The sequence below is a fragment of the Isoptericola sp. MSGPD8_1_ISO-PGPR-S23-394 genome, from assembly GCF_058072785.1.
Genome location: NZ_CM176517.1, coordinates 224678 through 281575, shown reverse-complemented (window position 1 = coordinate 281575; position 56898 = coordinate 224678). Strand labels below are relative to the sequence as shown.

The window sequence follows — 56898 nt, the reverse complement described above, 5'->3', positions numbered from 1 at the left end:
GCTGGAGGACGACGGCGCCGGCCACGTCACGGGCATCACGACGTTCCTCGACACGGCGACGTGGTTCCCGCGGTTCGGCCTGCCCGACCGGTTGCCCACCGCGCCCGCGCGGTAGGACCGCACGCCGGGGTAGCACCACCTCCGCCGAGGTAGCGCGAGCCGCGACGAGGTAGTAGCGCGTCCGCCATGATGGTGCCCGTGACCTCGACCCGCCCGCCGCACCGCGACCCGGCGCTCCTCGGGCTCGTCGCGCTCGGCGGGGCCGTCGGCTCCGGACTCCGCTACACGGTGTCCCTCGCCCTGCCGGCCGAGCAGGACGGCTGGCCGTGGGCGACCTTCGCCGTCAACCTCGTCGGGGCGTTCGCCCTCGGGTGGCTGCTCGAGGCGATCGCGGTGCGCGGACCCGAGACCGTCCGGCTCCGGCGGCTCCGCCTGTTCGCCGGCACCGGCGTGCTCGGCGGCTTCACCACCTACTCGGCGCTCGCGCTCGACGTCGAGGCGTTGCTCTCCGAAGGCCAGTGGCACACCGCACTGGCGTACGGCGGCACCACGCTGGGGCTCGGTCTCGTCGCCGCCCTGCTCGGGGTGCTCGTCGGGCTGCGCACGCCTCGTGGCCCACGCGGGCCCCACGCGGGACGTGCTCGATGAACGCCACCGTTCCCCCGGTGCTGGGGACCCTGCTGGTCGGGCTCGGTGGCGGGCTCGGTGCCGCAGCACGGTTCTGGCTCGCCGACAGCATCAAGGCCCGCCGTCCGACGGGTTTCCCGTGGGGGACGTGGATCGTCAACGTGCTCGGGTCCCTGGCCATCGGCGTCGTCACGGGATGGCTGGTCCTCACCGGCCCCGGCACGGAGCCCTGGCGGCTGCTGCTGGCGACCGGGCTCTGCGGCGGGTTCACGACCTTCTCGACCGCCTCCGTCGAGACCGTGGCGATGTTCCGGGGCGGCCGCCACGTCGCGGCCGTGCTGCACGCACTGAGCACGCTCGCCGTCACGGTGCTCGCCGTCGCCGGCGGGATCGCCGTGGTGGCCGCCGCCGTGGGTGGCACCTGAGAGGCTGAGCCCATGCGCCTGATGCTGCTGGACACCGCGTCGCTGTACTTCCGGGCCTTCTTCGGGCTGCCGGACTCCCTCCGCTCGCCCGACGGCCGGCCCGTCAACGCCGTGCGCGGCCTGCTCGACATGATCGCGTTCCTCGTCACCGAGCACCGGCCGGACCGGCTCGTGGCCTGCTGGGACGACGACTGGCGCCCCGCCTTCCGGGTCGACGCGATCCCGTCGTACAAGGAGCACCGGGTCGCCGAGCGACGCGACGACGGTCCGGACGTCGAGGAGGTCCCCGACGGTCTCGTGCCCCAGGTTCCCGTCATCAGGGAGGTGCTGGCCGCGCTCGGCATCGCGCGCGTCGGTGCCCCGGGATTCGAGGCGGACGACGTGATCGGCACGCTCGTCGCGCGCGAGCTCGCCGCCGCGCCCGACGGTGGAGCTGCGGCCGCGTCGTCGGGCACCGGCCCGCAGGTCGCAGTCGTCACGGGCGACCGCGACCTCTTCCAGCTCGTGGACGACGAGGCCGGGGTCGCGATCCTGTATCCCGCCCGCGGGGTGCGCGACCCGGACGTCGTGGACCAGGCGCTCCTCGTGGAGAAGTACGGGGTGCCGACCGGTGCCGCCTACGCCGAGATGGCGGTCCTGCGCGGCGACCCCTCCGACGGGCTCCCGGGAGTGCGCGGCATCGGCGAGAAGACGGCCGCGAAGCTGCTGGCGACGTTCGGCTCCCTCGACGAGGTGCTGGCGGCGGCATCGACGGGCGCGCCGGGGGTCACCCCGTCCCAGCGCACCAAGATCGCGGAAGCCGCCGACTACCTCGCCGTGGCGCTGGGCGTCGTGCAGGTTGCCGCCGACGCCCCCGTGGGGTCGTTCGACGACGCCCTGCCGCGGTCCCCGCACGACCCGGCGGCGCTCGACGCGCTCGCGGAGCGCTGGGGCATCCGCTCCAGCGTCGACCGGGTCCTCACGGCGCTCGCTCGATGAGTCCTGCCGCCGGGCAGCGTCAGCGCGGACGCAGGGCGGCGGCCGCGGCGGCCGCGACCTCGGGGTCGGTCACCTCGTAGCCGACGTCTCCGCCGCCACCCGGCCCGCCGTCGTCGGCCACCGTGCGCTTGGCGGACAGGTGGACGGCGTCGACGCCGGCGGCTCGCAGCGCGGGGACGTCCTCGACGCGGACACCGCCGCCGGCCATGATCTGCACCCTGCCGCCGAGGACCTCCCACGCGTGCTCGGCGCACGCACGCAGCTGCTCGATCCCCTCCGCGCACCGTGGCGCGCCGCCGGAGGTGAGCACCCGCGCGACGCCGGCCCCGGCGAGCACGTCGAGCGCGGCCAGCGGGTCGGCGAGCTGGTCGAACGCCCGGTGGAACGTCACCTCGACGCTGTCCGCTGCCGCGACCAGCTCGCGCAGCGCCATCGCGTCGATCACGCCGGCGCGGGTGAGCGCGCCGACGACGACGCCGCTCGCCCCGGCGCGCACGGCCGCCTCGACCTCACGCACCTGGACGTCGAGCTCCCCGTCGGCCATGACGAACCCGCCGGGCCGCGGGCGCACCAGGACGTGGACCTCGACAGCGGAGCCCGACGACGGAGCGGCGGCGCGCTCGACCGCGGCGGCCAGCAGGCCGGGGCCCGGCGTCACACCACCGGTCGCACCCAGCGCGGTGCACAGCTCCACCCGTCGCGCGCCGACGGACGCCGCGACGTCCACGCCGGCGACGTCCTGCACCGCCAGCTCGAGCGCGACCGCGGCGTCCGGCGCCATCAGCCGGTGTTCTGCAGGCCGGCGCTCACACCGTTGACGGTGAGCAGCAGCAGGTGACGCCAGCGGTCCTTGTACCCGCCGTCGACCCACTCGCCGTCGTCCACGGTGAGGCCCTCGCTCGCGCCCTGGGTGCGCAGCGCCCGCAGCGCGCGGACCTGGAGCAGGGAGAGCGCGTCGACGTAGGGCGAGCGGAGCTGCACGGCCCGGCCCAGCACCCGGCGGCTCGCCAGCGGCCACTCGTTGCCGGTGATCTTCAGGACCCACTCGCGGGTGAGCCGCAGCTCGTCGAGGACCATCGCGGCGAGGTCGTCGCGGTCGCCGAGCGCCAGGTACTTCTCGGCGATGCGCTCGTCCGTCTTGGCGAGCGACATCTCGATGTTGTCCAGCAGCGTGCCGAACAGCGGCCACTCGCGGTACGCGGCCTGGAGATCGTCCAGGCTGCCCTCACCCTCCACGAACGACTTCAGCGCCGTCCCCAGGCCGTACCAGCCGGCCAGGTTGATGCGCGCCTGCGACCAGGAGAACACCCACGGGATCGCGCGCAGGTCGTCGAGGGAGTTCACCGACAGGCCGCGCTTGGCGGGACGGGAGCCGATCGGCAGCAGGCCGACCTCCTCCAGCGGGGTGACCTCGGCGAACCACTGCGGGAAGCCGTCGGACTTCACCAGCTCGTGGAACCGGGCCCGCGACGTCGCGTCCAGGGAGGAGGCCAACGCCGAGAACCGCTCCGCCGTGGTGGCGTTGCGCTTCTCCGTCGACGGCGCGGAGGCCAGCAGCGTCGCCGCCGCCACCTGCTCGATGTGGCGCGCCGCGATGGTCGGGTCGCCGTAGCGGGCCAGGATGACCTCGCCCTGCTCGGTGAGCTTGAATCGGCCGTCCACCGAGTGCGGCGGCTGCGCGAGCACGGCCCGGTTCGCGGGGCCGCCCCCACGACCGAGGGCGCCACCGCGGCCGTGGAACTGCGTCAGCGTGAGGTCGTGCCGCTGCGCCCACTCCGCGATGCGCGACTGCGCCGAGTGCAGGGCCAGGGTCGCCGCGACCGGCCCGACGTCCTTCGAGGAGTCGGAGTACCCGAGCATGACCTCGACGCGACGCCCGTTCTCTGCGAGGCGCTTCTGCACCTGCGGCATCTCGAGCATCGCCTCGAGGATGTCGACCGAGTTCTCAAGGTCCGCGAAGGTCTCGAACAGTGGGATCGCGTCGATGACCGGGGCGTCGTCGGAGCCCTCGAAGGCCAGCTCGGCGAGCTGGTAGACGGCCGCCATGTGCTCCGGGGCCTGGGTGAACGAGACGATGTAGCGGCGGGCGGCCCGCTCGCCGAAGCGCTTCTGCACGGCCCCGAGGGCACGGAAGGTGTCGAGCACCTCGCGGGTGCGGTCGCTCAGCTCGCCGTGGACGCCCTTCTCGGCGATCTCGTCCAGCGCGGAGGCGTGCACCTGGGAGTGCTGGCGCACCTCGATCTCGGCGAGGTGGAACCCGAAGGTCTGCACCTGCCACACGAGCTTCTGCAGGTCGCCGAACGCCGCGCGCTGGGCACCGGCCTCCACGAGCGAGGACTGCACGACGCGCAGGTCCGCCTCGAGCTCCTCGGGACGCTGGTAGGCGAGGTCCGCGTCGCGGGTGCGGGTGGCCGCGATGCGGCCCGCGATGGCGAGAACCGCGGCACGGTGCGGCTCGTTCGGCGAGTCCGCCGCCGCCGACGTGGTGAGGTCGTCGGAGAGCTGGCGGATCCGCTGCCACAGGGCCTTGAGCTCCGCCGACGCCGGGGTGCTCGCCTCCTCGAGCGTCAGCTTGCGACCGGTCGCGCGGGCGGCCTGCTCCAGCGCGGTCAGGGCGTGCTCGGCGGCGAGCGTGGCCGCCTGGCGGGTGACCTCGGCGGTCACGTTGGGGTTGCCGTCGCGGTCGCCGCCGATCCAGGAGCCCAGGTAGACGAACGGCTTGGCGATCGGCGCGCGGGCGCCGGCCTCGCCGTCGAGCAGCCAGTCGTCCAGCCGGCGGTACACGTCGGGGAAGGTGCTGAACATCGTGGCGTCGAAGACGCCCATCGCGGTCTTGACCTCGTCCAGGACCCGGGGCTTCGACGCCCGGATCGGGGAGGTGCGCCACATCGTGTCGATCTCGGCGAGCATGCGCCGCTCGTTCTCGGTGCGCGAGGTGCCGCCCGGACGCATCGTGTCGCGCTCCGCGAGGAGGGTCGAGATGCGGCGCACGGCACCGGAGACCGCCCGGCGGCGGGCCTCGGTCGGGTGCGCCGTCAGGACGGGGCGGAACTCCAGCTCGCCGAGCCGGCGCACGGCCTCCTCCCGGCCGACCTCTTCGGTCAGCTGGGTGAACGCCGCGGGCAGGGACTCCTCGATCGCGGCGCCCGACTCGCTCTCGCGCTGGTGCAGCACGCGCACGCGGTGGTACTCCTCGGCGAGGTTCGCCAGGTGGAAGTAGCACGTGAACGCCCGGGCGACCTGCTCGGCACGCTCCAGGCTGAAGCCCGCGACGAGATCAGCGGCCTCCGCCAGGCTGACACCGCCGTCGTCCACACCGTAGGCGCGGATGGTCAGCTCGCGCAGGCGCTCGACGTCGTCGAGCAGGTCCTGCCCGCCGGCCTCGCGCAGCACGGTGCCGAGCAGCCCGCCGAGGAGGCGGATGTCGTCGCGCAACGGGTCGGGCATCTCGTGCCGGGCGACGACGCGCTCGATGGCGCCCGTGCTCGGGCTCTGCTGTCCGTAGTTGTCGCTCACGCCCTAGAGACTAAGCCGAACCCCGCTTGAGACATAGTTTGCGTCCGGGGTGCGGACCGCCCGGCCGCGTCCCGGCTCAGACGTCGGCGGAGGCCAGCGGCTCCGCGGCACCGACGACGGCGATCTCCACGCGGGCGACATCGGCCAGCGCGACCGCGGACGCGGCCCGCAGCCCGGCGGCGTGCTCCCCGGAGGATCCCCACGTGGCCGCGACCGTGCGGGTCCCGTCCCGGTCGACGACCACCAGCTCGTAGGTCACCGGCTCGTACTTCTCCGGTGGCGCGGACCCGTACCGGCAGCTCCACTCCATGAGGGTGCCCCACGGGCGGGAGGTGGCCACCAGGCTCGCGCGGACGTCGCCGGAGCCGACCGGCTCCAGCTCGACGCGGGCGTGGGCCGGTGCGGCGACCACCGGTGCGTCCCCCGCGCCGTCCGGTCCGTCGTCGAGCGTCAGGCCCGTCAGGAGCCCGGCGACCGCCAGCGCGGACGCGGCGACGGCGAGGAGCGACCTCCGACGCGCCCGCGAGCGGCGGGCCGCGCGTGCGAGCGCGTCCAGCGGGACGACGTCGGCCCCCGCGGGGAGCGGCGTCTCGCCCGCCAGCGCCTCGGCCTCGTCGGGAGGGAGGGCGCCGAGGAGTCCGGGCAGGCCGGCGACCTGACCGACCGCCTCGCGGCAGGCGTCGCAGCCGGAGAGGTGCGCCTCGTACTCGCGGCGCTCGGCGGGGCCGAGCGCTCCCAGGACGTAGGCGGCGTCCCAGGTGACGTAGGGGTCCGGCTCCGGCCCGGGCTGCCCGGTGGTGGAGGTCATGACGTCACTCCCTTCTCCTGCAGGGCCAGCCGCAGGGCGCGCAGCGCGTAGTGCAGCCGCGACTTGACGGTGCCGACGGGCACCCCCTGCTCGTCGGCGAGCTCGGCGACGGTGCGCCCGTGGTAGTACGCCCCGACGACGACGGCGCGGTGCTCGGCGGAGAGCTCGACCAGCGCGTCGGCGACGAGCCAGGCGTCGAGGACGGCCTGGGTCGCGTCGGGCGCGGGGACCTCCGGCACCCGGTCCGTGGTCCGTTCCCGGGCGTGCCGGGCGCTGCGGGCCTGGTCCACGACCAGGTGGCGCGCCACGGTGAACAGCCACGCCCGCACCGACTCCCCCGGCCGTTCGAGCACCTCGGGATGGCGCCAGAGCCGCAGCAGCGACTCCTGGACGATGTCCTGGGCACCGGCGTCGTCCCGCACGAGCCGCGCGACGTACCGGTGCAGCTCCGCCGCGTGCTCGGTGTGGATCGCCTCGAGGAGCTGGGCGTCGGTGGCCACGGAGGCGTCATCCCTGTCGTCGGAGCTCGAGGGAGAACTCGACGGCGCCGGCGTCCTCCACCTCGACGAACCCGAGGGACGGCGCCTCGACGCCGAAGTCGGCGAACTCGACGGGGGCGCTGCCGACCACCTGTGCCCCCTCGTCGGTGACCCCGAGCCGGGCCGTGACGGTCACCTCGCGGGTGACGTCGCGCAGGGTCAGGTCGCCGGTCAGGTCGACGTCGCTCCCCGCCGCCTCCAGCGGTACCGGCACGGTGAGCTCGAAGCTCGCCGTCGGGTACGTGCCCACCTCCATGACGTTATCCCGGAAGTAGGCGTCCCGCGGGGGCTGGTCGGTGGCGATCTGCGCGACGTCGACCTCGATCACCGCGGTGGTCACGGCGCCGTCGGCCACCGTGACGGTGCCGGTCACGTCGTCCGCCGCCGGGTCGGTGCGGCCCGTGACGGTGACGTCCTCACCGTTCAGGACCTCGTGCACCCGGTAGCCGGCGTACGAGCCGGACGCGACGACCCAGTCGCCGTCCACGTCGGCGACACCGTCCACGTCGGCGAGCGCGGGCTCGGAGGCCGTGAGCGTCGGGGCGTGGTCCGCCACGCTGTTCGCCCAGTCGGCGTACAGCCCGGGGCCGAGGACCACCGCCGCCGTCCCGCCGACCACGACCGCTGCTCCGACACCGACCGCCACCTTCACCGCTGTCCGCACGCTGCCCACCTCGTCCCTGATCGTCACTGCTCGCCCGGCTCGACGCCGTCCGGGTCGGAGGGCGCCTGACGCCCCCCACGACGAGACAGCCCCCGAAAGGGTTCAATCCTGCGTGCCGGTGAACCTCGGCCGGGCGTGTCTCGTCGTACCGGGAGCAGGACCCACGACCCCGGGAGGGACCATGCGACGCACAGTACGGACCACCACCACCGCGCTCGCCGCCGTGGCCGCGCTCCTCGCCTTCTCGGCGTGCGGCGACCCCGAGGAGCCGGCAGCGCAGGACACGGGCGGCACGGCCGAGGAGTCCATGGACGTCCCGCCGACGGGCGACGCCGTGCTCGCCACGGCGGACAGCGAGCTGGGGGAGATCGTCGTCGACGGTGAGGGGATGACCGTCTACTACTTCGCCTCCGACGAGCCCGGCTCGGGCACGAGCACCTGCGAGGGCGACTGCCTCACGAACTGGCCGCCGGTGCACGCCGGGAGCGACGAGCCGCCGGTCAAGGGCGTCACGGCCGAGGTGGGCACCATCACCGGGAACGACGGCGAGCCGCAGGTCACGCTCGACGGCCGGCCCGTCTACCTGTTCGCCGGAGACTCCGCGCCCGGTGACGTCGCGGGCCAGGGCGTCCAGGACGTTTGGTGGGCCGTGGCGCCCGACGGTGCGGAGATCACCGAGATGCCCGAGGCCGGCTCGGGCTACTGAGCGGCTCGGTCACGCGCCAGCGCGGTCACGCGCCTGCGGGCGCGTAGGCCCCCTGCCAGACCGTGTCGAACGGGGTGTGCGCGGCCACACGTCCGCGGATCCCCTGCGTGACGACGTCCTTGGCGGTCCGCACCGCCGTCTCGACGTCGGCGCCCTTCGCGAGCTCGGCCGTGATCGCCGCGGCGAACGTGCAGCCGGCGCCCGCGACGCGCTCCTCGCCGATCTTCGGGGCGCGCAGCACGGTGACGTGCTCGCCGTCGAACAGGACGTCGACGGCGTCAGGCCCGGAGAGCTCGGCGCCGCCCTTGGCCGCCACGTACCGCTTGCCGCCGCCCGCGGTGCTGTCGAGCTGGGCGTGGATCCGGCGAGCCGCCTCGACGAGGTCGTCGACCGACTCCACGGCGTCCATGCCGGCGAGCGTCCTGGCCTCGAAGAGGTTCGGGGTGACCACGGTGGCGAGGGGCAGCACCTGGGCGCGCAGCGCCGTGTCCGTGTCCAGGGCGGCGCCCGGCTCCTGGCCCTTGCAGATCAGCACCGGGTCGAGCACGACGTGCCGCCACGGGCGCGAGGCCAGCGACCGCGCGACGACGTCGATCGTCGCCGGGGTCCCGAGCATGCCGATCTTCACCACGTCGAGGTCGTAGCTGGCCGTCGCCGCCTCGAACTGGTCGGCGATGACCTGCGGGTCCACCGGGACGAACCGGTGGCCCCAGTCGTTCGCCGGGTCGAACGACACGATGCAGGTCAGCGTGCCGAGGCCGTACGCACCGAGCTGCTGGAACGTCTTCAGGTCCGCCTGGATGCCGGCGCCGCCGGTGGCCTCGGAGCCGGCGACGACATACGCGAGCGGTGGTGTGCTGGGCATGTCTCCCAGCCTACGACGACCGTCTCAGAGCGAGCCGAGCAGGCGTGCCCGGGCGTCCGCGCGCTCGGCGTCGGAGATCCGTCCGGACGCGTGCAGCCGGTCGAGGTGCTCCAGGCGGGCCTCGACGGTCTGGCCCCCGACGGGCGCCGCAGCACGGCGTCGCACGGAGACCACGCCCCATGCGACGACGGCGAGGATGCCAGCCAGGGAGAGGAGGAGCACGGCGGACCAGACGAGGTCGTAGGTGGCGGGCAGGAAGACGTCGATGCCGGGCGCGGACAGTCGTTCCACGGTCGCCGCGCCGGCGAGCGACAGCGCCAGCAAGGCTCGCAGCATCAGGCAGCCCTCCCAGGCTCTTCGTCGTCGGCCTCCAGGAATCTAGCAGCCTTGCGCCGGAGGCCGCCACACCTCTGGCCGGGCCGGCGGCGTCGGACCCTCCTCGTACGCTGGTGCCCATGAGCCTGCAGATCGGTGCCCACGTGAGCCTCACCGACACCGTCGCGGAGGCGGCGGCGATCGGTGCGGACGTCGTCCAGGTCTTCGTCTCGGACCCGCAGGCGTGGAAGGTGCCGCCGCTCGAGGAGGGCGAGGCGGAGATGTTCCGCACGGCGACGGCGGCAGCGGGGCTGGACGTCTACGTGCACGCCCCGTACGTCATCAACGTGGCCTCCACGAACAACCGCATCCGGATCCCCAGCCGCAAGCTGCTGCAGCAGGTCATGACCCGCGCCGGGGAGATCGGCGCCCGGGGCGTGGTGGTGCACGGCGGGCACGTGACGGCCAAGGACGAACCGGCCAAGGGGTTCGACAACTGGCGCAAGGCGATCGACGCGCTGGAGACCGACGTCCCCGTCCTCATCGAGAACACCGCGGGCGGCGACCACTCGATGGCGCGACGCCTGGACCGGATCGAGCAGCTGTGGGGCGCCGTGCAGCAGGCCGACGGCGCGGAGGGCGTAGGGTTCACGCTCGACACCTGCCACGCCTGGGCGGGCGGGATCGATCTGGCCGCGGCCGTCGCGGAGGTCCGGGCGATCACCGGGCGCATCGACCTGGTGCACGCCAACGACTCGCGCGACGACGCCGGTTCCGGCGCGGACCGGCACACCAACTTCGGCGCGGGGAACATCCCGCCGGAGCTGCTCGTGGGCGTGGTGCGCGAGGCCGGTGCACCGGTGATCTGCGAGACCAAGGGAGACGTCGGCACCGACATCGCCTGGCTGCGCGAACGTCTCTGAGCACCACTCACCGGCCAACCCTGTGGACGGCCGCCGCGCGGGGACGCCAGGACGCGACACTGCTGCCATGCGGAGATTCTTCGATGTTCCCGACCTCGAACTGGTCGTCGACGTGGACGACGGTGAGGGCGGCCCTGAGGGTGGACGTGGAGCGACCGGTCGCGCGCGTCCACGACCCGCTCCCCGGATGACGCGCGACGGGCTCAGCCGAGTGGCCGCCGGTGCCGTGCGCCTCGAGAGCGCACGGCGCGGCCTGTCCCAGCAGCAGCTCGCGATCGAGCTCGGGCTCTCGCGCACGGCGGTCTCGGCCCGGTTCCGGGAACGCGTCCCGTGGACCCTCGACGAGATCGGCCGCCTGGCGCAGCTCTTCGGCTGCCGGGTGGTCGACCTGGTCAGCGAGGCGCCCGACCGCAACGGTCGGAGCGCCTGGTAGCGCGGATCCCTGCCGAAGTCCGGGCACAACAGAACGAAGGTGACCGGTGGGCGGCAATGCCGACGCGGATCGCGCACGGCGCTCACGCTGTGCGTGATGCTCACGCACCGCGTGATTCGTGCGCGCTGCGGTGGCGTGATTCTCGCCAGCCGGACACCTTCGATCTCGACGGCCGGTGCCCTGCCGAGGTGGAGGGCGCCTGGTCCTACGCGCCTGCCGGCCCGGCGTCGTGGACCGCGATGGCGGCCTGCACACGGTTGGCCGCTCCGAGCTTGTCGAGGATCCGCGAGACGTGCGTCTTGACCGTCGGCACGCTCATGTAGAGCTCCGCCGCGATCTCGGCGTTCGCCAGCCCGCGAGCGAGCACCGCCGCGACCTCCCGCTCCCGATCGGTCAGGGACGCCATGCGGCGCCGCGCGGCGTCCCGATCGGTGCCCTCCCGCCCGACGGTCCGCTGCGAGACCCTCGCGATGAGCTGGTCCATCACCGACGGGGACAGCGTCGGCTCGCCCGCGGCAGCCGCCCGCACCGCCGCGACCAGCCGGTCGGGCGGCGTGTCCTTGAGCAGGAACCCCGCAGCCCCGGCACGCAGCGCCTGCAGCACCATGTCGTCGGTGTCGAACGTGGTCAGCACGATGACGCGCGACGCGCCGTCGTCCTGGGACAGGAGGCGCGTCGCCTCGATGCCGTCGGTCCCCGGCATACGGATGTCCATGAGCACCACGTCGGGCCGCTCCCGCCGGGCCAGCGCGACGCCCTCGTCCCCGTCACCGGCGTCCGCGACCACGTCGACCTCGGCCGCTCCGCCCAGGATCAGCCGGAGACCGGCACGGACGAGCGGGTCGTCGTCGACCAGGACGACGGAGATGCGCTGAGTCATGCGTCCCACGGTAGCCAGGCCCGCACCACGAACCGGCCCTCCGCCTCCTGGGCGGTCAGCGAACCACCCGCCAGCTCGGCCCGCTCGGTCAGTCCCAGCAGCCCGAGGCCCGACGGCGGCGCGGCGAGCGCGCCGCGTTCGTCGACGACCGTCGGGTTCGTCACCGTGACCCACAGCCCCTGGCCGCGAGCACCCCGCAGCACCACCGAGGCCGGCAGTCCCGGCGCATGCTTGCGGACGTTCGTCAGCGTCTCCTGGACGATCCGGTAGGCGGTGCGGGAGACCGCCGTCGGCAGCGCCTCCGGTTCCGTCACCCGGTCCACCAGCCGGACCGACGTCCCGGCGTCCGACGCCGCCCGGGCCAGCGCCGGCAGCTCCGCGAGCGTCGGCTGCGGGCGCTCCGGCGCCCCTGGCCCGGTGGAGCCGACCGGGGCACCGTCCGGCGTCGGCCCGTCGAGCCCGCGCAGCACCCCGAGCACCTCGCGCAGCTCTCCGAGGGCCTCGTGCGCGCTGTCGCGCACCAGCGCGGCCGACTCGGCGACCTGCTCGGGCGGCAGGTCGGTCCGGTAGGCGAGCGCCCCGGCGTGCATGGCCACCAGGGACATGCGGTGCGCGAGCACGTCGTGCATCTCCCGCGCGATGAGCGCCCGTTCGTTCGCGCGCGCCTGCGCGACCCGGCTCGCCTGCTCCCGCTCCGCCGTCGCGAGCCGCTCGTGCAGGCCGGCGAGGTACTCGCGCCGCAGCCCGATGTACGCCCCGATCCACACCATCAGGGAGTAGAGGACCGCTCCGCCACCGAGCGTGACGAGCCAGCCCAACTGCTCCACCGGCGGGTAGAGCCGTTCGTACGTCCAGCCGCCGACGACGAACACGGTCCCGACCGCGACGATGCGCCACCACCGGCGGTGCGTCGCCAACGAGACCACGGCCAGCGTGATCGGTCCGACGGCGAACACCGACACCGCGCTGGCGGCGGTGACGAGCAGGGCGACCGTCGTCGGCCACCGCCGGCGCAGCAGCACGAGCCCGCAGCAGACGAGACCCACCAGGACGTCGAGGGCGATCTGCGCCTCCGGGACCTCCTGGTGCGCCGCCTCGGCCTCGACGAGCATGCCGCCCAGCACGACCAGGCTGAACGCGAGCGCCACCGCCAGCCGCCACGTCTCGCCCCACACCCGCCGCCATGCCTCCCGCCGGCTCCCCAGCGGCTCGGAGCGGTACGGGACGGCGCGGTACGGGTCGTCGGGGTCGGTGAGCACCTGCCGAGCGTAGGTCGGCTCGACCGGCCGGGCATCCGCCGTCGGGCGCTCGAGGACCGGGCCCGAGGTCCGCCGAAAGGATGACCCCGCACCTCCGTCCGGCGGTGCATCCCCTCCTTGCGGGCGATGTGCCGACCGGGGGCGGGGCGCGAGGGTGGACCCATGATCACCGTGGAGCACCTGACCAAGAGGTACGGGCCCGTCCTGGCAGTGAACGACGTGTCGTTCACGGCCGAGCCGGGACTCGTCACCGGCTTCCTCGGGCCGAACGGCGCCGGGAAGTCGACCGCCATGCGCATGATGACCGGGCTGACGCCGCCGACCAGCGGCACGGCCCGCATCCTCGGCAAGCCGTACGGCGCGCTCGCCAACCCCGGTCGACGCGTCGGGGTGCTGCTCGACGCCTCCGCACAGCACGCCGGCCGCACCGGTCGTGAGACCCTCGCGCTCTCCGCCCTCCTCACGGGCGTGGGCCGTCACCGCGTCGACGAGGTCCTCGACGTCGTCGGGCTCACCCCGTCCGAGGCCGGCCGCCGGGTGCGCACCTACTCCCTCGGGATGCGGCAGCGGCTCGGCCTCGCGGGCGCCCTGCTCGGCGAGCCCGACGTGCTGATCCTCGACGAGCCGGCCAACGGCCTGGACCCCGCCGGCATCCGCTGGATGCGCGACCTGCTGCGCGACTTCGCCGCGGACGGCGGCACCGTGCTGCTGTCCTCGCACCTGCTGTCCGAGATCGAGCACGTCGCCGACCGGCTCGTCGTCATCGGGCGCGGCAAGATCGTCGCCGAGGGCACCAAGGACGAGCTGCTGCGCGCCGCCGGGACGTACGTCCGGTCCACCGACGACGTCGCGCTCGACGCCGCGCTCCAGCAGGCCGGGATCGACCGGGAGCGTCAGTCGGGCGGCGGGTTCACCACCACCGCCGACGCCGAGCACGTGGCCCGCACCGCCATGGCCGCGGGAGTGCTCGTCACCGAGCTGCGCGACACGCAGTCCCGCGGGCTCGAGGAGCTGTTCCTCGAGCTCACGGCCGCCGACGCCCGAGAGCAGGTGTCCGCATGAGCACCGTCCAGCAGACCGCGCCCGCCACCCGGAAGCGCCCCACGGACGTCCGGCCGATCCCTTTCACGCGGCTCGCCGCCTACGAGTGGCGCAAGCAGCTCGACACCCGCGCCGTGCGCTGGCTGTTCATCATCATCGCCGTCCTGGCGGCCGGCGTGCTAGCCATCACCGCGCTCGTCGGGGACGGCAACGTCTCGTTCGAGATGTTCGTGTCGAACACCTCGACGCCGCTGGCGATGCTGCTCCCCGTCGTCGCCATCCTCGCCACCACCGCCGAGTGGTCCCAGCGCACCGGTCTGACGACCTTCACGCTGGAGCCGCGGCGCCTGCGCGTGGTGTGGGCGAAGCTCGTCACCGCCGTCGGGTCCGGACTGGCGTTCTTCGTCGTCGCGATGGTGATCGCGGCGGTGGCTCACCTGGTGGTGATCGCCTACCGCGACGCCGACGCCGACTGGGGCCTCGGCGCCCTGACCGGGGGCATGGCCCTGATGATGGCGATCTGGATGGTCCAGGGAGTCGCGTTCGGCCTCGCGCTGCAGAGCACCCCGGCGGCGATCGTCCTCTACCTCGTCATCCCGACCATCATGGCCCCGCTGACGATGCTGGTGCAGTCGTGGGCGGACGTGTGGCCGTGGATCGACCTGCAGACCTCTTCCATGCCGCTGATCATGGGCGAGTCGATGGGCGGGGAGCAGTGGGCACAGCTCGTCGTGACCACGGCGATCTGGGTCGGCATCCCCTTGCTGGTCGGCATCCTGCGGGTGCAGCGCGGCGAGATCAAGACCGCCTGAGCCGGAGCGCAACCGCAGGCTCAGGCGGGACCAACACCGCCTGAGCCTGCGCCCCGCCGCAGTTCACTCGGCCCGCATCTCGACGGCGATCTGCTCCGCGTCGAGAAGGTCCAGAGCACGTTGGAGCAGCGCCGAGTCGTAGGTCCCCAGGGATCGCGCCTCGAGAAGGGCGGCACGCTGGGCGTCGATCGTCGCGATCCGCAGCTCGAAGAACTGCTCCGCCAGCTCCTCGGGGGTCGACTCCTCCTCGATCTGGTCCTCCTGGTCCCGCAGGACGAGGTCCCGCACGCGCGCGACGACCACGGGGGCGTAGCGCGTGCCGTCGGGACGACGCAGGTCGGGATCGTCGAGCATGTCCCGCGACACGTCGTCGTGGACGACTCGCAGACCCTGCCTGCCATCGACGAGCCGGGGCGAGGTGCTCCCGGCCAGCCCGAGCCGGCGCACCACCCACGGCAGCGTCCCGCCCTGCACCAGCAGGGTGCCCGCCGCCACGCCGAACGCGACGAGCACGAGCAGGGACCGCTGCGGGAAGTCGGCCGGCAGCGTCTGGGCGGCCGCCAGGGTCACGACCCCGCGCATCCCCGCCCAGACGAGCACCACTCCTTCGCGCGGGCCGAGCGGTGCGCTCGTGAGGTAGTCCACGTCGGCGATCCTCCGGCGCACCCGCCGCTGGAACCGGGCGACCCAGGCGGACATGCCGACCGCCCGCGCACGGTCGCCGTCACCGTCCTCGTCCACGTGGCGCTGCCGCTCCGCCTCGACGCGCCGGCGGACCCGGCGCACGGCTCTCGACCGGCGCCGCTCGTCCGTCTCCGGCGGCAGGCTCGCCTCGTACGCCGCGACGACCGCCTCGACGGACGGGACGTCGCTCGCGCTCCCGGTCCGGTGGGCGTCCCACCGGGCCTGCATCCCGCGAACCACGTCCCGCACCTGCTCGCCCCGGCGCCGGCGGCGCTCGAGCAGCGCGAGGAGCGGCAGGACGAACGCCGCGCGCACGGCGACGACCCCGACCGCGGCGAGGGCGGCCACACCGACAGCGAGCGTCAGGGAACCGTGCTCGGTGCGCACGTCCTCGACGAGCGCAAACAGCTGCAGCCCCATCACCAGGAAGAGGCCGCCCTCCAGCAGCACTTCCACGGTCCGCCAGTTCGACTCCTCGGAGAGCCGGTCCTGAGGCCGCAGGTGCCGGGCGGCCAGTGCGCTGGTGACCAGACCGGCGGCCACGGCGGCGACGATCCCGGACGCCCCGAGGGCCTCCGCGGGGGCGTAGGCGACGAACGGCACGACGAACGAGGCCGCTGTGGACAGCGCCGCGTTCCGCAGCCGTTCCCGTACCCACAGGCCCAGCCGGCCGACGACGACGCCGCACACCACCGCGAGGAGCACGGCCTGCAGGAAGTCGCCGACGACGCTCCACACGGAGACGCTCGCCGCGGTCGCGGCGATCGCGGACCGCAGGAGCACGAGCGAGGTGGCGTCGTTGAGCAGGCTCTCACCGTCGAGCATCACCACCACCCGCGGCGGCGCTCCCAGCTTCTTGATGATGGAGGTGGCGACGGCGTCGGTCGGGCTGACGATCGCCCCGAGCGCGATCCCGGCCGCGAGGCCGATCCCGGGGACGACCGCGGCGAAGACCGCACCGAGGACGACGGCCGACAGCACGACGAGCAGGACCGACATGCCACCGATCGCCGTGAGGTCGCGGCGGAAGTCCACGGCGGGGAACGACGCCGCGGCGGCGTAGAGCAGCGCGGGCAGGACGCCGGCGAGGACGAGCTCCGGGTCGATCTCGATGGCCGGCGTCGCGGGCAGCATGCTGACACCGACGCCGATCAGCACGAGGACGAGCGGGGCGGCCACCCCGGCCCGCGGGGCGAGGGCGGTGACCGCGACGATGACCACCACGGCAGCGACGGCGACGAGCATGACGTCCATGCCGTTCAACGTAGGGGGCGCGGGGCGGTTCCGCGGGTCGAGCCCGCTCTGCCGGGCGCCGTCGCGCCGCTCGCTACCCGGCCGGGCCCAGCGCGATCTCCGCAGGTGCCGCCAGAGGGGTCCAGGCCGACGGCGGACGGCGGGACGCGGTGCGCGGCTCGAGGGGTCGCCGGGGTGCAGGACCGCGGACGTCGGCACCGGCGAGCGGTCCGAGGTCGAGCCCGGTCAGTACCTCGACGTCCGCGACCGGCACCTGGAACGTCCGGTACGGGCCGAGCGGTGGGACGTGGCCGACGGCGAGCGCCCGGCCGGTCGCCGTGCTCAGCTCGGCGTCCGTGAGCTGTGGCGTCTGGTCGAGCACGAACGCCGCGGACCGCAGGGCACCCGCCGTGCCGCCGTCAGGTGCCGTGCCGCCGTCAGGTGCCGGGTCGACGGCGGGCGCCGTCCAGGCGACGACCTTCCAGAACTGCCGGGGGATCGCCACCCCGCGGTAGACGGGGTCGGAGGCGAGGAACACGCACCCGGTCTGGACCACCAGCCGGTGCCGCCAGGCCCCCGCGTACGCCAGCACGTGGTCCTCGAGCCCGTTCCACAGCTCCTTGGACTGGTTGAACTCGTCGACCTGCGGGGCGGCGTTGGGGTAGACGAAGGTGGCCTCGCCGGCCTCGCGCGCCTCGGGGCCCCACATGGGGTCGAGGCGGCGCACGAGGTGGCCGCGGTCGAGCGGGTTGTGGCGGTAGAGCTCGTTGCCCGCCTGCTCCTCGGGAGGGGCCTGGGGGTCGAGCCGCCACGAGCCCGTGCGCGGGAGCGACTGCAGACGGTCGCCGTCGACGGCGCAGGCGGTGGCGGCGGCGAGCCGGCGCACGGGGTCGAGCAGGATGCTGAAGTGCGGGTGGTCGAGACGTCGGAGCTCGCGGTCGGCGGCGGGCAGCGGGACGTGGAGGGCGGGGTCGGTGCCGAGGAACTGGGCGTCGTAGCCGGTCACGGGTCGAGCCAACCACGTCCCTACGACGTGGTGAAGCCGGCGAGGCCCGTGGGCCACCAGCGCAGCAGGTGCCCGTCCACGGCGACGTCCACGCCCCACCCCTCCTCGGGCAGGTCCTCCGCCCACAGGGTCTCCCCCGTGGCCGCGTCGACGGCGAGCCACCGCGAGACCACCTCCGTGGCGGTGTAGGTCGGCACCACGAGCGCGATCACCGTGCCGTCGGTGAAGACCGACTGCACCTGTCCGCTCCGGCCGTCGGTCAGCGCCGCGTACGGTTCCAGCAGGTCGTCGCGCACCCACCGCACCTCCCCCGTGCCGAGGTCGAGGCCCAGCACGCGGTCGCGCTCGTCCAGGACGACGGCTGTCGCACCGGCCCGGGCGAGGTAGGAGGTGGTCGCGACGTCGGCCGACCAGCCCGCCGACCCGTCGGGCCCGACGGTGCGCGTCCCGTCGGCGTCCGCCACGAGCCGTCGGTCGTCCGGCCGCCCGTCCGTGGCGCGCGGGTCCAGCAGCCGACCCTCGACCGTGTAGCGGTACGCGCCCGCGGCGTCCAGGACCTGGAACTCCCACGCGGACCGGCCCCACGCCCCCGCGGAGACGGCGAACCCCCCGTCCGCGAGCGGCCGCACCCGCCGGACCACCTCGTCACCGGTGTCCTCCAGCCCCGTCAGGTCGAGACGCTCACCCTCCGGCGTGAAGTACGCCAGCACCCCGCAGCCCGAGAAGCCGACCAGCCGGCCGCTGACCATGTGCTCGACGTCGCCGCGCCGGTCGAGCTGCGCGTGCCGGCCACCGGTGGACCAGCGCACGCACTGACCGGAGTCCAGGACGGCCCCGAAGGACACGACCTCCGACCACCGCTCGGCGCCGGTGACGGCGTCCGTGGCCCGCACCTCGAGGTCGTACCCCTCGTCGATGTCTCCCACGACGCTGAGGTTGGTCATCGGGTCGCCCCGCAGCTCGACGTCGACGTCCCCGGGGTCGCCGACCCACGCCGCGGTCAGCACGCTGCCGTCCGGTCCCGGCACCACGACGTCGTGCTCGCCGACGACGGCCCGGTGCCCCAGCACGGTGCCGTCCGGATCGACGGTGGTCACCATCACCTCCCCCGACACGGACCGCCCGACGCAGACCACCTGCGCCGTCGAGGTCAGCTCGACCGTCTCCCCCCAGAACGCCAGCCCCGGGCCGCAGGTCGCCGCCCGGTCGAGCAGGTCCACGGCCCAGCGCTGCTGTCCCGTGGTCAGGTCGATGCCGAGCAGCTCGTCGTAGCGGTGGACGGCCGCGACGCCCCCGGCCACCGCGACGAGTCCGCCCAGCGTCCGGGCCCCGTCCTCGCCGTCCAGCCGCCACTGCTCGGACGGTGGCGCGCTCAGGTCGAGCACACCTCCGGCCGCGGCCCGCAGCTCCGCGGACCGCTGCCGGTCCATGACGCCGTCGACCACCACGGTGGTCGCGAGCAGGCTGGCGGCCACCACGACGGCGCCGAACCGTGCCCGTCGCGGCAGACCGCGCCAGCGGCGACCCACCCGGGCCAGCGCGCCCGGCGGGCGGCGCGGCGGCGGTGGCGGTGGCGGGGTCGGGTCCAGCTCCGGCGGGAGGGTCGCGGCCGCAGGGGACCCAGCGGCCTCGGTGCCGTCGTCGGGCACGAGGTCGAACGTGTAGGCCCCCTCGGGGGCACGACGCCGTCGCCCCACCCCTCGACGTTAGCGCGGAGCGAACGTGCTCACCGAGAGGAGACCGGGCTCGCCTGGCTGCTCGGAGGCGGCCTGCTCCAGCAGGACGAGATGTCCGTCGACGGCCCAGAGGTGCGACCTGGCCGGGAGCGGTGCCTGGGTGACCGCACCGGTGCCGAGGTCCACGGTGATCAGCTCCCCGGTGAGCTCGTCCGCGCCCGTCTCCGTCGCGTGCCTCGTCACCGCGACCGCCAGCCGCTCACCGTCCGTCACGGCCGAGACCAGCTGGACGAGCTCCTGCCTCTCCAGGGCGCGCACCGTGATCCGCCACCGCTCGGCGCCGTCCTGCACGTTGAGGGCCACGAGGTCGTCGTCCGTGTGCACGACCGCCGTCTCGCCGGCCTGCGCCACCACCCGGGCGTCGGGCAGCTCTCGCTGCCAGAGCTCCGATCCGTCGGCGTCCAGACCGACGACCCGTCCCGGACGGGTCGCCAGGACGACGCCGCCGTCGATCTCGAGGGCCGCCATGGGGAGCGCGATCGCCGTGCGCGGGCTGTCGATCAGGATGCTGCCGTCGTCCGCCAGGAGCACCGAGCCGCCCGGCACGTGCTCGTCCGACACGAGATGACCGCCACCCGGGAAGGGCGCGACCGCCGACACGGCGGACGTCAGGCTTCCCTCCAGGTGCTCGGTGAACGGCGTGCCGTCGGCGGACGCGGCGCCGCCGACGTCGCACCACTGGTAGCTGACGACAGACGGGGAGGAGACGAGCCAGCGGTCGAACTCGATCGCCACCCGGTACGGCGCGGCCGGGTCGAACGCGCCGGGCCAGCCTGACTCCTCCAGGTTCCAGATGAAGGTGCACTCGTCCAGCGCGCCGGCGGGCGGGCTCGTCGGCACCTCGAACCGCACCGCACCGGTCACCGCGTCCTCCACGTGCACCGACGCCTCCCCCGGCTCGACGTCACGGAGCGCCGCACGCGCCGCCGACTCCGTCGCGTAGTCGCGGACGGCCGGCATGCCCGTGTCGTGGTCCACCACGAGGAGCCCACCGTCCGCGGCGGGCAGGACGTCGACGTTCTCACCCCCGTACTCGGTGCCCGGGAGCTCCCGCCGGCCGACGACGTCGCCCGCCGCGTCGAGGACGGTCACGGTCCGCTCGTCGGACGGACCGTGCAGGCACGTCAACAGCTCGCTCGGCATCGCCCACTCGACGCTGATGCCCGGTCGGGGCGTGGGACCGCAGGACGGGTCCGGTCCGAGGTCCGCACGCCACCGCTCCGTGCCGGACGCCACGTCCCGGGCGGCGAGGGCATGGCCGTCCATCAGCACGAGGCCGCCGTCCGGGAGCACCGCGCTGATGCCCCTGACGTCGTCCACCCGCCACACCTCGGCCAGCTCGCCGTCGAGCGAGAGCACACCGCCCGGGGCCGCCCGCAGCCGCTCGTCGTGGGCGTGCGACACGAGCGCGACCGTCGTGGCGGCGCCGCCGACGAGCAGCAGGGCAGCACCGCCCGCCACGCCGGCCACCAGTCGCCGCTGCCGTCGATCCGCGCGACGCCACCGGTCGACGGCACGCTCCCACCACCCGGGATGCTGGTCCGGGCGTGGCGAGGTGCCGTCGTCGTGGTCGTCCTGCTGTGTGGTGATGTCGAAGGCCACCACGGCGCGGTCGTCTCGTCGCGTGCCCCTCACGAGGCAGGTCCCAGCCCGACGAGAACAGCGTCGGAGATCTCGACGCCGTCCACGACCGAGTACTCCTCGTCGACGCCCAGCAGGTGACCGTCGACGGTGAAGATCTGTCCGTTCAGCGCGTGGTGGCTCGACCGCCAAAGCTCGGCGCCGTCGTCCAGGTCGAGCGCGACGAGCTCTGTCTTCTCCGCACTCCGCACCGCCAGGAGGACTGCCTCCCCGTCGGTCGCCGCGCCGATGGCGAGCCCCGTCGCCCCACCGACATCCGATGCGAACAGTTCGTCGCCGGTCCAGCGCGCCTCTCCCGACACCAGGTCCACCGCCGTGAGCCCCAGCTCGGTGATACCCCCGATGACCGCCACACCCCCGGACCGTGCAAAGACAGTCCCGGCGGGTATGTCGGAGGCCCACAGCTGTTCGCCGGTACGGTCAAATGCCGCAAGTTCGGCGCCGCCGACGAGCCAGGGTCCGTCGGAAGCGTCGATCGCCAACGGCTCGATGAGGATGCCGGGAAGCGCGAGGTCCGCACCTCCGTCGTCGCCCAGCACCCGTGTCCCGCCGTGGACGAACGAGTAGCTCCCACCGTCCACCGACGGCAGAACGACCTGTTCGAGAGACGTGCCGTCCGCTGCGAGCGTCCTCGTCACTGCGCCGTCGCACACGGAGAGCTGCGTGGCGGCCGTCGAAGGCCACGCGTCCACGATGAATCTCCGCTCCGCATCGCCGTCGGAACCGGCTCCGAGGGAACAACGCCCCAGCTCATCCGCCGTCCGGAGGACGATCGATGCTTCGCCTCGCACCTCCCCGGTCAGGGCGTCCTCCACCCGCAGGACGGGGTCCTCCCAGGTGCCCTCGGCCCGCAGCAGCTCCAGCTGGTCGACTGCCTCCTGCGCGTCCGGCGGGAGCATCGCCTCGACGCGGTCCAGCACGTAGACGGCGCCGTCTGCGGCCGGCCCGACCTCCGAGATCCCGCCGTTCCCCTCGCTGTACGGCCGGTCGGCCATGCCCAGCCTGCGCTCTCCGAGCAACGCACCCTCGGCGTCGATCACGACAGCGGTCCGCATGCCTTCTCCATAGACGCAGGTGATGCGGTCCACCGGAAGGTGCTCGTCGCTGGGTCTCCACGACCGCGGACCGCAGTCGATTGCCGGCCCGAGCTCGTGGCGCCACACCTCGCTCCCGTCCGCGACGTCGACGCCGAGGACGTCCGTGCCGACCCGTGTGACGAGGACGCCGCCCGGCAGCACGGCGAGCACCCCCGCGTCGGTCTCGACCCGACACGTCTCGGCCACCGGTTCCGACAGGTCCGCGACCCCGCCGGGCAGCGCCGCCATGCGCTCGGCGTGGGCCGACTCGGCCCGGGCGTCCACGACGGCGACCCCCGCCACCGTGACCGCGACGACGGCGGCCGCCCCGCTGACGACGCCGACCCGCAGGCGCCGCGGCATGCCTCGCCACCGCTCGTGGAGCGGCCGGGCGACCCGGGTGGCGAACCACCCGGGCGCCGGGTCGACCGGGCCGTCGGTCGGCACGCCCGCAGAACCGTCCGGCGCGTCCGCCCAGCCACCGTCGCCGAGATCGCCGTCATCGGGGCTGAGGTCGATCTGCAGCGGGTCACGGTCACGTCGTCGAGCCATGCGGGCAATCTATCCTTCATGATTGCCCCAAGAAGGATCACGCCTCGGCGCGCAGCGCCTGCTTCCAGGAGATGCGCCCGCCGGTCTGCATGAGCGCCCCGCGGAACGCCCGCTCGGAGACCAGCAGCGCCAGCACCGCGAACGCCGCAAGGAGCAGCAGCGAAACCACCGGCTCCCACCATGTCGTGTCGCCCGAGAGCACCCGCGCCGGCATCGCCACCACGTTCGCGATCGGCACGTACGACAGCACGGTGAGGAACGAGCCCGAGGCCGAGAACGTCAGGAAGTAGACGCCCATCACCATCATCGTCATCGGCGTCGACGTGTACTGCAGGTCCTCGGACCGACTGGCCAGCGCCCCCGCCACGGCGTACAGCGCGGCCAGCGCGAGGAAGCCCACCGCGAAGAACACGACGAACCAGATGAGCGACGTCGACAGCGCGGGCAGCGCGATCGCGATGGGGCTGGCGACCACGGCCGCGAGCCCCACCCCCGCGAACAGCAGGTTCTGCCCCACGGCGATCACCGAGCTGCCCAGGATCTTGCCCGCCAGGAGCTGCCGCAGCGGCACCGCCGTCGCGATGATCTCGACCAGCCGCGACTGCTTCTCCTCGACGACCGAGCTCGCGATCATCATGCCCGAGCCGATCGCACCGGCGAAGAAGAGGAACGACAGGGCGAAGCTCGCGAAGAACAGGGTCTGCTCGCCCATGGCCTCCGGGTCCAGCGCCTCGGTGGTCAGCGCGGCCCCCTCCGACAGCTCCGCCAGGGAGGCCCCGGCCGCCTCGGCGTTCGCCGCCAGGACCTCCTGCTCGACGGCGGTGCCCAGCAGCCGGGAGACGGTGCCGTCCGGCTGCCCCTCGCCGGCCAGCACCCAACCGTCGTCGCCCGGGTGCAGCCACACGTCAGCGTCGCCCGCGGACAGCGCGGTACGGGCGGCGTCGTCGTCGGCCACCTCGAGCACCTCGAGCTCGGTGCCGTCGTCCTCGGCCGCGGCGAGCTCGGCGGCGGTGGCCGCCGACGCGACCGCTGTGCCGTCGCTGCCCGCCACCGCGACGGTGTACGTGTCGACCCGGCTCGACTGCCACGTGAAGAACGCCGCGAGGGCAGCGATCACCGCGAGGGAGACCAGGAGGCCGATGACGAACGCCTTGTTCATCACCCGCGTGACGATCTCCCGCTGTGCCACGAGGAGCCATGCACCGCGGGTGCTGTCGTCCTGCGGCTCCTGGGCCGGAGCGCTCGGGGGACGCTGGGTCAGGGTGGTCATGCCGTCACCTCACGGTAGATCTGGGCCAGGGAAGGCCGGACGGGACTGAGCTCACGGACCTGGCCGCGTTCGAGCGCGGTGGCGAGCAGCCGTTGGGCCGTGGCGTCGTCGGCGAGCTCGACCAGCGCCGTCGGACCGTCGACGTCCACCGCGTGCACGCCCGGGACGCCGCGCACCCAGCCGGCGTCGGAGTCGAGGACGAGCCGGTGGCGCAGGGTGCCCGCCTCCTGGAGCTCGGTGGGGGTGCCGTCGGCGACGACCTGCCCGGTGCGCAGGATGACCAGGCGTTCGCACAGACGCTCCACCAGGTCGAGCTGGTGCGAGCTGAACAGCACGGGGACGCCGCGGGCGGTGTGCTCGCGCAGCAGGTCCACCATGCCGTCGACGGCGGCCGGGTCGAGGCCGGAGAACGGCTCGTCGAGGATGAGGGCTCGGGGACGGCCCATGAGCGCGGCGGTGATCTGCACCCGCTGCTGGTTGCCCAGACTGAGCTTCTCGACGTGGTCCTTGGCGCGGTCGGCGAGACCGAGCCGCTCCAGGTGCTCCATCGCCTCGGCGCGAGCGGTGGCGGCCGGGATGCCCCGGAGCCGGGCGAGGTAGACGAGCTGGTCGAGCGCGGGCTGCTTCGGGTAGAGGCCCCGCTCCTCGGGCATGTACCCGAAGGAGCGATGGTCCGCGCGGGTGACGGGCGAGCCGCCGAACCGCACCTCGCCGGACGTGATGGCCAGGACGCCCATCATCATCCGCATCGTGGTGGTCTTGCCGGCCCCGTTGGAGCCGACGAACCCCGTGAGCAGCCCCCCGCGGGCCGCGAAGGAGACGGCGTCGACGGCGCGGCGGTCGCCGAACGTTCTGGTCAGGTCGTGGACCTCGAGCGTGGTCATGTCACCGACGCTACGGCGGACCTCCCCGCGGCGGATCCCCCCAGCGGCGGAACGGCGGTCTCCCTCTCACGGCGTAGTCCTTTGTTCGCTTCCACGCCGGGAAGGGAACGAAGGACGACACCGGGGCTGTGGACAACCGTCTGGCCACCCGACAGAACTGGTTGATTGAGGGCATGCCGCGCCGCACTCCGTCGATCCCGGTCACGCTCCGGGCGCTCGCGGACCGGCAGGAGGGAATCGTCAGCATCGAACAGTGCCGGCGCCATGGACTGACGACTCGTCTCGTCGCGGGCATGGCACAGCGTGGACAGATCAGACGAGTGGTTCGTGGTGTCTATGACCTGGGCGCCCCGGCCTTCTCTCCCTTCGACAGGTTCGACCGCCGACGCCGTCGGGCCGCCCTCGTCGGGGTCCTGGCCCGGCCGGGCTCCGTCGCCACGGGAACGGCAGCCCTGGTTCTCCACGAGGTGCAGGGCACGCCCCTGACCATCACGCCCGAGGTCACGTTCCCCGACGGCAGCCCGCGTCGCGGCGTCGGCCCGGGCCGGGTGCGCAGGACCCGTCTGGCCAGATGGTGCGTCATCGACGAGATCCGGTGCGCTCACCCCGAGGACGCGCTCGTCCAGGCGATTCCCACGGTCGACCGCCGTCACGCCGTCGCGATGATGGACTCCGCGCGGAACAGAGGACTCCTCGCCGCCCAGGAGTTCGCCTCGGCCCAGCGGCGGGACGCGTCCCAGCACGGCGGTCGAGGACGACGGTCCTGGTGGCAGGCGTCGGACGACCGCGCGGAGTCACCGGCAGAGACCTGGGGTCGCGATTCGGCGGCCGTGTCCGGCTTCGCCCCGGACGCTTTGCAGCTGAGGGTTGTCGACCAGCACGACAGGTTCCTCGCCCGCGTCGACCTGGCCTGGATGCTCCCTGACGGCGCGCTGCTCGTCGAGATCGACGGCCACGACGTCCACGCACGGCTCGAGGCGCTCTTCTCCGACCGGGTCCGGCAGAACCGGCTCACCGGGAAGGGTATCCGTCTGCTCCGGTTCACCGGTCGGGAAGCGGGCGACGGGACGCTCGCGCGGACGGTCGGGGACCACCTCACAGCAGCCGGGTGGACTGCTCGTCCGCTCCCCCGGTCGTTCCGATACCGAGCGACGTAGCACCTGGTTCGCTTCCCGCCCACGGACAGGAACCAAGGACTACACCAGGCCGTGGCGGTGCACGAAGACCACCGCCTGCACCCGGTCCCGCAGGTGCAGCTTCGACAGCACGCTGGACACGTGCGTCTTGACCGTGGCCTCGCCGAGGAACAGCTCGGCCGCGATCTCCGCGTTGGACAGCCCCCGTCCCACGTGGACCAGCACCTCCCGCTCGCGGGGCGTCAGGAGCTCGGTCCCCGGGGCCGACGGCGGCAGCCCGGGCGGCGGCGAGGCCCCCGGCGGGGCGGCGGGCGAGTCGGCCGACGACGTCGACACCATGCGGTCCACCACCCTGCGGGTCACCTGCGGCGACAGCAGCGCCTGCCCGTCGGCGACCGTGCGCACCGCCTCGACCAGGTGCTCGGCGTCGGAGTTCTTCAGCAGGAACCCGGACGCCCCGGCTGCCAGGGCGTCGAAGACGTACTCGTCGGTGTCGAACGTGGTCAGCACGAGCACGCGGGACAGGTCCTCGGCGACGATCTGCCGGGTCGCCTCGATCCCGTCCATGACGGGCATCTGCACGTCCATGAGGACGACGTCGGGCCGCAGGTCACGGGCGGCCTCGACGGCCCGGGCACCGTCGGGGGACTCCCCGACGACCACCAGGTCGTCCTCCACCGAGAGGATGAGCCGGAAGCCGGAGCGCACCAGCGCCTGGTCGTCCACCAGCAGGACCGTCGTCATGACTCCTCCACGGGCAACGGCAGGCGCACGCGCACACGGTACCCGCCGGTCACCCGCGGCCCGATCTCCGCCACCCCCTGGTGCGTGGCGACGCGCTCGCGGATGCCGACCAGCCCCAGGCCGGAGCCCGAGGACCCCGGCCGGGACCGGCCGTCGTCGATCACCTCGACCTCGGCGTACCCGCCACGGAACCGGCGGTCGTCGGCGACCGGTCGCCGGTCGACCCGCACGGTGACGCTCGCCGCCCGCGCCGTGGAGTGCTTGCGGACGTTCGCCAGCGCCTCCTGCGCGGTCCGGAACAGGCTCAGGCCCAGCGACCCGGGCACCGCCCCCTCGGCGCCCGCGGGCTCCGCCACCAGCGTGAAGGACACGTCGAGACCGTCGTCGGCGTCGACCAGGCGGCCGATGTCGGCGACGCCCGGCTCGGGCGAGCGGTCCCCGCCGGCCGGCGTGCCGCCGTCGTCCCCGATGTCGCGCAGCGTGCCGACCAGTCCGCGCATCTGCTCGACGGCGTCGCGCGAGGCCGCTTCGATCGTGCTCAACGGCACCGCCGCGGAGCCGGGGTCCTTGGCCAGCAGGCGCCGTGCGGCCGCGGCCTGGATGCCGATGACCGACACGTGGTGCGCGACGACGTCGTGCAGCTCCCGCGCGATGCGCAGCCTCTCGGTGACGACGGCGCGACGGCCGAGCTCGTCGGCCTGCCGCTCGATGGTGGCGGCCTGCTCCGCGAGCTGGGCGCGCCGCCGGGCGGCGTGCCACGTGACCTGGCCGAGGGCGATGGCCCCGAGGAAGTAGGCGATGTTCGTCAGCCAGGTCTGGGCGATCATCGCGTCGAGGGGCGACAGGAGACCCGGGGGGTCGTCGAACAGGCCCTCTCTCTCGGCGTACTGCTGCATGCCGGAGCTGAGAGCCGTCTGCCAGAACAGCCAGCCGAACATGGCGGCCAGGCACGCGGTGACCACGATGAGCATCGCGCGGCGGTCACGGGCCCAGGCCACCGCCGTGTAGAGCGTCATGAAGTACACGACCTGCAGCACCTGGCTCAGCGGGACCACCGGCACGGTCAGACCGACCAGCAGGAAGTGCGCGTAGACCACTGCGAGGACCGCCAGGGGGTAGCGGCGCCGGACCACGAGCGGCAGGGCGCCCGCCCCCGACAGGACGTAGAGCAGCCAGGCGGGATGGTCGCCGGCCTGGACGAGGTAGCCGGCCGAGCGGGACAGCTCCATGCCGACCACCGCGAGGACGGTGAGGGTCAGCCCGAGCCACACGTCGTGGCGGTAGGAGGCGCGGGGGTCCGCGGGGAAACGCTCGAAGTCGTCGTCGACGCCGAACCACTCGGAGATGACGTCGGCGGGGCGGGCACGGGGCATCCCCTCAGCGTAGGGAGTCCACGACCGCTCGGGATCCGTCGCACGACGGAGACGGCGGCCCGGCGGTGTGCGCGGCCGGGCGGCGTGCCAACCTGTGGACATGACGAGCTTCTGGATCTGCCGCACCTGCGCCGTCGAGCACGCGACGCAGCCCGAGGTGTGCGCGGTCTGCGCGGACGAGCGCCAGTGGGTACCGGCGTCGGGCCAGGCCTGGACGACGATCGACGAGCTGGCGGCCGAGGGCCAGCACGTCGCGGTCCACGAGCTGGAACCGGACCTGTTCGCGCTGCAGACCGCGCCGGGCGTGGGCATCGGTCAGCAGTCCAAGCTGCTCCGCACCCCGGCGGGGTCGTTGCTGTGGGACCCGTTGGGCTTCGTGGACGACGGCGGCGTCGCGGCCGTGCGTGACCTGGCCGGTCCCGCGGGGGTCGTCGCCGTCGTGGCGAGCCATCCCCACATGTTCGGGGTGCAGGTCGAGTGGAGCCGGCGACTGGGCGGGGACGGCGGCCCGGTCCCGGTCCTCGTCGCGGAGGCCGACGCCGGCTGGGTCGCGCGCCCGGACGACGCGATCGAGACGTGGTCCGGCGCGCGGGAGGTGCTGCCCGGGGTGACGCTGAGCCAGCCGGGCGGGCACTTCCCGGGCTCCGCCGTCGTCCACTGGGCCGCCGGGGCCGACGGGCGGGGCGTGCTGCTCTCGGGCGACACGATCTTCGCGAACCCCGACCGCACGTCGGTGAGCTTCATGCGCAGCTATCCGAACCGCATCCCCCTCTCCGGGGCGGTGGCGCTGCGGGTCGCCGGGCACGTGGCCCGGCGCCCCTTCGAGCGGATGTACAACAACTTCGACGGCGTGATCCCCGCCGACGCGCGTGCCGTCGTGCTGCGGTCAGCACGACGGCACGCGGCATGGGTGCGGGGGGACTTCGATCACCTCACGTGATCAGCACCGGGGCGGGGATCAGTGGTCGTGGTCCTCGTGGCCCTCGTCCTCGTGCGCCTCGTCCTCGTGGCCGTGGTCGTGCTCGGCGGGCGGCTCGCCCAGGGCACCGGAGATCTCGTTCGGCGCCACGTCCAGCGCACCGGTGGCCCACACCTCGCCGTCGATGATGTCCACCGCGTGGACGGCGTCGGCCGCCGGGTCGGTCACGTAGACCGAGCCGTCGAGGGTGAAGACGGCCGGGCGCGGGTCCTGCCACTCCATCGGCTCCTCCCACGCGTCGACCACCGGGATCGACGCGGTGATCTCGGCAGTCTCCGGGTCGATGACCTGCAGGGCACCGTCGGTGGTGAGCACCAGCGCCTCGCCGTCGTCGCCACGGGCGATCGAGCGGAAGCTGTACGAGCCCGGCAGCTCGACGAGCTCGTGGCTCGCGTCGCGGGTGTCGATCAGGCTGACCGTGGTGGGACGCTCGAGCTCCGCGTCCGGGTCGGTCTTGTAGTCGCCGAGCATGATCGGCGAGGCCTCGGTGCCGGCCTGGTTGCCGATGCGGGAGTAGTCGTCCGGGGTCTCGACCTTCGTGATCTCACCGTCGGCGTAGATCAGCGCGCCGTCCTCGCACCCGACGACGACGGCCTCGCCCTCGGCCACCGCCTCGCCGTGCACGCCGGGGCAGTCGTCGCTGGCGACGATCTCCTCGCGGTCGGCGTCGAGGACCCGGACGGTGGAGCGCTCGTCCTCGGTGCCGTCGGTGACGAGCAGCGAGCCGTCGCTCAGCGGGACGGCCACCCCGTGGTGGGCTGCGGGGAGCTGGACCTCCTCGACACCCTCCTGGTGGGCGATCTCCGCGGACTCGACGACCTGCACCAGGCCGGTGCCGTCGTCGAACAGGGCGGTGACGCCGTCGTGCACCACGGCGTGACCGGGCTTCTCCGCGGCGTACGTGACGTCGGTGAGCTCCGGCGTCGTCGTGAAGTAGTGGAAGTGGTCACCGTGGCCCTGCCCGTAGGTGCCGGTGTCGAGCACCTGGAACCCACCGGTGGTGGAGACCAGCACGTGCTGGCCGTCCCCGGCGGCGTTGAGGCGGTTGAAGCCGGCGAGCTCGAAGTCGGCGACCTCCTCGAGCGTCTGGGCGTCGAGGACCTTGATGCCGCCATCGTAGGTGACGGCGAGGCGCGGGCTGCGGCCCTGCATCTCGGTGGCGGCCTCCTCGGTCGCCTCGTCCGTGGTCTGCTCGGCGGACTCGGCAGCGGGCTCGTCGGGCTCGGTGCCGCAGGCCGCGAGGAGCGCGACCGGCAGGGCCAGCGCGAGCGCCGTGGCGGCGCGGGAACGGATCTTCATGGGGAGTGTCTTTCCATCTCTACCGGGGGGTCTCTGCGAAACACGAATGAGAACCGTTCGCAGTCGAGCGACAGTCAACCATGCATGAGAATGGTTATCAAAACCCCTGGTCAGGAGGCTTCGCGCTGCCAGCGCCCCGCGGCCAGGCTCACGATCAGGGCGACGAAGACCACCAGGTAGACCTGCCCGACGATGGCCTCGCTCGTCGCGAGCAGCCGACCGAGCGGCGTCACCGCCGCCAGGTCCCCGTAGCCCAGGGTGGTGATCGTGGTCAGGCTGAAGTACATGAAGGACGTCGTCGACTCCTCCGTGCCGAAGAAGTGCCCCTGCGTGAAGTTGTCGACCGTGAGGAAGGCGTAGTAATAGGCCAGCGCGATGAGCAGGTAGGCGGAGACCGCGCCGAGCAGCGTCGCCAGCGTCACGACCCGGTGGCGCACCAGCCGCCGGGCGACCACCACGGGCGCGAAGGCCGCGATCAGGAGCAGCAGCGGCGGGGCCGACGTCACCGAGTCCGGGGTCTCCAGGACGAGGACCACCACGAGGGACAGGACGAGCAGCGCGCCCAGGAAGACGTAGGCCCGTCGGCGCCACCTCGTCCGCAGCCCCGAGGCCCGCAGCGCCAGCCCGAGCGTCGCTCCCACCGTCAGCGTCGTCACTAGACCGGCGATCTGGGCGGTCACCTGACCGGACTCCCCGCGGATGTCGACGAGGGACAGCAGCGCCACCGTCACCGCCACCAGGACGAGCAGAAGGCCGAACCGGTCCACCCAGCGCGAGCGCGGGTCGATGTAGGGGTCGTCCTCCGGCACCGGCTGGTGCTGGCGCGCGAAGAAGCTGCGCGGCCCGTCGGGACGCGTCGGCCCCGGGTCGGCGGGGCTGGTCACGGTCGCTCCTGCACGCGGTCCTCCATGGGTGGGCTCGACCCCATCGTGGCCGACTCTGCGTCCGGGCGCGCGCCCTGCGCCGCGGCGAGCGCCTCACCGCCGGGCACGGTGATCGCGGCGATCGCCGTGGTGATCGGGATCGCCAGCACCAGGCCGATCGACCCCACGAGGGTGCGGACCACCTCCTCGGCGATCTCCCCCGAGGTGATGGTCATCAGCGGCGACTGGTCGAGCATCCACACCGTCAGCAGCAGCGGCAGCGCCGCCCCGACGTAGGCGAACGCGATCGTGTAGACCGTCGAGGCGATGTGGTCGCGGCCGATCCGCATGGCACGTGCGAACAGTGCGCGGCGGGGCGCGGTCGGCGCGAGCGAACGCAGCTCCCACACCGCCGACGCCTGCGTGATCGTCACGTCGTTGAGCACACCCATCCCCGCCAGCACCAGACCGCACAGCGCGATCCCGCGCAGGTCCACGGCCGGCGCGATGATCGTCAGGTTCTGCGCCAGCTCGTCCGACGCCCCGGTGATGTGCGCCGCTCCCGTCGCCCACGCCCCGATCCCCGCCGTGAGCGCCAGCCCGGCCAGGGTGCCCAGCAGCGCGACCGTGGTCCGCGCCGTCAGCCCGTGCGCGAGGTACAGCACGGCCAGCATCACCGCCGACGACGTCACGAGGGCCACCATGAGCGCGCTCTCGCCCGCGAGCAGCGCCGGGAACGTGAACCCGACGAACACCGCGAACGCCACCGCCAGCCCGGCGATCGCCGCGAGCCCGCGCCACCGTGCGACCAGCAGCACCACCAGCGCGTACGCCGCCGCCAGGAGCCCGAAGGGCACGTCACGCTGGTGGTCCATGAAGACGTACGGCGTCACGGTGTCGGCGAAGTCGCCGATGAACAGGGCCGTCACCCGGTCTCCCGGCTCCAGCGCGAACCGCGGGTCGGCCTGCATGCCGGACGTCTCGCCGTCGGACAGGAGGATCTCCACGTCCCCGGCGGTCGCGTCCTCCATGGTGGGCCACGAGTCGTCGCTCGCCTCCTCCAGCGGTCCCACGACGGTGACCGGCACGAGCTCGCTGCCCTCGACGACGACGGGGATCCGCTCGGGGACGTCGGCCGAGGACGGCCACAGCGACCACAGGCCGAACGCGGTGGCGACCAGCGCGGGCAGCACCAGCAGCGCCAGGACGAGGCGGGTGCGGGGCGGGGCCGGCGGGACCGGTCCGCCGTGGGAGTGCCCGTGCGCGTCGGGGAGGCTGTGCTGCGCGGCGTGGCGGGCGGAGCGGCGGGTCGAGACGTCGGTCACGGTGCGATGCTCCCACCACAGGGTGGCCGAACCCCGCAGACCGCGCCGCCTCGCCCCTCCCCGAGCTGTCAGGACGTGGCGCCCGTGTACCCGCGCCACGTTCTGACAACTCAGAGTCATAGACTCCCGAGGTGACCGCGCCAGCTCCCGTGCCCTCCCCCTCGCCCGGCAGCTCGGCCGGGACGGTGGTCGGCGTCGGTGCCGCCGTCGTCGGCGGTCTCGGTGCCGCGGTCCAGACTCGGGTGAACGGGTCGCTCGCCGAGCACGTCGGCAGCGGGTTCGGCGCGGCGGTGGTCTCGTTCGGCTCCGGCCTGCTGTGGCTGACGATCGCGCTGGCCTGCTGGCCCGCCGCCCGGGCCGCCGTCGGACGCGTCGTCTCCGGGCTGCGCGAGCACCGGCTGCGCTGGTGGGAGGTGCTCGGCGGCACCGCCGGCGGCTTCTACGTCGCCGCCCAGGGCCTGACCGCCGCGACGCTCGGCGTCGCGCTGTTCATGGTCGCCGTGGTGGCGGGGCAGTCGACCAGCTCGCTGTTCGTGGACCGGATCGGCCTGGCACCGGGCGGCGTGCGGCTCATCACCCTCGGCCGTGCGCTCGGACCGCTCCTCACCGTCGTGGCCGTGGCGGTCGCCGTGTCCGGGTCCGTCGGGACCGTGCCGTCGGTGGGGCTGGCCGTCATCCCCTTCCTCGCCGGGGCGTTCCAGTCGTGGCAGCAGGCCATGAACGGCCGCGTCCGGGCCGTGGCCGCGGTACCCGGCGACCGGTTCGCCGGGGTCGCCGCCGCCACGTTCGGCAACTTCGTCGTCGGGACCGCTGCGCTGGCGGCAGCGTTCGGCGTGTCCGTCCTGGTCGTCGGGTGGCCGACCGGCACGCTGCCCACCGCGTGGCCGCTCGACCTGGTGCTCTACTCCGGCGGCCTGCTCGGGATCGTGTTCATCGCCATCCAGGCCGCCGTCGTCCACCGCATCGGCGTGCTGCTGCTGGCGCTCGGCATGATCGCGGGGCAGATCGTCGGTGCGCTCGTGCTCGACGTCGTGGTCCCCGGCGTCACGCCCCCGGGACCCGCGATGTACGCGGGTGCGGCCCTGACGCTGCTGGCCGTGGCCGTCCCCGTCGTCGAGTCGCGCCTGGTGCGCCGCCGGCGCTGACGGCAGGACCTCGATCTCGACGTGCAAGAAGTCGACCTTCCCCGGCACGGTGGAGACACCGACACGAAGGAGGCCCCATGCAAAGCGTCACCCAATCCATCGACGTCGACGTCCCGGTCACCACCGCGTACGACCAGTGGACGCAGTTCGAGGACTTCCCCCACTTCATGGAAGGGGTGGATGAGGTCCGCCAGCTCACCGACACCAGTACGCACTGGGTCACGAAGGTCGGCGGCGTGGAGCACGAGTTCGACGCCGACATCACCGAGCAGCACCCCGACGAGCGCGTCGCCTGGCGCAGCACGACGGGCCCCGACCACGGTGGAGTCGTGACGTTCCACCGGCTGGCCGACGCCCAGACCCGGGTCACCGTCCAGATGGACTGGGCCCCGGAGAACGCCAAGGAGAAGGTCGGAGCGGCTCTGAACTTCGACGACCGCCGCGTCAAGGGCGACCTGGAGAACTTCAAGTCGTTCATCGAGTCGCGGGGCGCCGCGACCGGCGGCTGGCGCGGCGACGTGAGCTGACGCCCTGCCCCCCGCACCGCCCGGCGGCCGGCCGGCCCACCGCGACGTGGGGCCGTCCGGCCGCCGTCGTGCTGCCCGCTCGGGGCGAGACGGCGGGTTCACGGAAGGTTTGACGAGTCACCAGGAGCAGTTCGCCGGATGTTCCCCGGGGAGTCCCAGGGTGTGAACGCGCCCGTCCGGGCGTGTTCCCCCTCGACAGGAGACTCCCGTGCTTCTCATGCCCCGCGGACGCCCGGCCCAGGTCGGCGCCCTCACGGCCCTCACCGGTCTGCTGACCGCCGGGATGCTCGCCGTCGGCGCGCCCGCCGCCACGGCTTCGGCCACCGGCCCGGCCACGACGACGGCGACGGCGACCGCCGACGACGAGCTCGCCTCCCGCTTCACGCTCGCCGTCCTGCCCGACACCCAGTTCTACTCGCGGTACGCCGCCGACCAGTTCGTGCCGCGCTACGGTGACGACCCGTTCCACACCCAGACCACGTGGCTCGCCGAGCACCAGGACGACCTCGACATCCCGTTCGTCGCGCACCTGGGCGACGTCGTGGACCGCGCCGGCGTAGCCGGTGAGTGGGAGGTCGCCGACCGGGCGATGTCCGCGCTCGAGGACGGCGGCCTGCCGTACTCGGTGCTGCCGGGCAACCACGACGTGCTGGACTCGAACGACGCGCTGACCGACGTCGACTACGACCTCGACGCCGAGCCGTTCCTGACGTGGTTCGGCCCCGAGCGCGCCGCCGCCCAGGCCACCGACGGGGGCTCGGACCCGACCGGCATGAACCAGTACCAGGTCTTCGAGGCCGAGGGGCAGGAGTTCATGGTCCTCGCCCTCGCCTGGCGCGCCTCCGACCAGACGATCGCGTGGGCCGACCAGGTCATGGCCGAGCACCCCGACGTGCCCGTCGTCCTGACCACCCACTCGATGCTGGCCATCGGCAGCGACGCCACCTCCCCGCAGAACACCGCCTACGGCGAGAAGCTGTGGGACGAGCTCGTCCGCTCGAACGACCAGATCTTCCTGACCCTCAACGGTCACTTCCACGGCGCCACCCGGCAGACGCGGACCAACGACGCCGGGAACGCCGTCACGCAGGTGCTCATCGACTACCAGATGGCCTACGACGGCGGGAACGGCTACCTCGGGCTGTTCGAGTTCGACCTCACCCACGACCGCATCGAGGTCCAGACCGCCTCGCCGTGGGTCGTCGCCAAGGACCCCGAGGTGCTCACCGCGTACGACCAGCCCTTCCTGGAGGGCGAGCACCAGCAGTACACGATCGACATCGACTTCGCCGAGCGGTTCGGCGGCTTCGACCCGGACTTCGCCGCCGGTGACGCGGACCAGCCGTCGCTCTCGCAGCGCGCCCGGGACATCCTCCTCGACGGTTTCGAGGGCACCGACCCGATCACCACCGAGCCGCCCACCTCCCGCGACGACTACCCGCAGGTCGACGGCACGCTCGCGCACTGGCGCTTCGGCGGGCAGGGCACCGGCGTGGTGGACGTCGACACGGTCGTGCCCGACGTCGCCGGCGGCGCCGACCTGACCCGCGCGAGCAGCACCGAGAGCGGGTCGAGCACGGCCGAGGTCTCCGACGTCGTCCTCAGCGACGACGCCGCGCCCCTGTCGGCGGACGGCGCCGCCGTCTGCTTCGCGAACGCCGACAGGACCACGGGCCGGCTCAGCTACCTGCGCACCGCGGCCGGCGCCGCGGTCAACGACGCGCAGCTCGCCGACGGCTACACCATCGAGACGTTCCTCAAGATCGACGGCAGCTTCACCGAGGACGCCAACGCCTGGATGAAGGCGGTCGTGCGGTCCGGGAACCGGTCGCGGCTCGACGGCATGCCCTGGTCCCGCTGGGACTACACGGCCTCCCCGGTGGCGCTCGGGATGTCGAACCTCAAGGAGCTCCAGTGGACCGAGGTGCCGGTCGAGACGACCAAGGGTGACCGCACGTCGTGGTCCGGCGAGATCATCGTCGACCGCTGGGTGCACGTCGCGCTCGTCAACGACCCGGCCGACGAGTCCACGACGATGTACGTCGACGGCGCACCCGTGCTGCGCAACGCCACCGACACCCTCGGGCACAGCCTCGAGGAGGACATGCCCTGGCTGTTCGGCACCGACTGGGTCGACGACCGGGCCACCAACGGGTGGAACGGCTGCATCGGCGAGACCCGCGTCGTCGACCACCCGACCGGTCCGGAGCAGTGGCTGACCGCCCGCGCGGCCGAGCCGGCGGCTCCCGCCTGGGACGCCGGCACCGTGTACGACAAGGGCGACCGCGTGACGCACGACGGCGCCGTCTTCGAGGCGTCCTGGTGGACCCGCGACCAGACGCCCGGCGCCTCGGCGTACGGCCCGTGGCAGGAGATCGCGACGACCGACGACGGCACCGCGGTCTGGACGCCGTCGCGCATCTTCACCGCCGGCGACGTCGTCGCGCACGACGGCGTCGAGCACACCGCACGCTGGTGGACCCGGAACCAGGAGCCCGGCGCCTCCTCCTGGGGCCCGTGGGAGCCGACGGACTGACCGCTCCGGCACCTCGGCGCCCGCGGCCCGGACCTGAGCGTCCGGGCCGCGGGCGCCATGACAGAATCCGGGGATGGTCGCGAACCCCGACGGGCAGTCGCTCGCCGACGCGGGTCTCGACCGACCGGGAGCCGACCCGTCGTTCGACCGCTTCGCCCGCCTCGTCAGCCGCCACCTCGGCGTCTCCACCGCACTGGTGACGTTCGTCGTCAGCGACACCCAGCTCTACCCGGGGGCGCTCGGCCTGCCCGAGCCGCTGCAGACGACGCGGCGCTCCGCCTTCCCGCACGCGATGTGCGCCGAGGTCGTGCGCGCGGGCGGGCCTCTCACCTACACCGACCTCACGGCGGTACCGGGCGAGCCCGCCCGCGACCTGGTGGTGAACCTCGGCATCCAGGCCTACGCGGGGTTCCCCGTGTTCGACCGGGACGGCAGTGCCGTCGGCACCGTCTGCGCGCTGGACGCCCTGCCGCACGAGTGGACGCGGACCGACCTCGACACGCTCGCGGACCTCGCCGAGGCGTGCTCGGCGGAGATCCGGCTGCGCCAGGAGCGCCGTCGGGCACAGGAGCTGCAGGAGGTCGCGCTCCGGGCCGGCCGCCGCACCCAGCTCCTGCTCGACCTGACCGACCGGTTCTCGCGCGCGACGACGCTCGCCGATCTCGTCGTGGCCGTCGAACGCGCCTCCTCCGCCGTCGGGGTGGCCTGGTCGGGCCTCGGGCTGCTCGACGCCACCGGTTCGTCGGTGCACTTCGTCAACGAGCTCGACGGGGTGCCGTTCCCGGCCCGCCTGCGGCTCGACGACCCGCAGCCCGGACCGCACGCCCTGCGCAGCCGCGCACCCGTCTACGCCCCGGACGGCCGCACGCTGCTGCGGGAGTGGCCCGCGATGTCGCGGTGGGTCCGGCCCGACGACGGCGCCCTGGCGTTCCTCCCCCTCGTCGCCGACGACACCGTGCGGGGCCTCGTCGCGCTCGCCTGGCGCGACCCGCAGGAGGTCGACGCCGACACGCGCGAGACGTGTGCCGCTCTGGCGGCGTGCGTGGCCACGGGCCTGGACCGCGTGCACGTGCTCGAGGACCGGCACCGCGTCGCGGCCACCCTGCAGGCCGCGATGCTCACCGAGCTCCCCGCGACGGCCGACCTCGAGCTGGCGGCCACCTACTCGACCGCGACACGGACGGACCGGGTCGGCGGCGACTGGTACGACGCCGTCGTGCGCGACGACCACACGGTGCTCATGATCGGGGACGTCACCGGGCACGACATGCAGGCCGCGGCCCGCATGGGCCAGCTCCGCTCGATGCTGCGCACCCTGGCCTGGAGCCAGGATATCTCGCCCGCCGCGCTGCTGCGCCAGCTCGACCACGCCAACCACGGCCTGGCCCTGGAGGCGAGCGCGACGGTCCTGGTGGTCCGGCTCTGCCGGCGGTCCGACCCGCCGGCCGTGAGCTGGTCCTCGGCCGGGCACCCGCCACCGCTCGTCCTGCGGGCGGACGGGTCCGTGACGGAGCTCGCCGGCCGGCCGGACCTGCTGCTCGGGATCGACCCCGCCGCCGTCCGGGCGGACCACGCGACGCGGCTCGGTCCGGGCGACACGCTCGTGCTGCACACCGACGGGCTCGTCGAGACGCGGACCAGCACCTACGCCCACCGCGCCGCCGAGCTCCGGGCCGCGCTGGCGGAGCTGGCGGACCGGCCGACGGCGCAGCTCCCGCGGGATCTCGTCGAACGGATGGTGCCGGGTTCGCAGCGCGACGACGTCGCCGTGCTCGCGGCGCGCGTCCGGCGGCGGGCCCGGGTCGGCGCGACGCACCTGGCGGACGCGACGGGCGCTACGGTGCGGTGACGAAGATGTCGAGCAGCTCGGGGTGGTGCCCGTGCACCAGCACCGCGAAGACGACGGCGTCGAACAGCAGGTGCACGGCCAGGACGTAGGACAGCGACTTGTAGCGCGCGAAGATCCAGCCCTGCACCAGCGCGAACGGGATGGTAAGCACGGGCCCCCACTCGCGGTACCCGAGCTCCCACAGGAACGACACGAAGACCACCGCCTGCAGCACGTTGGCGACCTGCACCGGGAAGTGCCGGCACAGCAGCGCGAAGACGGTGCAGATGAAGAACAGCTCGTCCCAGAGCCCGACGGCGTTCACCCCGACGAACAGCCGGGCGATCGAGCCCTCGGCCTCCAGCGGCGGCCAGTTGAGGTACGCCCCGGACCCGAGGAAGTACGGCGGCAGGATGAGGTAGCCGATCACCACGACGGCGCCGAGGTAGACCCACTGCCCGCGCGTCCAGCGCCGTCCCGTGGCGACCGGGAAGCGCACCGCGCCCGCGCCGTCGTCGTCCCGCAGGACGAACCGCGACAGTGCCCAGGGCACGAGGACCGCCAGCGACAGCGCGACGGTGAACCGCGTCATCCCGGCGTCCGAGAGGTCGGCCGCGAGGGGGATCGCCGAGACGATCGCCATGCCGGCGGCGATGAGCGCCAGGTGCTTGCCGAGCGCCCGGTCCACCAGCAGCCCCAGGACGACGCCGGCCACGAGGGGCAGGTAGCCGAGCGGGCGGACGTGGACGGCGAACAGAAGGACCGCGGAACCGCAGACGAGCACGGCGGCGGCGTAGCGGGCGACCATGAGCCGCACCCTATCGGCGACGGGCTCAGGCAGGCTCCGGCGGTCCCTCCGGCGTGCCCGGGCGCCGGCGACGCGCCTGCCACAGCGGCCACCCCACGGCGGCGGCGGCCACCAGGATCACGACGGCGAGCAGCGACCACGGCACCGCCCAGCCGGAGGTCTCGCTGGCCGCGACCGCCGTCTGCCCCCCGCCGATCCCGACGACGACGCCGTCGACCCGCACGTCGGCACCGAGCCGGATCATCGGCCGGACGCCGGTCAGCTCCACGGTCCGCTCGACGACGGAGCCCGGCAGGATCTCCTCGAGCTCACCGCCCGCGGTGCGCGGTGCACTGCCCCCCGGACCGGCGACGGACACCGTCTCGGTGGGGACGACCCGCGCGTCGCCGGTGTTGGCCAGCGCGTACGTCACGGTGGTGGTGGCCGTCGCGAGCGGGTTCACGTCGGTCGTGGTCCGCACGGTCACGTCCCGCACCTCGAGGCCGGGGCTGAGGTCGCCGGCGACCCGGGCGTGGACGCGCAGGGCGAGGCGCCGGTCCACGGACAGGGCACCGTCGCCGACGGCCTGCGTCGTCGAGGTGACCAGACCGCCGGCGTGGTCGCCGGGGGTGGCGTCGTCGGGCACGGTCAGCGTGAAGGGGACCCGAGCGGTCTCGCCGGGGTCGAGGGAGAGGGTGCCGTCGGCGACGTCGAGCGTCAGCCAGGAACCGAGGTCGGTGGGCTCGGTGTCGGCGGGGAGCAGGTCGAGGTGGCCGTCGCGGGTGGTGAGCGCGTCCGTGGCGTAGACGGACAGGTCCAGCGCCGCCGTCGACCCGTTGGTCACCAGGAGCCGGTCGGAGATCTCGTCGCCGGGTTCGACGGCGTAGGCGTAGTTGGCGCGGTCGGCCCCGGTGGCGCCGACGGCCGCGTCGGCAGGGCCGGGCCCCTTGCCGGGCGCGAGCGACCACGTGAGGTCGTCGGTCGCCGTCGGGACGGCGGCGGTCGAGGGGAGGGCGGCGCCCGCCCCGACGGCCAGGGCGGCCGTCAGGGCGAGCGTCGACAGCGAGCGTCGCATCGGTTCGGTCAGCCCACCGCGGTGAGGGTCAGCACACCGGTGTAGTCGCCGGCGGGCGTGTCCAGCGGGATGTCGAGCGCGAGCGCGGCGTCCACCACGGCGTCGGCGGAGCCGGCCGCGCCGGTTCCGCTGGCGAGCGTCGAGGTGACGCTCAGCCCCTGGACGGACCCGGCCACCACGGGCGAGCCGGCGACGGCGTCACCGGCGCTGACCCGCGGCGTCCAGCCGAGCGCGGCGCCGGAGAACGAGCCCGACCCGCCGACGAAGCTGGTGGCCTGGCCGTTGATCGTCCACGCCCCGTCGGCTCGGGTGTCGCTGACCGTCACCTGGTGGAGGGCGCCGGTCGCGGTGAACGCGGAGTCGCCGGCCTCGGCGACGCCGAGGTTCACGGCGCCCCCGCCGTCGATGGTCCAGGTGAAGGCACCCGGCTCGGGGTCGACCGGGTCCTCGGACCCCGGGACCTCGACGCCGACCTCGAGGTCACCCTCGCCGTCCGCCGTCGGGGCAGCGAACGACACCGGCGTGGAGAGCTCCTGGGCGGCGTTCGGCGTCGCACCGCCGGCGGCAAAGGTGTAGACGCCGTAGGCGCCGGACTCGGCGTGGTCCGCCGCGACCTCGACCTCGGCCGTGAAGGTGCCGTCCTCGTGCAGCAGGACGAGCTGGTCGGCGACGTTCGGGTAGTCGGCCGTCACCTGCGAGTAGGACGGCTCCGGCAGCGCCCACCGCTGGCTGATGACGGTCCGCTGGGACGACGCGACGTCGTCGGACGGCTGCCAGTGCTCGGCGAACTTGCCGAAGACGACGTAGACGCCCGTCGGCTGGCCCGCCGCGACCGGCGGGCGGCCCGCGGTGTTGACGTTGGCGGCCGGGTCGAAGCCGGACCCGGTCACGGTGACCGTGGTGGTCGCCTGCGGGTCGAGCCCGTCGGCCTGCGAGACCTCGACGGTCGGCTCCCACGAGGCCGCGGCCTCGAGCCCGGCCGTCAGGCTCAGGTCGTCCAGCGCGTCACCCGCGCCGTACAGCGGCAGCGCCGCGGCGCCGTCCTCGGTGGTGGTCAGCCCGGTCAGGGACACCTCGAGAGTGTCGCCGTCGAGCGCGACGTCCACGCCGGAGGCCGTCGCGAACTCGACGTCCTCGCCGCCGTAGGTCCCGGCCTCCCACTCGCCGAAGCTGCCGGTGACCACGGCGGTCACGTCGGCCCGCACGACGGCGGCACCGTCGGTGACCTCGACGGCCACGTCCTCGATCGTCACGTCGAAGTAGTGCGTCGGGAAGTGGAACGCGGCCCCACCGGCGGACTCGACGAGCAGGTCGTCGTCCGAGGTGTACGACCCGCCGGTGACCGGCAGGTTCCACGGCAGGGTCTCGTTGGGGGTGGAGGTGTTGGCGGTCGACGCCGGGGTGCGCGTCTCGTCGAACTGCCCGGGAGCGACGAGCGTGATGCGCTCGCCCATGGGCTCAGGTGTCCCGAGGGCCGCGGTCTGGTTGCCGACGTACCGGCGGAAGCTCTCCTTGTACCCCCAGGAGACGCCGCCGGAGTCGGCGACGACCTCTCGGGCGTCGGCGGCCTGTGCGGGCGCGACCGTCACGAGGGTGGCGCCCAGCCCGAGGGTGAGGACGCCGAGCCCGGCGACGAGCCGGCCGCGTGCGGCGGGGCGATGGGTGGTGGTCATGTGTCTGCCTTCCGTGGGGGTCAGGCGGGGTGGGGGTCTATGGGTGCCGCGGCGGTGAACGGCAGCACGAGCCAGCGACGGCGGAACCCGACGACGGCTGCGGCGGTCCCGGTGCCGAGCAGGGCGATGCCGTACGCGAGCAGGTCGCCCGTGGAGGCACCGGCGTCGGACCGCTCGGGCACGAGGCCCGGTGAGGTCAGGCCGAGCGTGACGGCCTGCGTGACCGGGAAGAGGCCGAGGCCGGCCTCCGCCGGGGTGGGGAGGATGGCGGGTGCGCCGAGCCGGTTCGCGGTGAGGGCCGCGCGGGGCGCGGAGGTAGGTGCGCTGGCGCCGCCGCTGCCGGCGCCCAAGGAGCCCGCGCCGCCGGTCCCGGCCGCCCCGGTGCTCCCCGTCCCCGCTCCGCCGGTGCCGGCGTCCGAGGCCCCGCCGCTGCCCGGGTCCGGACCGTCGGCCGGGCCCAGGCTGTCGTCGGCGTCGAAGCTGACCGTCACCGGGGCCGGCGGCTTGAAGCGGTCCCGCGACGAGCCGGAGGTGTACCAGTAGGAAGCCTGTCCCGTCGCGACCTGGAAGTCGACGAAGCTGCGGGGGAAGGACCCCCAGCACACCTTCCCGGCGTCCTGGCGCTGCTGGGGGGTCTCGTCGGAACCCGGGACGCGCACGCCGCACCAGTCGGGCTCCAGCACGCTGCCGCGGCCCGTCGCGTCGACACGGCCGCCGGTGAACGTAGCCAGGGAGACGGTGCGCTCCGGGACGGGCGCCCAGACGGACCGGTCCGCCATGTCGGCGGCGAACCCGCCGACGGTCGCGGTGAGCCGGCCGTCGCCGTCGGCGTCGAGCGTCAGGTGCGGGTCGGTGGCCCACCAGTAGCTCAGCCCGCCGTAGAACACGGCGCTGAAGGTGCCCGACCACGCCACGTCCAGACTGCCGTCGGAGCGGCGCTCCCCCCGGCCGCCGTCGACGACGACCTCGGCTCCGCTGGTGTTCTCGGCCGCCATGCTCAGGGGGGTGCCGTCGGACGCCTCGCAGCGCGAGCCGTAGCCGACGACCGTCTCGTCGTCGTCGGTGGCGCGCAGCACGCGCACGTCGCCGTCGATCGCCTGGTACAGACCGGCGTCGGCCGCGCCCCAGACGAAGCTGCCTCCGGTGTCGCCGTCACCTCCGGGGCGACCGGCCATCAGGAAGTTGCACCCGCCGTAGAAGTTCGCCCCGACGGACTCCTGGTTGACGGTCCAGCGCAGCTCGGCGTCCGTCAGCTCGGCGTCGCCGGCGGGCGGGGGCACGACCGACCCGTCCTGCCCGACGTCCGGGACCGTCACGGCGACCTCGACGTCTCCGCCCACCCGGGTCGGCGACCCGAGGTCGTCCTCCGTGCCCGCTGCGGCGGCGGGGGCCAGCAGGCCGGCAGCGAGCGCGGTCGCGACGGCGACGAGTGCGGTGCGGTGGGTGGCCGTCATGCCGACCGACCACGTCGACGACGTCCCCCGGCGACGGCCGAGGAGACGACCACGATCAGCAGCAGCAGGAGCGCCGCACCGGCGGCGAGCTCGGCGACGGAGTAGCCGGTGCCCCAGGCTCCGGCCGCCGCGTCCCCGCCGCCGGACGCCGTGGCGACGGTCAGGGCCGACTCCTGCGCCGCGGCGTCCGCCGGGTCGCGGGTGACGACGATCTCGACCTCGGGCTGCTTGCCCGACGACGCGCCGGTCACCTTCAGCACGTGGGTGCCGAGCCGGAGGTCGTCCGGCAGCTCGAGCAGCCCGGCGATCTCCCCGTGCGCCCCCGCGCCCAGCGGGCCGACGGCGAGCTCGCCCTCGTCGAGCACGGCCACGACCTGCTCGCCCGGCTCGAAACCCTGCCCGGCGAAGCTCAGCACCCGCCCGGCCACCGCGGTGGTCCGGTCGAACCCGACGGTGGCGGGGCCGGCGTCCTCGACGGCCGAGTCCGACGACGACGGCTCCCCCGAGGCGCCGTCGGGCTCGCCGCCGGTGCCGGACGTCTCGTCGGGCGCCCCCGCCTTCTCCCCACCGGTCCCGGCGCTCGCGCCGCCGCCCGCGGCGGCGCCCTCCCCGTCACCGTCAGCGGGACCCGAGGCGCCGCCGTCGTCCACGAACTCCACCGGGGTGAACGTCTCGTTCGCCGCGTTCGCGACCCCGTGCGCGCCGATGGTGATGACGCCGCAGCGGACCCGGGTGCAGTCGACCTCCACGGTGCTGCCGGACCGGTCGAGCGTCTGGAACCGCGGTCCCGGCACGACGAGGGACGCCGACCACGTGCCGTCCTCGGCGAGCAGACCGCCGTTGGCCTCGTCGGCCGTGCTCGATCCCGGGAACGCGACGAACCGCTGGTACCCGGCGTTGTCGGCGGACTCGGCGTCGGGGACATAGCGCAGGGTGTCCCCCGAGGTGCCGCCCTGGGAGGGTGCCCAGGCACCACCGTCCACCCAGCCGAACAGCACGTAGAGGCCGCCGAACGCGTTCGGCACCGACTGGAAGCCGGACCCGGACAGCCGCAGCGTCGTCGGCCCCGTGGTCGAGGCCCGTGCGGCGCCGTCGAGGCCGGACACGCTGACGCGCGCGGCGGCGTCGGCCGGTGCGGACGCACCCGGCACGACCGCGGGGACGGCGACCCCGAGGCTCAGGACCAGGGCGACAAGGGCGACGAGGCGTCTCATGGCGCCACCTCCTGCGGGACGAGGGTGCCGTGTCGCGGCAGCACCAGGAGCGCGCCGGTCACGGGATGGGTCAGGACGTCGACGGTGTGGTCGTAGACGTCCGTGAGGAGCTCGGAGGTCAGCACGTCGGCGGGCGGGCCGTCCGCGACGACGCCACCGCGGTGCAGGACGAGGACGCGGTCCGCCCAGGCGGCGGCCAGCGGCAGGTCGTGCAGGACCACGACGGCGGCCCCGCCGGTGTCCGCGTGCCGGCGGGCCTGGGCGAGCACCCGGGTCTGGTGCTTGACGTCGAGGGCGGCGGTCGGCTCGTCCAGGAGCAGCAGCCGCGGCTCCTGCGCCAGCACGCGGGCCAGCGAGACCCGGGCCCTCTCCCCGCCGGACAGGGTCGGGAAGCGTCGGGCGGCCAGGTGCGACACGTCGGCGGCCGCGAGCGCCGACGCCACCACGTCGTCGTCCCGGTCGGTCGCGGGCGAGCCCTCCCACGGCGCGCGGCCCATGCGGACGACGTCGACGACTCGGAACGGGAAGCTCACCCGGTTCTCCTGCAGGAGCACGGCCCGGCGGCGGGCCAGCTCGCCCGGGCGCACCGCGGACAGGGGCTCGCCCTGCCAGGAGACCCCGCCGTCGTCGGGCACCCGGTCGCCCGCCAGGACGGACAGCAGGGTCGACTTGCCGGCGCCGTTGGGTCCGACGACGACGAGGACCTCGCCGGTGCGCACGTCCAGATCGACGCCGTCGAGCAGCGTGGCGGCGCCGATGCGGACACCCGCGCCGCGGACGGCGAGCAGCGGCGTCTCGTCCCTCGTGCCGTCGCTCGTGCCGCCCCTCGTGCCGCCCTTCACGCCCAGCCCCCGGCCTGCCGGCGCGTGCGGTACACGAGCCAGAGGAAGAACGGCCCGCCGACGAGCGCGGTGAGCATGCCGATGGGCAGCTCGGCGTACGGCACGGCGGTGCGGGCGACGAGGTCGGCGGCGAGCAGCAGCACGGCACCACCGAGCGCGCTGGCGGGCACCAGCACCCGGTGGCCGGGCCCGACGGCCATGCGCACCAGGTGGGGCACGACCAGGCCGACGAACGAGATGATCCCGCAGAAGGCGACGGCCGCGGCGGTGAGCAGCGCGACCATGACGACGGCGACGATGCGCAGCCGTTCGACGTCCACGCCCAGGTGCCGGGCCGACCGCTCGCCGAGGGCGAGCAGGTCCAGGCGGCGGGCCAGCGCGAGCGACCCCACGATGCCGACCAGCACCAGCGGGGCGACGATGGCGACGTACACCCAGCGGGTGCCGTTGAGGGACCCGAGCTGCCAGAACACGATCTCCTCGCGCGCCTGCGTGTCGCCCAGGAACGTGAACAGGGCCAGCCCGGCGCCGCAGATCGCGTTGACGGCGACCCCGGTCAGCACCAGGGTGACCACCTCGGTGCGGCCGCCGGCGCGCGCCATGGCATAGACGACGAACGTCGCGACGAGCCCGCCGGCGAACGCCGCGACCGCGGTGGTCCACGGACCGAACGCGGTGAGTCCGAGCGCGATGGTCGCGGCGGCGGCGACGGCCGCGCCGGAGGAGACCCCGACGACTCCGGGCTCGGCGAGGGGGTTGCCGAAGACACCCTGCATCACGGCGCCCGCCGCGGCGAGCGCCGCGCCGATCAGCACCGCCATGACGACGCGGGGGAAGCGGACCGTCCACAGGGCGGCGTAGCCGTGGGGGTGGGCCGGTTCCGGACCGATCTCGAGACCGAGGCCGCGTGACAAGGCTCCGAGCACCTCGGCGGCGGGTACGTGGAGCTGCCCGGACCCGGCCGAGACGACGGCGAGCACGCCGAGCGTCGCGGCCAGGACGACGAAGAGCACCGTGACCCGGCCGGTCCGGGCCGGCGGGAGCACGCTGCGGCGCCGGTCGCCGTCGGGCGGCGTGGCCGGGCGGCGCGCGGCCCCGGCCGCGAGGCGGTCGACGGCGGCGCTCACGACAACGTCCCGGGCGCGTAGAAGGCTCGGGCGAGGGAGTCGAGGACCCCGGTGGTGGCCGGGCCGAAGGCGAGCACCTGGCTGTCGGGCATGGCGACGACGCGGCGGTTCTCTCCCGCGGGGGTCTGGCCGATGGCCGGCAGGCGCTCGAGCAGGCCGTCGACCCCACCGACCGACTCCAGCCCGCCGGACATCATGAGCAGCAGGTCGGGCTGGGCGGCGACGAGACCCTCGTCGGTGACGGGCCGCATGCCGGTCCAGCCGATCTCGCCGGCGACGTCGACGGCGCCGAGCGCCTCGATGAGGGAGTCCGCGCCGGAGCCGTCCCCGAAGAGGTAGTAGACGCCGGACTGGCCGCGGACGTAGAGGAAGGCGACGCGGAGCTTGTCGGCGTCGTTCGCGGGGGCCAGGGCGGCGACCTCGGCGACCGTGGAGTCGATCTCGTCCTGGGTGCGCTCGGCGAGCTCGTCACCTGCCCCGGGCATGCCGAGGGCGTCGGCGACCGCTCGGGTGAGGTCGGCGGCGTTCTCGGTGCTGCGGTGAGGATCCATGACGACCACCGGGATGCCGGCGTCGCGCATCTGCAGGACGACGTCCCAGGGGCCGAGCGTGGTGTCGGTGAGGATGACGCTGGGTGCGAGCTCGAGGATCGCCTCCGCCGTGAGCTCGTGGCCGTTCGAGGTGACCTCCGGCCGGTCGAGGATCTCCGGGAAGGTCGACGAGGTGTCGCGACCCACGACGCTGTCCCCCAACCCCAACTCGAACACGGTGCGCGACAGCGTCCCGTACAGGTCGAGGGCGAGGATGCGGCTGGTGTCGGTGACGGTGACCTCGGTGCCCTGCGCGTCGGTGACCGTGGCAGGCAGACTCGGCTCGGGGTCAGCACGGACCGGTTCGACCGGGGTGGCGGCGGCCTCGACCACGACCTCTCCGGTCCAGTCGGTCGGGTCGGCGAGGACCTCGTCGCTGCCGGCGAGCTCGGTCAGGGCGGGCCCGGCGGCCACGGCGGCGGTGCCGTCGTCGGGTGCCGTCACGCCGCAGGCGGTGAGCAGGGCGACCACGGCGACCGTGACGCCGGCGGCGAGGGAGGAGGTGCGGCGACGGGCCGGGGACATGCGAGGTGGCTCCTTCGTGGCGCACTGCCGTCTCGATACAAAGGGTAGGCACGCCTAAGTTAGATGAGCCTAGCCTTCTCCCACAAGAGCGGTGCGCGCGCTGGTCCTGTGCAGCACGTCACACGACGCGCGGCGGGTTCGTCAGGCCGGGGTGCCGGGGTGGGCCGCGCCCAGCTCGACGAAGACGGCCCGGTTGAGACGGAAGGCCTCCTGCGCCTCCGCGACGGCGGCCGCGACGCCCTCGGCGTCGAGGGCGAGCCCGTCGAGCCGCTCGCGGTACACGTCCTTGAACGGTTTGGCCTTCGGGATCTGGGGGAAGTCGTAGAACTCCAGGCCGGCGTCGCCCATGCCGTAGTGCCGCTGCATCATGCGCTGGACGATCTGCCCGCCGGACAGGTCCCCGAGATAGCGCGTGTAGGCGTGCGCGGCATACTCCGGCAGGCGGGTGCCGACGGCGCGCAGGCGCTCGACGTAGGCACGCGTGGCCGGCAGGGTGCGGACCTCGCTGCGCCACGACGGACCGTAGAGGTGCGCGAGGTCACGCTCGATGGCGGGCACGCGCGTCAGCTCGTCGAAGACGAGGGTCGCCCCGCGGACGTCGTGCCGGACGACCGCGCTCGCCTCCTCCAGGGCCACGTAGACCGCGAGCTGCTGCGCGGCGAGGTCGGCGTAGGCGGCCACGTCGAGCCCCCCGGACATCAGCCGGGAGACGAACCCCTCGGACTCGGCCTCCTGATGCTCGGCGCGAGTGCCTTCGCGCAGCAGCACGGACAACGGGGCCTCGGGCGCGAGGGTGGACATGACGGCCTCCTGGGGTCGTGACGACCTGACAGATCGTCAGGTCGTCCACACCGTAGCACCGGAACTTAGGCTTGCCTACCCTCTCTTCTTTCGGCGGGGTCGCGGTCAGGAGCGCGCCAGGGCGACCACGCCCAGCACAGCACCCCAGAAGACGAGTCCGACACCGACGGCGATCACCAGCCCGTGCGCACCGGTCGACTCCGGCCGGCGCGCCGTCCAGATCGCACGACCCGCGACGGCCGCGCCGAGCACGACCAGGCCTGTCCCCCACCAGAGCATGGCCCCCATGGTGCGCGAAAATGATTGCCCGTGCATCCTGGGCGCTTTGCCCGGTTGGTCCTGGTCACTCGCCCGTCGTCGTCACATGCCCGACACACGCTCGAATGTTGCTTGCATCACACAAGCCGTATGTTGCTTCTCGACCCCCGACGTCGGGACCGCCACACCGCGGTGGCTCCGGTCGGGAGTCTCGTTCGACGGACCGAGACGAAGGGTGCGCTCACATGCGCTTACGGAACCACCAGTCCAGGCTCCGGCTCGCCGCCATCACCTCAGGCGCCGCGCTGGTCATCACCTCTCTCACCGCCACGGGAGCCGGCGCCGCGCCGGACCCGGACGACCTCAGCCTCACGGAGTCCCAACCGACCGCGACGTCGCGGGAGGACGGCCCCAAGGCCCCCACCAGCGCGCTCGTCGAGACGCCGAAGAAGCTGCTCTCGCTGAGCTCGAGCAAGAAGGTCCCCGTCCTGGTCAAGTACGACTACGACGCCGTGGCCTCCTACGACGGCTCCATCCCGGAGTACGACGCCACCAGCCCGGCCGTCACCGGCGAGCCGCTGGCGAAGGACGCACCCGCGGAGAAGCGCTACCGGGGCTACGTCAAGAAGCAGGAGCGCTCGATCACCGCCGACGTCACCGCCGCGGTCCCCGACACCGAGGTCGTGGACAGCTTCGACGTCGTCTACGGCGGCATCGCCGCCCTCGTCCCCGGTGACGAGATCCCGGCGCTGCTCGACGTCCCCGGCGTCGTGGCCGTGCAGGAGAACACCCTCGAGAAGCCGCTGACCGACTCCAGCACCGACTTCATCGACGCGCCCGCCGCCTACGAGGAGCTGGGCACCACGTCGGAGGCCGGCGACGGGCTCGTGCTCGGCAACATCGACACCGGCCTCTGGCCGGAGCACCCGTCCTTCGCCGACGACGGCAACCTCAGCGAGTACGACGGCCCGACCGTGGCCTGCAACTACGGCGACAACCCGCTGACCCCCGAGGACGACCCGTTCGAGTGCAACGACAAGCTGATCGGCGGCTACTCGTTCACCGACCTGTACGACCTGCTCGACCCCGAGGGGTACCTCTACGAGGGCACCGCGCGGGACGCGGAGGGCCACGGCTCGCACACGTCCGGCACCACGGCGGGCAACGTCGTCGAGGACGTCCAGACCATCGGACCGGAGCTCGAGCGGATCCAGGGCGTCGCTCCCGGCGCGAAGATCATCGAGTACAAGGCGCTCGGCCCGGGCGGCGGCTACACCTCCGACCTCGTCGCCGCGGTGGAGCAGGCGGTCGTCGACGACGTCGACGCGATCAACTACTCGATCTCCGGCGGCAGCACCGTCACCGACCCGATCGAGATCGCCTTCCTCAACGCCTACGACGCCGGCGTCTTCGTCGCGGCGTCGGCGGGCAACGACGGCCCCGGCGCGGCCACGGCCAACCACGTGAGCCCGTGGGTCACCACGGTCGCCGCGTCGACACAGACGCGCGAGTTCAGCTCGACGCTCACGCTGACGGCCGACGACGGTTCCACGTTCACCGCCGACGGCGCCTCCATCGTGGAGGGGGTCGAGGAGCCGCTGCCCGTCGTGCACGCCTCCGAGCCGCCCTACTCCGACCCGATGTGCCTCGAACCGGCCCCCGAGGGCACGTTCGAGGGCATGGTCGTGCTCTGCGAGCGTGGCCAGAACGCCCGCGTGCTCAAGGGCTACCACGTGCTGCAGGGCGACGCTGCGGGCATGGTCCTGTACAACCCCACGCTCGCCGACGTGGCCACCGACAACCACTACCTGCCGGCGCTGCACCTCGCGGACGGCACCGAGATGATGGCCTGGTACGGCGAGCACTCGGGCGTCACCGCGACGTTCACCGACGGCGCGCCGTCCGAGGGCCAGGGCGACGTCGTCGCGGCGTTCTCCTCCCGCGGGCCGGCCGGGCCGTTCATCAAGCCGGACATCACAGCGCCCGGCGTGCAGATCCTGGCGGCCATGACGCCGACGCCGGAGGTTCCCGAGAGCGGTCCGTCCGGTCAGTACTACCAGGCGATCAACGGCACCTCGATGTCGTCGCCGCACGTCGCCGGCGTGGGCCTGCTGCTCCAGGCAGCGAACCCGGACTGGACGCCCGGCCAGATCAAGTCCGCCATCATGACGCAGTCGACCACCGACGTCGTCAAGGAGGACCTGACCACCCCGGCCGACCCGTTCGACATGGGTGCGGGGCGCGTCGACGTCGGCGCGTCGCTCACGCCGCCGTTCACGATCAGCGACACCACGGAGAACTTCGCGGCGCTGACCACGGACCCGGTGCACGCGGTGGACCTCAACATCCCGTCGATCAACGCACCGACGCTGCCCGGCCGGCTGACCACCACACGCACGCTCGAGAACACCTCGGGCCGCACGCTCGTGGTGCACCCGCGGGCGGAGACGCCGAAGGGCACGAAGATCTCGTTCAGCCCCCGGGTCGCCACCGTGCGGCCGGGCAGGAGCGTGGACTTCGACATCACCATCACCGACACCTCGGCCAGCGGCGAGCAGAAGTTCGCCGAGATCACGTTCCGCACCCAGCGGGGCGACGGGCACGTCCCCGTGGCGTTCGTGCCCACCCAGGGCAACGTGGCGCTGACGCAGTCCTGCGAGGAGGAGTCGATCCACTTCAAGGACGACGTGACCTGCACGGTGACGGCGACCAACGAGTCGTTCAACGAGCAGTCGGTGTCGGCCACGACCACCGGTGAGCGGGCCCTGAAGGGGAAGCACACCGAGACGGCGACCCTCGCGGCCGCCGAGCTCGGCGTGCCGAGCGTCGACGCCGTCGACGGCTCCGGGTTCCTGGACCTCGAGTCGTTCGGCATCTCGCCGGAGTCCTTCGGCGACGAGACGCTGACGACCTACGACGTGCCGGCCTACGAGTACAACGGCCGCACGTACACGTCGCTCGGCGTCGACTCCAACGGCTACCTCGTGGCCGGCGGCGGGACGTCCGAGGACAACAACTGCTGCGACCTGCCCGGCGGCGCGTCGTCGGCGCGTCCCAACTCGGTGCTCGCACCGTTCTGGACGGACCTCAACAGCGAGGCCGGCGACGGCACCGCGGCCGAGGGCGTCCGGATCGGCAGCCTGAGCGACGGGGTGAACAGCTGGCTGGTGGTCCAGTGGGACATGTACGTCTGGGGCACCCAGGACGCCCGGTCGTTCCAGGTGTGGATCGGCACCAACGGTGAGCAGGACATCACGTTCGACTACGCGGACGCGATGGCCGACCCGGGGATGGCGTTCCTCGTCGGGGCGGAGAACGCCGCGGGTGACGGTGACATGGTCGCCGAGCTGCCGGACGGCAGCACCCAGGTGGTCACCTCGACCGAGCCGACGCCCGGCGGGAGCCTCACGTACGACGTGACGCTCCCGGCCAAGCGGCCCGGCAAGGGCGTGGTGCACACCGAGCTGGTCGCCGACGAGGTGCCCGGCACCACGATCGTCGACACCCCGGTGCGGGTGACGGTGTTCAAGCACCGCGACTGACCCGTCGGGAGGGAGTGCGGCGGCCCCGTCGGCCCGGGAACACCCGGGTCGGCGGGGCCGCCGTCGTCCCCCCACGGTCCCCTGAGCCACCTCAGACCGGTGCGGGCCACCTCAGACGCCCCGTCTGAGGTACCCGGGCCACCAAGGACTGGGCGACCGGACGATCCGCAGCACCCCGCCTCAGCACGAGTGTGGGTGGTGCCGGAACGACCGGCGGCACGGCGAAGGGACAGATCATGCACCTGCAGGGACCCGCCTGGGAAGCAGAGATGGCCTACCGTCGCGAGCGCGCGGCGCTCGCCTACGGCGCACCGACGGCCTGGACGCGGTTCCGGCAGTGGCGAGCGGCTCGCCGCTCCCTGCGGGGCCGCGAGCTGGCCGCCCGGGCGCGCGACGCCGTCGAGCGCTTCGCCGACACCATCGACACCGTCTCGGACCGCACGGACGCCAAGGCGTGGGAGGCGCGCGTCACCCGGCGGGCCAGCGAGATCGAGGCCGGCCTGGCGGCGCTGCGGTCCGCGCAGGACCACGCCCGCCGGGCCGCGTGACGGCGACAAATCGCTCGGCCGGTGTCGGTGCCGGGTGGGACGATACCCAGGTGCGCCGGTCGTCACAGATCCCCCTCATCGCCCGCGAAGACCAGGTCGCCGGGTTCCGCCGGTCGTTCGACCGGGCGGCGGCCGGCGAGCCGGGAGCGCTCCTCGTCGGTGGTGACGCCGGTGTGGGCAAGACCCGGCTGGTGACCCACCTGGCCGCCACGGCCGAGCAGGCCGGCGGTCGCGTCGTGGTCGCGCACTGCGTCGACCTCGGCGAGATCGGCATCCCCTACCTGCCGTTCACCGAAGCGCTGGGACACCTGCAGCGATCGGCCGACGACGACGTCGCGTCCCGCGTGGCCGAGGTCGTCGCCGGCCGCCCCGCCCTCGCGCGGCTCCTCGATCCCGCCGGCCGCCCGAGCTCCCCGGGCGACCAGCACGCGGAGCGCCTGCCCCTGCTCGACGGCGTGGCGAGCTCCCTCGCCACCGCCGGCCGGCCCGGGGCGCCGCTGGTCCTCGTGATCGAGGACCTCCACTGGGCGGACCCCTCCACGCGCGACGTGCTGCGCTTTCTCGTGACCCGCCTGCGCACCGAGCACCTGCTGCTCGTGCTCACCTACCGCAGCGACGACGTCGACCGCCGCCATCCCCTGCGGCCGCTCCTGGCCGAGCTGCACCGCTCAGGCCGCGTGGAGCACGTCGAGCTGGAGCCGTTCACCGCGGACGAGCTGCGCGCCTTCACCACCGCGCTCAACGACGGCCCGCTGCCCGACGACGACTTCGGCGAGGTGCAGCGCCGCTCGGAGGGCAACGCGTTCTTCGCCGAGGAGCTCGTCGCCGCGGGGATGGCCACCGGCACGCTCCCCTGGTCGCTCGCCGACGTGCTGCACGCCCGCATGCAGGACCTGGACCCGGGCGTGCAGCAGCTCGTGCGGCTCGCGTCGGTCGCCGGTCGTCAGGTGCGCGAGGACCTCCTGCGCGCCGCCGCGCGACGGACGCCCGGGCTCGAGGACCCGGCAGCGGCCGCCGCCGCACTGCGCGACGCCGTCGCCCACCAGGTCCTCGCCGTCGAGGGCCCGCACCTCGCGTTCCGCCACGCCCTGCTCGCCGAGGCCCTCTACCTCGACCTGCTGCCGGGCGAGCGCGCCGCGATGCACCTGTCCTACCTCACGGCGCTGGTCGACTCCCCCGCCCTGGGCTCCGCCGCCGAGCGCGCGCACCACGCCCAGCAGGGCCACGACCTGCCGACGGCGCTCGCGGCGTCCTACGACGCGGCCGAGTGCGCCCGCGACTTCCTGGCACCCACGGAGGAGCTGCGTCACCTCGAGCAGGTGCTGTCCCTGTGGGACTCCGTGCCCGACGCCGCCGCCCGCGTCCGGGCGGACCAGGTCGAGGTCGCGCTCGACGCCGCCGCCGCGGCCTGGCGCAGCGGTCAGCCGAGCCGCGCCGTCCAGCTCACGCGCGGCGCGATCGACTCGCTCCACGACGACCCGCAGCGGCAGGCGAGCCTGCGGCACGTGCTGGCCCGCTACCTCCTCGACGTCGAGGAGGACGTGAGCGAGGCCGTCCACCAGACCGACCTCGCGCTCGACGTGCTCCCGGCAGACCCGACGGAGGACCTCGCCTCGACGCTCGCCGTCCGCGGTCGCCTGGAGATGAACCGGGACCGCGACGACGACGCCCGCGACTTCCTGGAGCGTGCGGTCGACGTCGCCCACCGGGCACGAGCACCGCACGCCGAGGCCGACGCCCTGGCCTCGCTGGCCGTGATCGAGGTCGGCGACCCCGAGACGGCGGCCGGGCTCATCGAGTCGGCCATGCACCGCGCCGTGGACGCCGGGAGCCTCGGCGCCGAGATGCGGTGCCGGTACAACCTCGCCACCACCTGGTACTACGCCGGCCGGCTGGAGCTGGCGGACGACCTGCTGCGCCAGGCGCTGGCCCGGGCGGAGGAGACGGGCACGACCCGGAGCTCGACGGGCATCTCCCTGCGGATGATCGCCGAGCTGCTCCGCTACGTGCGGGGCGACCTCACGGCGGTACCTCCCCGGGCGGGGGTCCCGGCTCTCGAGGCCATGGTGCTCGAGAGCGCCGGCCTGTACGCCGCGGTCGCCCGCGGCGACGACCAGGTGCTCGACCGGACGGCGGCGCTGCGGGCCGACTGGGACGTCGACGGGTTCGTCGCGCTCATCTCCGGCGGGTGCCGGATCGACGCCCTCACCTTCGCGGGCCGGTACGACGAGGCGGTCGAGCTGGCGGCGACCGTCGTCGAGCACCTCGGCGCGGTGTGGAGCACCTACTTCCTCGGGCGGATCTGGATCTCCGCCCTCGCGCTGGCGGCCCTGGCCGACGCCGCGGAGGAGTCCGCGCTCGGCGGCGACGACGCCCGCCAGGCCGAGCGCCGGGCGGCGGGTGACGAGCTGCTCGCGGTGGCCCGCGAGACCGCGGAACGCGGCCGTCCCCGCGGCGGCGTGCTCGGACCGGAGGGTCGCGCGTGGCTGTGCCGGGCCGCGGCGGAGCACGCGCGTCTCGCCGCGGCGACCGACCGCACGCCCGCCGACCCGGCTCTCTGGGAGGCCGCGGTCTGCGAGTTCTCCTACGGGTACCGCTACGAGGTCGCGCGATGCCGCTTCCGCTGGGCCCAGGCGCTGCGGGCGGCCGGGGAGCGCGCGGCGGCCGAGCTGGAGAGCCTCGAGGCCCTGCGCGAGGCGCAGGAGATGGGCGCCCGCCCGCTCGCCGACGCGGTGCTCGCCTGGGCCCGGCGTGCCCGTGTCCCGGTCCCCGGCGCGCGTCACGAGACGTCGACCCTCACCGAGCGCGAGGAGCAGGTCCTGACCCTCGTCGCTCAGGGCCTGTCGAACCGGCAGATCGGCGAACGGCTCTACATCTCCACCAAGACGGTGAGCGTCCACGTGTCCAACGTTCTCGCCAAGCTCGGGGTCTCGGGCCGGGCGGAAGCCGTCGCCGTGGCCACCCGTCGCGGCCTGCTGGTGGTCTGACCCCCGACCCGGCGAAGGAGCCCCATGAACACCCTGCCCGACACGAAGCAGATGCTGCTGCACTACCTGCACGAGGTCCGCGAGTCGCTCCTGTGGAAGACGGAGGGCCTCTCGGAGCGTGAGCTGCGGATGCCGCGCACCCCCACCGGGACCAACCTCCTCGGGCTGATCAAGCACGCGGCGAGCATCGAGAGCGGCTACTTCGGGGAGGTCTTCGGGCGGCCCTGGCCGACGCCGGAGGAAGTGCCCTCGGACGCCCAGCTCGACGAGGACCCGAACGCGGACTTCTACGCGACGGCCGAGGAGTCCGCCGCGCAGATCATCGACCTCTACCGCCGCGTCGCCGCGTTCGCCGACACCACGATCGCCGAGCTGCCGCTCGACGCGCCCGGCCGCGTGCGGTGGTGGGGCGAACGGGGCGACGTCACGCTGGAGCGGATCATCGTGCACGTGATCTACGACCTGAGCCGACACGCCGGCCACGCCGACATCCTGCGCGAGGAGGCCGACGGCGCCGTCGGCCTGATCCCGCGCGCCACCAACATCCCCGACATCGACCAGGGCGCGTACGTGACGAAGCTCCGCGCGCTCGCCGAGCGGTTCCCCGGCTGACCCGCGGGACAATGGTTCGGTGCAGTGCCCTCACTACGACGCCGGCCGGTGCCGTTCGTGCACCCTGATCCAGGTCGACCGGCCCACGCAGGTGGCCGGCAAGGAGGCGCACGTCCGGGAGCTGCTCGCGGCGTACGACGACGTCACCTGGCTGCCGGCCGTCACCGGCGCCGAGAGCGGCTTTCGCAACAAGGCCAAGATGGTGGTCACCGGCACCATCGATGAGCCGGTGCTC

Annotated in this window: 51 protein-coding genes (2 of these 51 only partly in view); 20 read left to right on the top strand and 31 right to left on the bottom strand. The window is 73.9% G+C overall.

Annotation, left to right across the window (positions count from 1 at the left end):
* From AC3RJ8_RS01310 to AC3RJ8_RS01295, 4 genes are all read left to right on the top strand, one after another.
* A protein-coding gene (locus AC3RJ8_RS01310; protein ID WP_489714175.1) for a sigma-70 family RNA polymerase sigma factor crosses the window boundary here: on the top strand, positions 1-115 show its 3' end. It extends 887 nt beyond the left edge of the window; only the last 115 of its 1002 coding nucleotides appear in the window; its start codon lies beyond the left edge, outside the window; it ends in the stop codon at positions 113-115.
* A gap of 83 nt (positions 116-198) precedes the next feature.
* On the top strand, positions 199-648 hold the full coding sequence (locus AC3RJ8_RS01305; RefSeq protein ID WP_489714174.1) for a fluoride efflux transporter FluC: 450 nt from the start codon (positions 199-201) through the stop codon (positions 646-648).
* The gene (gene crcB / locus AC3RJ8_RS01300; protein WP_489714173.1) at positions 645-1052 is read left to right on the top strand and encodes a fluoride efflux transporter CrcB; all 408 of its coding nucleotides are present in this window, start codon (positions 645-647) and stop codon (positions 1050-1052) included. The genes AC3RJ8_RS01305 and crcB overlap by 4 nt, the downstream gene beginning before the upstream one ends.
* 12 nt (positions 1053-1064) lie before the next feature.
* Positions 1065-2030 (top strand): 5'-3' exonuclease, encoded by a 966-nt coding sequence (locus AC3RJ8_RS01295; protein WP_489714172.1) that lies wholly within the window; start codon positions 1065-1067, stop codon positions 2028-2030.
* A 19-nt stretch (positions 2031-2049) separates the two neighbouring features.
* Here AC3RJ8_RS01295 and AC3RJ8_RS01290 read toward each other — a convergent pair whose 3' ends face one another.
* From AC3RJ8_RS01290 to AC3RJ8_RS01270, 5 genes are all read right to left on the bottom strand, one after another.
* Complete coding sequence (locus AC3RJ8_RS01290; RefSeq protein ID WP_489714171.1) at positions 2050-2811, bottom strand: copper homeostasis protein CutC; 762 nt, start codon at positions 2809-2811, stop codon at positions 2050-2052.
* Positions 2811-5477: a phosphoenolpyruvate carboxylase gene (locus AC3RJ8_RS01285; protein WP_489715546.1), complete on the bottom strand. Its 2667-nt coding sequence runs from the start codon at positions 5475-5477 to the stop codon at positions 2811-2813. Before AC3RJ8_RS01285 ends, AC3RJ8_RS01290 begins: the two co-directional genes overlap by 1 nt.
* Positions 5478-5622: 145 nt before the next feature.
* Entirely contained in the window at positions 5623-6354 is a 732-nt protein-coding gene (locus AC3RJ8_RS01280) for an anti-sigma factor family protein (RefSeq protein WP_489714170.1), read from the bottom strand.
* Positions 6351-6854 (bottom strand): sigma-70 family RNA polymerase sigma factor, encoded by a 504-nt coding sequence (locus AC3RJ8_RS01275; protein ID WP_489714169.1) that lies wholly within the window; start codon positions 6852-6854, stop codon positions 6351-6353. Before AC3RJ8_RS01275 ends, AC3RJ8_RS01280 begins: the two co-directional genes overlap by 4 nt.
* Before the next feature lie 7 nt (positions 6855-6861).
* Positions 6862-7557, bottom strand: coding sequence for a YceI family protein (locus tag AC3RJ8_RS01270; protein ID WP_489714168.1), 696 nt, complete (start codon positions 7555-7557; stop codon positions 6862-6864).
* 181 nt (positions 7558-7738) lie between these two features.
* On the opposite strand from AC3RJ8_RS01270, the gene AC3RJ8_RS01265 reads away from it, so the two are divergent.
* Entirely contained in the window at positions 7739-8263 is a 525-nt protein-coding gene (locus AC3RJ8_RS01265) for a COG4315 family predicted lipoprotein (RefSeq protein ID WP_489714167.1), read from the top strand.
* Between the two features lie 25 nt (positions 8264-8288).
* On the opposite strand, the gene AC3RJ8_RS01260 is transcribed toward AC3RJ8_RS01265, so the two are convergent.
* Together AC3RJ8_RS01260 and AC3RJ8_RS01255 are read right to left on the bottom strand one after the other, a co-directional pair.
* A complete protein-coding gene (locus AC3RJ8_RS01260; RefSeq protein WP_489714166.1) occupies positions 8289-9128 on the bottom strand; it encodes a hydroxymethylpyrimidine/phosphomethylpyrimidine kinase in 840 nt (279 codons plus the stop codon).
* 24 nt (positions 9129-9152) lie between these two features.
* Positions 9153-9464, bottom strand: coding sequence for a hypothetical protein (locus AC3RJ8_RS01255; RefSeq protein WP_489714165.1), 312 nt, complete (start codon positions 9462-9464; stop codon positions 9153-9155).
* Between the two features lie 119 nt (positions 9465-9583).
* Between AC3RJ8_RS01255 and AC3RJ8_RS01250 the strand changes: the two genes are divergently transcribed.
* Both AC3RJ8_RS01250 and AC3RJ8_RS01245 read left to right on the top strand, forming a co-directional pair.
* Complete coding sequence (locus AC3RJ8_RS01250) at positions 9584-10366, top strand: deoxyribonuclease IV (protein ID WP_489714164.1); 783 nt, start codon at positions 9584-9586, stop codon at positions 10364-10366.
* A gap of 187 nt (positions 10367-10553) precedes the next feature.
* Positions 10554-10799: a helix-turn-helix transcriptional regulator gene (locus AC3RJ8_RS01245; protein WP_489714163.1), complete on the top strand. Its 246-nt coding sequence runs from the start codon at positions 10554-10556 to the stop codon at positions 10797-10799.
* A 205-nt stretch (positions 10800-11004) separates the two neighbouring features.
* Here AC3RJ8_RS01245 and AC3RJ8_RS01240 read toward each other — a convergent pair whose 3' ends face one another.
* On the bottom strand, positions 11005-11679 hold the full coding sequence (locus tag AC3RJ8_RS01240) for a response regulator (protein WP_489714162.1): 675 nt from the start codon (positions 11677-11679) through the stop codon (positions 11005-11007).
* Positions 11676-12938, bottom strand: coding sequence for a sensor histidine kinase (locus AC3RJ8_RS01235; RefSeq protein ID WP_489714161.1), 1263 nt, complete (start codon positions 12936-12938; stop codon positions 11676-11678). Before AC3RJ8_RS01235 ends, AC3RJ8_RS01240 begins: the two co-directional genes overlap by 4 nt.
* Before the next feature lie 162 nt (positions 12939-13100).
* Between AC3RJ8_RS01235 and AC3RJ8_RS01230 the strand changes: the two genes are divergently transcribed.
* Positions 13101-14000, top strand: coding sequence for an ABC transporter ATP-binding protein (locus tag AC3RJ8_RS01230; protein ID WP_489714160.1), 900 nt, complete (start codon positions 13101-13103; stop codon positions 13998-14000).
* Positions 13997-14791 carry an ABC transporter permease gene (locus AC3RJ8_RS01225; RefSeq protein WP_489714159.1) on the top strand — a complete coding sequence of 265 codons (795 nt, stop codon included), beginning with the start codon at positions 13997-13999 and terminating at the stop codon, positions 14789-14791. Before AC3RJ8_RS01230 ends, AC3RJ8_RS01225 begins: the two co-directional genes overlap by 4 nt.
* A 63-nt stretch (positions 14792-14854) precedes the next feature.
* Here AC3RJ8_RS01225 and AC3RJ8_RS01220 read toward each other — a convergent pair whose 3' ends face one another.
* From AC3RJ8_RS01220 to AC3RJ8_RS01190, 7 genes are all read right to left on the bottom strand, one after another.
* Positions 14855-16729 carry a cation:proton antiporter gene (locus tag AC3RJ8_RS01220; protein WP_489714158.1) on the bottom strand — a complete coding sequence of 625 codons (1875 nt, stop codon included), beginning with the start codon at positions 16727-16729 and terminating at the stop codon, positions 14855-14857.
* Positions 16730-16802: 73 nt separating this feature from the next.
* Positions 16803-17714 (bottom strand): DNA/RNA non-specific endonuclease, encoded by a 912-nt coding sequence (locus AC3RJ8_RS01215; protein ID WP_489714157.1) that lies wholly within the window; start codon positions 17712-17714, stop codon positions 16803-16805.
* 20 nt (positions 17715-17734) lie between these two features.
* Entirely contained in the window at positions 17735-19411 is a 1677-nt protein-coding gene (locus tag AC3RJ8_RS01210) for a hypothetical protein (RefSeq protein ID WP_489714156.1), read from the bottom strand.
* Between the two features lie 9 nt (positions 19412-19420).
* Positions 19421-21055, bottom strand: a complete 1635-nt coding sequence (locus AC3RJ8_RS01205) for an outer membrane protein assembly factor BamB family protein (protein ID WP_489714155.1) — start codon at positions 21053-21055, stop codon at positions 19421-19423.
* A gap of 26 nt (positions 21056-21081) precedes the next feature.
* Entirely contained in the window at positions 21082-22719 is a 1638-nt protein-coding gene (locus tag AC3RJ8_RS01200) for an outer membrane protein assembly factor BamB family protein (RefSeq protein ID WP_489714154.1), read from the bottom strand.
* A 37-nt stretch (positions 22720-22756) separates the two neighbouring features.
* Complete coding sequence (locus AC3RJ8_RS01195) at positions 22757-23989, bottom strand: ABC transporter permease (RefSeq protein WP_489714153.1); 1233 nt, start codon at positions 23987-23989, stop codon at positions 22757-22759.
* Positions 23986-24873, bottom strand: a complete 888-nt coding sequence (locus AC3RJ8_RS01190) for an ABC transporter ATP-binding protein (RefSeq protein WP_489714152.1) — start codon at positions 24871-24873, stop codon at positions 23986-23988. The genes AC3RJ8_RS01195 and AC3RJ8_RS01190 overlap by 4 nt, the downstream gene beginning before the upstream one ends.
* Positions 24874-25046: 173 nt before the next feature.
* Between AC3RJ8_RS01190 and AC3RJ8_RS01185 the strand changes: the two genes are divergently transcribed.
* Entirely contained in the window at positions 25047-26030 is a 984-nt protein-coding gene (locus AC3RJ8_RS01185; RefSeq protein WP_489714151.1) for a type IV toxin-antitoxin system AbiEi family antitoxin domain-containing protein, read from the top strand.
* A 39-nt stretch (positions 26031-26069) separates the two neighbouring features.
* Here AC3RJ8_RS01185 and AC3RJ8_RS01180 read toward each other — a convergent pair whose 3' ends face one another.
* Positions 26070-26753 carry a response regulator gene (locus tag AC3RJ8_RS01180; protein ID WP_489714150.1) on the bottom strand — a complete coding sequence of 228 codons (684 nt, stop codon included), beginning with the start codon at positions 26751-26753 and terminating at the stop codon, positions 26070-26072.
* Complete coding sequence (locus AC3RJ8_RS01175) at positions 26750-28126, bottom strand: sensor histidine kinase (protein ID WP_489714149.1); 1377 nt, start codon at positions 28124-28126, stop codon at positions 26750-26752. Before AC3RJ8_RS01175 ends, AC3RJ8_RS01180 begins: the two co-directional genes overlap by 4 nt.
* Positions 28127-28226: 100 nt before the next feature.
* Here AC3RJ8_RS01175 and AC3RJ8_RS01170 point away from each other — a divergent pair, with 100 nt between their 5' ends.
* Positions 28227-29066, top strand: a complete 840-nt coding sequence (locus tag AC3RJ8_RS01170; protein WP_489714148.1) for an MBL fold metallo-hydrolase — start codon at positions 28227-28229, stop codon at positions 29064-29066.
* A gap of 18 nt (positions 29067-29084) precedes the next feature.
* Here AC3RJ8_RS01170 and aztD read toward each other — a convergent pair whose 3' ends face one another.
* The 3 genes from aztD to AC3RJ8_RS01155 form a co-directional block, all read right to left on the bottom strand.
* On the bottom strand, positions 29085-30404 hold the full coding sequence (gene aztD, locus AC3RJ8_RS01165) for a zinc metallochaperone AztD (protein ID WP_489714147.1): 1320 nt from the start codon (positions 30402-30404) through the stop codon (positions 29085-29087).
* Between the two features lie 110 nt (positions 30405-30514).
* Complete coding sequence (locus tag AC3RJ8_RS01160) at positions 30515-31288, bottom strand: potassium channel family protein (protein ID WP_489714146.1); 774 nt, start codon at positions 31286-31288, stop codon at positions 30515-30517.
* Positions 31285-32592: a YibE/F family protein gene (locus AC3RJ8_RS01155; RefSeq protein ID WP_489714145.1), complete on the bottom strand. Its 1308-nt coding sequence runs from the start codon at positions 32590-32592 to the stop codon at positions 31285-31287. The genes AC3RJ8_RS01160 and AC3RJ8_RS01155 overlap by 4 nt, the downstream gene beginning before the upstream one ends.
* A gap of 131 nt (positions 32593-32723) precedes the next feature.
* Here AC3RJ8_RS01155 and AC3RJ8_RS01150 point away from each other — a divergent pair, with 131 nt between their 5' ends.
* The 4 genes from AC3RJ8_RS01150 to AC3RJ8_RS01135 all read left to right on the top strand — a co-directional run bounded on the left by AC3RJ8_RS01150 (position 32724) and on the right by AC3RJ8_RS01135 (position 38649).
* Entirely contained in the window at positions 32724-33737 is a 1014-nt protein-coding gene (locus AC3RJ8_RS01150) for a DMT family transporter (RefSeq protein WP_489714144.1), read from the top strand.
* 77 nt (positions 33738-33814) lie between these two features.
* Positions 33815-34264, top strand: coding sequence for an SRPBCC family protein (locus AC3RJ8_RS01145; protein ID WP_489714143.1), 450 nt, complete (start codon positions 33815-33817; stop codon positions 34262-34264).
* A 217-nt stretch (positions 34265-34481) separates the two neighbouring features.
* Positions 34482-36800, top strand: coding sequence for a carbohydrate-binding protein (locus tag AC3RJ8_RS01140; protein WP_489714142.1), 2319 nt, complete (start codon positions 34482-34484; stop codon positions 36798-36800).
* A gap of 73 nt (positions 36801-36873) precedes the next feature.
* Positions 36874-38649, top strand: a complete 1776-nt coding sequence (locus AC3RJ8_RS01135; protein WP_489714141.1) for a GAF domain-containing SpoIIE family protein phosphatase — start codon at positions 36874-36876, stop codon at positions 38647-38649.
* On the opposite strand, the gene AC3RJ8_RS01130 is transcribed toward AC3RJ8_RS01135, so the two are convergent.
* From AC3RJ8_RS01130 to AC3RJ8_RS01085, 10 genes are all read right to left on the bottom strand, one after another.
* Positions 38636-39436: a CPBP family glutamic-type intramembrane protease gene (locus AC3RJ8_RS01130; RefSeq protein WP_489714140.1), complete on the bottom strand. Its 801-nt coding sequence runs from the start codon at positions 39434-39436 to the stop codon at positions 38636-38638. The genes AC3RJ8_RS01135 and AC3RJ8_RS01130 overlap by 14 nt on opposite strands.
* A 25-nt stretch (positions 39437-39461) precedes the next feature.
* Positions 39462-40490 carry a WxL protein peptidoglycan domain-containing protein gene (locus AC3RJ8_RS01125; RefSeq protein WP_489714139.1) on the bottom strand — a complete coding sequence of 343 codons (1029 nt, stop codon included), beginning with the start codon at positions 40488-40490 and terminating at the stop codon, positions 39462-39464.
* An 8-nt stretch (positions 40491-40498) separates the two neighbouring features.
* On the bottom strand, positions 40499-42163 hold the full coding sequence (locus tag AC3RJ8_RS01120) for an HtaA domain-containing protein (protein WP_489714138.1): 1665 nt from the start codon (positions 42161-42163) through the stop codon (positions 40499-40501).
* A 20-nt stretch (positions 42164-42183) separates the two neighbouring features.
* On the bottom strand, positions 42184-43617 hold the full coding sequence (locus AC3RJ8_RS01115; RefSeq protein WP_489714137.1) for a hypothetical protein: 1434 nt from the start codon (positions 43615-43617) through the stop codon (positions 42184-42186).
* A complete protein-coding gene (locus AC3RJ8_RS01110; RefSeq protein WP_489714136.1) occupies positions 43614-44831 on the bottom strand; it encodes a hypothetical protein in 1218 nt (405 codons plus the stop codon). Before AC3RJ8_RS01110 ends, AC3RJ8_RS01115 begins: the two co-directional genes overlap by 4 nt.
* The gene (locus tag AC3RJ8_RS01105) at positions 44828-45673 is read right to left on the bottom strand and encodes a heme ABC transporter ATP-binding protein (protein WP_489714135.1); all 846 of its coding nucleotides are present in this window, start codon (positions 45671-45673) and stop codon (positions 44828-44830) included. The genes AC3RJ8_RS01110 and AC3RJ8_RS01105 overlap by 4 nt, the downstream gene beginning before the upstream one ends.
* Complete coding sequence (locus AC3RJ8_RS01100) at positions 45670-46719, bottom strand: FecCD family ABC transporter permease (protein WP_489715545.1); 1050 nt, start codon at positions 46717-46719, stop codon at positions 45670-45672. The genes AC3RJ8_RS01105 and AC3RJ8_RS01100 overlap by 4 nt, the downstream gene beginning before the upstream one ends.
* A gap of 77 nt (positions 46720-46796) precedes the next feature.
* Positions 46797-47915 (bottom strand): heme/hemin ABC transporter substrate-binding protein, encoded by a 1119-nt coding sequence (locus tag AC3RJ8_RS01095; RefSeq protein WP_489714134.1) that lies wholly within the window; start codon positions 47913-47915, stop codon positions 46797-46799.
* A gap of 141 nt (positions 47916-48056) precedes the next feature.
* Positions 48057-48716, bottom strand: coding sequence for a biliverdin-producing heme oxygenase (locus tag AC3RJ8_RS01090; RefSeq protein WP_489714133.1), 660 nt, complete (start codon positions 48714-48716; stop codon positions 48057-48059).
* Positions 48717-48821: 105 nt separating this feature from the next.
* On the bottom strand, positions 48822-48995 hold the full coding sequence (locus AC3RJ8_RS01085; protein WP_489714132.1) for a hypothetical protein: 174 nt from the start codon (positions 48993-48995) through the stop codon (positions 48822-48824).
* 224 nt (positions 48996-49219) lie between these two features.
* Between AC3RJ8_RS01085 and AC3RJ8_RS01080 the strand changes: the two genes are divergently transcribed.
* The 5 genes from AC3RJ8_RS01080 to rlmC form a co-directional block, all read left to right on the top strand.
* Positions 49220-52516, top strand: coding sequence for a S8 family serine peptidase (locus AC3RJ8_RS01080; protein WP_489714131.1), 3297 nt, complete (start codon positions 49220-49222; stop codon positions 52514-52516).
* 236 nt (positions 52517-52752) lie between these two features.
* A complete protein-coding gene (locus AC3RJ8_RS01075) occupies positions 52753-53064 on the top strand; it encodes a hypothetical protein (RefSeq protein WP_489714130.1) in 312 nt (103 codons plus the stop codon).
* 50 nt (positions 53065-53114) lie between these two features.
* Positions 53115-56051, top strand: a complete 2937-nt coding sequence (locus tag AC3RJ8_RS01070) for an ATP-binding protein (protein WP_489714129.1) — start codon at positions 53115-53117, stop codon at positions 56049-56051.
* A gap of 24 nt (positions 56052-56075) precedes the next feature.
* Entirely contained in the window at positions 56076-56663 is a 588-nt protein-coding gene (locus AC3RJ8_RS01065; protein WP_489714128.1) for a DinB family protein, read from the top strand.
* 19 nt (positions 56664-56682) lie between these two features.
* A protein-coding gene (gene rlmC, locus AC3RJ8_RS01060) for a 23S rRNA (uracil(747)-C(5))-methyltransferase RlmC (protein ID WP_489714127.1) crosses the window boundary here: on the top strand, positions 56683-56898 show its start. Its footprint extends 1068 nt past the window's final position; 216 of the gene's 1284 nt are visible here — the first part of the coding sequence; the start codon lies at positions 56683-56685; its stop codon lies beyond the right edge, outside the window.

Coding starts and splice junctions, on each gene's coding strand:
- crcB (WP_489714173.1), top strand. CDS start 645: ATGAACGCCACCGTTCCCCCGGTGCTGGGGACCCTGCTGGTCGGGCTC.
- AC3RJ8_RS01295 (WP_489714172.1), top strand. CDS start 1,065: ATGCGCCTGATGCTGCTGGACACCGCGTCGCTGTACTTCCGGGCCTTC.
- AC3RJ8_RS01290 (WP_489714171.1), bottom strand. CDS start 2,811: ATGGCGCCGGACGCCGCGGTCGCGCTCGAGCTGGCGGTGCAGGACGTC.
- AC3RJ8_RS01285 (WP_489715546.1), bottom strand. CDS start 5,477: ATGCCCGACCCGTTGCGCGACGACATCCGCCTCCTCGGCGGGCTGCTC.
- AC3RJ8_RS01280 (WP_489714170.1), bottom strand. CDS start 6,354: ATGACCTCCACCACCGGGCAGCCCGGGCCGGAGCCGGACCCCTACGTC.
- AC3RJ8_RS01265 (WP_489714167.1), top strand. CDS start 7,739: ATGCGACGCACAGTACGGACCACCACCACCGCGCTCGCCGCCGTGGCC.
- AC3RJ8_RS01260 (WP_489714166.1), bottom strand. CDS start 9,128: ATGCCCAGCACACCACCGCTCGCGTATGTCGTCGCCGGCTCCGAGGCC.
- AC3RJ8_RS01255 (WP_489714165.1), bottom strand. CDS start 9,464: ATGCTGCGAGCCTTGCTGGCGCTGTCGCTCGCCGGCGCGGCGACCGTG.
- AC3RJ8_RS01250 (WP_489714164.1), top strand. CDS start 9,584: ATGAGCCTGCAGATCGGTGCCCACGTGAGCCTCACCGACACCGTCGCG.
- AC3RJ8_RS01245 (WP_489714163.1), top strand. CDS start 10,554: ATGACGCGCGACGGGCTCAGCCGAGTGGCCGCCGGTGCCGTGCGCCTC.
- AC3RJ8_RS01240 (WP_489714162.1), bottom strand. CDS start 11,679: ATGACTCAGCGCATCTCCGTCGTCCTGGTCGACGACGACCCGCTCGTC.
- AC3RJ8_RS01230 (WP_489714160.1), top strand. CDS start 13,101: ATGATCACCGTGGAGCACCTGACCAAGAGGTACGGGCCCGTCCTGGCA.
- AC3RJ8_RS01225 (WP_489714159.1), top strand. CDS start 13,997: ATGAGCACCGTCCAGCAGACCGCGCCCGCCACCCGGAAGCGCCCCACG.
- AC3RJ8_RS01220 (WP_489714158.1), bottom strand. CDS start 16,729: ATGGACGTCATGCTCGTCGCCGTCGCTGCCGTGGTGGTCATCGTCGCG.
- AC3RJ8_RS01200 (WP_489714154.1), bottom strand. CDS start 22,719: ATGGCTCGACGACGTGACCGTGACCCGCTGCAGATCGACCTCAGCCCC.
- AC3RJ8_RS01195 (WP_489714153.1), bottom strand. CDS start 23,989: ATGACCACCCTGACCCAGCGTCCCCCGAGCGCTCCGGCCCAGGAGCCG.
- AC3RJ8_RS01190 (WP_489714152.1), bottom strand. CDS start 24,873: ATGACCACGCTCGAGGTCCACGACCTGACCAGAACGTTCGGCGACCGC.
- AC3RJ8_RS01185 (WP_489714151.1), top strand. CDS start 25,047: ATGCCGCGCCGCACTCCGTCGATCCCGGTCACGCTCCGGGCGCTCGCG.
- AC3RJ8_RS01180 (WP_489714150.1), bottom strand. CDS start 26,753: ATGACGACGGTCCTGCTGGTGGACGACCAGGCGCTGGTGCGCTCCGGC.
- AC3RJ8_RS01175 (WP_489714149.1), bottom strand. CDS start 28,126: ATGCCCCGTGCCCGCCCCGCCGACGTCATCTCCGAGTGGTTCGGCGTC.
- AC3RJ8_RS01170 (WP_489714148.1), top strand. CDS start 28,227: ATGACGAGCTTCTGGATCTGCCGCACCTGCGCCGTCGAGCACGCGACG.
- aztD (WP_489714147.1), bottom strand. CDS start 30,404: ATGAAGATCCGTTCCCGCGCCGCCACGGCGCTCGCGCTGGCCCTGCCG.
- AC3RJ8_RS01145 (WP_489714143.1), top strand. CDS start 33,815: ATGCAAAGCGTCACCCAATCCATCGACGTCGACGTCCCGGTCACCACC.
- AC3RJ8_RS01140 (WP_489714142.1), top strand. CDS start 34,482: ATGCCCCGCGGACGCCCGGCCCAGGTCGGCGCCCTCACGGCCCTCACC.
- AC3RJ8_RS01135 (WP_489714141.1), top strand. CDS start 36,874: ATGGTCGCGAACCCCGACGGGCAGTCGCTCGCCGACGCGGGTCTCGAC.
- AC3RJ8_RS01130 (WP_489714140.1), bottom strand. CDS start 39,436: ATGGTCGCCCGCTACGCCGCCGCCGTGCTCGTCTGCGGTTCCGCGGTC.
- AC3RJ8_RS01125 (WP_489714139.1), bottom strand. CDS start 40,490: ATGCGACGCTCGCTGTCGACGCTCGCCCTGACGGCCGCCCTGGCCGTC.
- AC3RJ8_RS01120 (WP_489714138.1), bottom strand. CDS start 42,163: ATGACCACCACCCATCGCCCCGCCGCACGCGGCCGGCTCGTCGCCGGG.
- AC3RJ8_RS01115 (WP_489714137.1), bottom strand. CDS start 43,617: ATGACGGCCACCCACCGCACCGCACTCGTCGCCGTCGCGACCGCGCTC.
- AC3RJ8_RS01110 (WP_489714136.1), bottom strand. CDS start 44,831: ATGAGACGCCTCGTCGCCCTTGTCGCCCTGGTCCTGAGCCTCGGGGTC.
- AC3RJ8_RS01095 (WP_489714134.1), bottom strand. CDS start 47,915: ATGTCCCCGGCCCGTCGCCGCACCTCCTCCCTCGCCGCCGGCGTCACG.
- AC3RJ8_RS01090 (WP_489714133.1), bottom strand. CDS start 48,716: ATGTCCACCCTCGCGCCCGAGGCCCCGTTGTCCGTGCTGCTGCGCGAA.
- AC3RJ8_RS01085 (WP_489714132.1), bottom strand. CDS start 48,995: ATGCTCTGGTGGGGGACAGGCCTGGTCGTGCTCGGCGCGGCCGTCGCG.
- AC3RJ8_RS01080 (WP_489714131.1), top strand. CDS start 49,220: ATGCGCTTACGGAACCACCAGTCCAGGCTCCGGCTCGCCGCCATCACC.
- AC3RJ8_RS01075 (WP_489714130.1), top strand. CDS start 52,753: ATGCACCTGCAGGGACCCGCCTGGGAAGCAGAGATGGCCTACCGTCGC.
- AC3RJ8_RS01065 (WP_489714128.1), top strand. CDS start 56,076: ATGAACACCCTGCCCGACACGAAGCAGATGCTGCTGCACTACCTGCAC.